Below are 46,406 nucleotides of genomic sequence, written 5' to 3'. Positions count from 1 at the left end.
TTTTGAGTCACCGGGGACGTTTCAGATTGACTCATTTTGAGTCACCGGGGACGTTTCACTTTGACTCACAAAATGAGTCAAGGGCACGGGTTATGCAGAGACTATGGCGATTGTCTTGAATTGTCGAGGGATGCATCACAAAGAATCTGTGGTCTGCTGGTTGTGATGCTGAAGAAATTTTATTCATCTAATTTTCTACATATATGAGAAAAAGTGCCTGATGGGTATAGAAAAAATTTGTGTTGAAAAGGATGATTGAGCCTATTTTTCTATATATATGCACAAAAGTGAGGTGTGGGCGTAGAAATTGGTGAGACCTGATTTTAAATTTTCTATATATATGATAAAAACTTGGCTGTGGGCGTAGAAAATTTGGCACCCAAAAACTTTTGGAGGCAAAATCTTTCTATATATAGCCGAAAAAGTGCCTGATGGGTATAGAAAATGTGAAGATATGTTGGAAGAGAACCGTCCCCACTGACTCAAAATGAGTCAAAGTGAAACGTCCCCAGTGACTCAAAGTGAGTCAAAGTGAAACGTCCCCAGTGACTCACACCCGGTGACTCATGGATTTTACCTGGGGTGGATATTTGGTTATAATGTGGTAGAGGAGGAAAGTGTATTATGAAAAGACGTGTACTTTCGATGCTATTATCTATGACCATGCTGTGCACTGCATGCGGAGCAGCAGGAAACAGCACTAATGAGCAGTCTGGGGGGCAGGATCAGGTGGCGCAGGAAGCAAGTGAGGATGCGGACGGCGCAGCGCAGGCTGATACATCTGCTGATACCCAGCAGAGCGATGCTTCAAGCACTGCAGCAATCGGTAAACTTCCATCCCTTCTTGGAGATGAGGAGGAGATATATTATGATGAGGCTCTGGTTCCAAGTGTGGAGCCATATACAATCGCTCCGGATTTTTCAAATGTAACTTATCATCCGGACTATGCATATCTGTTTGAACCTCAGTACAAATCTGAGTGGAACGATCCGACGCTCCTTAGGGATGCGCTTGTAAAGAACGGCTTTGCCATAAAGAATCAGAGCGGAGCTGATGAATTCTACGAGATTTATGAGGACAATCGTTATTTCTTTTTCCCAAACTTTGTAACAGTGGATTCTCTGATGCATACTTATCACCTGTACTTTGCACATCTGATGAAGAACACGGAGAAAGACTATCTTGCTGACAAGCTTAAAGAGCTCAGCACCCAGATGCTTTCAAAGAGCACAGAGCAGTACAATACCTTAAAGGGCACAAAGTGGGAGAGCGCAGCACTTAGGAACTTAGAGCTCTTTTACGTAGGAGCATACCTTCAGGATGAGACTGTAGCTGCTCCTGTAGATGACGCGGATTTCGCAGCCGCAGTCAAAGCTGAGATTGACAAGATAAACGGCGCCGAGGCTATTGATGACTGCGTTGTTTCTGGGCTTAAGGAGGACTACACCCAGTACAAGCCAAGGGGCTACTACGAAGGCGATGAGCAGCTTGAGAAATACTTTAAGGCCATGATGTGGTACGGACGCATCCCTATGGCGCTTGATGACGAAGATATGGTCAGAAGCGCATGCCTTATAAGTAGCGCCCTTGCAAGCGATGATGAGGCCTGGAAGAACATTTACTCAGTTACATCCTTCTTTGCCGGTGCTTCTGACGATCCAGGATACGACCAGTTCTCAGCTGCGATCGAGCAGTGCTACGGCTCAGTGCCTGATGTAGCGACCCTTTCTTCAGACGATACGGCCTTTGCAAAGGTCTTTTTGGCAGCAAAAGAGCTTGATCCTCCGGCAGTGAATTCAGTTCCCGTCATGGAAGGTGATGATCCCGTGATCCCATCTTTCCGTTTCATGGGCCAGAGATTTACTGTGGATGCAGCAATCATGCAAAAGCTCATTTTCAGTGCGGTAAAAGAAAACTCAAACGGCGACAGGAGATATCTGCCTGATACCCTGGATACCGCTGCAGCTCTCGGCTCCGACCAGGCTGTTGCAATCCTGAAAGAGCAGGGTGCATATGAATATGAGAATTACGAGAAGAATATGAACACTGCCACCGAGCACTTTAACAACGAAGATCCCAAGATCTGGAACAGCAGCCTGTATGCAGGCTGGCTGAACACCTTAAGACCTCTGTTTGAGTCCAAGGGCGAGGGCTATCCTATGTTCATGCAGAGTGCAGAGTGGGATAAAAGAAATCTCGAGTGCTTTGCAGGTTCATTTGCAGAGCTCAAGCACGACACCATCCTTTACTCAAAGTCAGTAATGGCTGAGATGGGCGGCGGATACGACACTCCACCGGATGACAGAGGATATGTTGATCCTGAACCCAAGATCTACAGCAGATTTATCTTCCTTTCAAACAACACCTTGAAGGGTCTTGCTAACCTTGGAATGCTCAGTGAGAGAGATGAGGATAACCTTAACCGTCTCTCAGAGATCGCCCAGAGGCTCCTTGAGATTTCAGAAAAAGAGCTGAAGGCTGAGTCCCTCACAGATGATGACTACGAGTGGATAAGAAACTACGGCGGATATATCGAGCACTTCTGGAATGAGGTAAATAACCCAGATGATACTCAGGAGCAGGTTTATCCCGAGAACGTGCCATGTCCTGTTATTGCTGATATCGCAACTGATCCCAACGGAAGCATCCTTGAAGTCGGAACAGGCTACGCCCAGACCATGTACGTGGTATTTCCTATCGACGGCGAACTTCACGTTGGAAGCGGAAGTGTTTACAGCTTCTACCAGTTTGAAGCACCTATGTCCGACAGAATGACTGACACTGAGTGGCGCCAGATCCTAAAGGGCGGATATGTCGATGATAACTGGGAATGGGTTGAAACAGAGCCTGCACCGGACCAGCCTGAGTGGACTCAGAGCTACAGAGTAGGGGAATGATGGAGAGGCCGGCATCTGCTAAAAACCGGAAAAAGATATTGTGGCTGCTACTGCTCATCGGAGCAGTGGCGGCCTTTTGCTGTTTATTTGCTCTAAATTATATCCCGGGCGGCTTTACATGGCAGGAGAAGAGGTTAGAGCTAGCCGGACAAAAGACCCTTCTGCTTTCGGGAAAAGAGCTGACTCTGACCGCAGCAGATGGCAGAATCCTCTATAAGTCCGATGATGGCTACAAAGTCCAGGACGCCTTTGTAACTGACCTTGACGGAGACGGTGATGAGGAGTTGATAGCTCTTTTGTGGAAAAGAGGCAGATTCGGCCCGGCAAGACCTTACTGGATCACATCTGATGAAAAGAGCTACAGCCAGCACATCTTCATCTATGATATAAATAAAGATGGAAGCGTTACCCAGAAGTGGTGCGCATCTGACATTGGCCCTGTGGTTGTCAGGATGAAGGTCATGGAGAAGAACAGCGCTTTTCTCCTGACGGAGGATGTTAACGACAAAGCCTGCCTTTGGAGCTGGCAGTCCTTTGGCCTTAAGAACATGGATAACACAGTGAGCTTTGCCTGCTTTGGTGATAATATAATCCATGAGGATATATATCTTTACGGCGAGAGCGTAGCAGGCGGCAATTACGACTTTTTGTACAAGCCTTTTGAAAAAGACATTAATGAAGCTGATGTTTCTGTGATCCAGCTTGAAACCATGCTGGTGGACAAGGCATCTGCTGTTGGAGGTTATCCGTCCTTCGGGACTCCTATTGGTGTCGGAAGAGCCATAGCCGATGCGGGTTTTGATGTGGCAACCTGTGCAAACAACCACAGCATGGACCGTGGGCTGTATGGTATAGATGTGACGGTAGGTTTTTTGCAGCAAAATAACATTACCTGTGTTGGGCTGCACAGCGCCTACGATTCTGATAACAGGGCGTATAAGATAATTACCAGAAACGGCATGAATATTGCGTTGTTCGGATATACTTATGGTATCAACGAGCAGGGGAATGAGAATGATTTCTCGTTCCTGCTCAATAACTTTCCGGAGGGAGAGGAGCAGGAAAAAGAGTTTGTAGAAGAGCTTAAGAGTGCAAGGGACGAAGCGGACTTCGTCATTGTATTTGCCCATTGGGGACTGGAGTATGAGAAGGAGCCTAATGACTATCAGAAGCACATGGCACAGCTCATGGCTGAGGGCGGCGTCGATGTGGTGGTGGGTTCTCACCCTCACGTAGTGCAACCTGTAGAGACAGTGAAAAGACCTGACGGCGGAAACATGCTTGTTTACTACAGCCTTGGCAATTTCAGAGCAGGTCAGGCATTTAGCGAGGATACTAAAACCGGAGCGGAAGCTCTTTTTACAATTGAGCACTGCTATGACGGGGTAAGACTTGCCGGTTATGAGATAAAAGAGATTGACGCATATTGGAAGGATGCTTTGAATAATTAGAGTTAAGTGGAGGAGTTTGAGATGTCTTTTAACAAAAAAGTGATATCCCTGGGGCTTACTGCAGTTCTTGCGGCGGTGGTTGTAGCTGCCGGCGTGACGGGCGGAAATATTGGGTTGAAAGGCGCCGAGGAACAGGCAGATGTGCAAAGTGCTGAGAGCGTGGCGCAGAGTGCAGAGGGGACTGCGAATGTGCTGCCTGTGAATGTGATTGACGACAAGTACAGGACCACTTATGAGGTCTTTGTGTATTCCTTTAGCGACAGCGACGGAGATGGCGTCGGAGATATCAGAGGGCTTATCGATAAGCTTGACTATATCGGAGATGGGGACCCGGAAACCGATACGGACCTTGGCTGCAACGAGATATGGCTCATGCCCATTTCGCCATCGTCCACCTATCATAAATATGATGTGACGGATTATAAGGACATCGACCCGGAGTATGGCACGATGGAGGACTTTGATGAGCTTATAAAGGCCTGCCACGACAGGGGAATCCGGGTTATCATCGATCAGGTTTATAACCATTCATCGGTTGAGCATCCCTGGTTTAAAGATGCGGCGGAGTTTTTGAAAGATCACCCCGGAATCACGTTTGAGAATGGCGATTACAGCGCTTCATTCTACATAGACTGCCCAAAGCTCTCCTACTACAACTTTGCAAACGAGCAGCTTGCAGGCTATGAGCCTCTTCCGGGAACGGAGTATTTCTATGAGGCCAGATTCTGGTCGGGAATGCCGGATCTTAATCTGGACAGTGATGCGGTTCGAAGAGAAATCGCAGATATCACGGGCTTCTGGCTGGAGCACGGTGTAGATGGCTTCAGGCTTGATGCTGTGACCTACTACTACACGGGAAATGACTCTGCAAATATAGATTTTATGACATGGCTCAATGATACGGTGAAGTCTGTAAATCCCGATGCCTACATCGTTGCGGAGGCATGGACCAATTCTGCAACATATCACAAGTACTATGCCAGCGGGATCGACAGTTTCTTTGACTTTGATTATGCGGGAAGTGAGGGCGTAATCGCAGGTGTGGCAAGGGGTACAGCTCCGGCGTCGAGGTATGGAGAAGCTCTTGAGAGCACCCAGAAAGCACTTGAAGAAAACGGACCAGGAACGGCCATTGATGCACCTTTCTTTGTAAATCACGACATGGCAAGAAGTGCCGGCTACTTCACGGGAAAAGGCTCTGAGGACAAGCTAAAGCTCTCCTGGGGACTTAACCTTCTGATGCCGGGTAATGCATTCATTTACTACGGTGAAGAGCTCGGAATGAAGGGTTCGGGTAAGGACGAGAATAAGAGAGCACCCATGTACTGGACAGAAGACTCCGGTGCAGAGGGCATGTGCAAGGGTCCCAAGGCCATGGACTACTTTAAGATGAAATATCCGGCAGCAGATGAGCAGTACGACGATCCTGCCTCCATCTACAACTATGTAAAGGCAGCCATCAAGGCGCGCAACACCTTCCCAGCAATCGCAAGGGGAGAGACAGAAGTGGTTAAGGAGTTGTCCGATGCGGACATCTGCGCCTTTGTCAGAGCATGCAAGGCAGATGATGGCGGAAACTACGATGCTGAGAGACTGTTTGTTGTCATCAATTCATCAGATGAAGCAAAGACTATAGATTTATCAAGTGTTACCGATGCTATTGAAGCTTCAGATATGCCTGTATCCGGAGCTGACATCGCTTCAAACGGAATCGCATATCAGCTAAACACGGGCGAAGAGTGGAGCTCACTTGAGAATACCACCCTGACCATGGCACCCTACGGCATCATTATAATCAGATTCTAAGGACGAAAATGAGTCACTGGGGACGTTTCACTTTGACTCAAAATGAGTCAAAGTGAAACGTCCCCAGTGACTCATTTATGCAACATTTTTCTATTGCTATGTGTTATAAAGATGAAGAGAAATCTTGAACGGTGAAAGGTTTTTGTACGGGTAACAAAAATGATAAACAATGATAGATCTAAAATATTATGCTGGACATCTCTGATCTGCTGGATATTAGGGCATATCACTTTATTTTTGGTAGACAGACTTGAAGCAACATTGCAAAGCCCCTATTCTGATTATGTAGTACCGGTGATGGGAATGCTTCTCGTTGCAGGTATCATTCTTGTGATAGTAGCCAGAGTTAAATCTCCTAAGAATAAATTTGCAAAAACACTATTTATTATATATGTGGTAGAAGTAGTAATAATCATTACGCTGATCATTCTTTTCTTGGTAGCGTGCGAACTCTCATTTAGATCCTGCGAGAGTAATTTTATCGGATGTCTTGAGATGGGGTAAATATATGTATGCCGCAATGATTGGTTTATCTATAGTGCTTGGGCTCGGGGCATATGCTCTGTCTCTTAAGAAAAAGAGTGTTCCTGCAAACATTATTTTTTATTCTGTAATTCTGGAATTGGTCATTTCCATTTATTTGGCGCTTATGACAACTTATGTTTTATCCGGTGCAAACGGTTATGGACTGACAAGCTCCGGTGGAGCTGCAGGAATGCTGATTGGTGTATTTATAATGTCCAAAATAACCCCACAGTATGGGAAAAGCTTTTTTGACTCGTGTGTCCTTTCTCTTCCGCTAATGTATGGTATTGGAAAGATAGGATGCGCATTTGCCGGATGCTGTGGTGGAATCGACTATACCGGGCCACTTCATATAGGGTCGGAAAGAGGAGATGTTTTTCCGATTCAGGCATTGGAAGCTATCGCGTTTTTGAGCATATATGCTATTTCTTTATTCTTGTATTTGAAAGATCGTTTTAACTCACTGCATGCTGCAATAGCATATAGTTTTGCGAAGATTCTTTTGGATTTTCTCAGAGAAGCGCATGAGACCAAGCTTATCACTGCTAATCAGATAATGTGCTTAGGGATTGTACTGGCATTGTTACTGGTAAGTGGATTTGAAAAGAGGAGAGCATTTAGTAATGAATAATGAAACGCCATTTGAAGAAAAAACGCTCTGCGTGATATCGTTGCTAAGCTGGATTGCAGGAAATGCCCCTCGCAGATGAAAAGGATTAGAAATGATAACAGATAATTACATCTTTGACCTATATGGCACGCTGATAGATATACACACCGACGAACAGGCACCTGAGCTCTGGGAGGCAGTGTGTGATTATATTGCAAAAGAGCTGCCACAGTACATAACAGCATCAAACAAAGCTATACTCACAGACCCTGCAAAACTCAAAGAGGTCTTTTTCGAAATGGACAGACAGGAGCGCGTAGCACTGGGTAAGCGCCTTGGCACAGAGCACCCTGAGATCCGTATCGAGTGGGTCTGGGAGAGACTGCTTTCAGACAAGCCTGAAGACAGGGTAAGACCAAAGGCTGAGTACGTTCCGCTTCCCATCTACGACTTCGAAGATGCAGATGAAACCGTAGCTCCGATGCATCTGGTAAGACTTGGTAATTTCTTTCGCCGCACATCCAGAGATGTCTTCAGACTCTACCCAGACACCCTGAAGATGTTGCAATCCCTAAAGCGCAAAGGCAAGAAGATCTTCCTCCTCTCCAACGCACAGCGCATCTTCACCAGGGAGGAAATCCTTGAGCTGGGCATAGCGGAACTCTTTGACGACCTGTTCATGTCCTCGGACAAACTCATCATGAAGCCCGATACAAAATACATGCAGATGCTCCTTGATAAACACAACCTCGATAAGGCAAAATGTGTTATGATAGGAAACGAAATCGGCAGTGATATAAAGATTGCCGACGATATGGGAATGGAGAGTATCCTGGTAACAGACGGGGATTTCAGTAAGATATTATGAAGTACTTTTTGATGTATATTAAGCAGACCCTGAGGTTTGTTTTAAAGCCGCTGTCCTTTGTGCCTGCCATCATCATGATGCTGTTGATATACAGCTTCTCGGCGCAGGAAGGGGACCAGAGCTCGCAGCTCAGTTACGAAGTGGGAGTGAGGGTCTTGACGATTGCCAATGAGACTCTGGACAGGGGCTGGAGCGAAGAACGAATTGAACAGCTGTCCGAAAAGGGACAGTTCTATATTAGAAAAACAGCGCACTTTACGGAGTATTTTCTCCTGGCTGTATCGGTTGCATTTCCCCTTTATGTATATGGGGTCAGGGGATTGTGGCTTTTGTTTTCGGCAGGAATTTTCTGCGTGGGTTACGCCTGTCTTGATGAATATCACCAATCCTTTGTGGCGGGAAGGAGCCCTGGAAAGCGTGATATTTTCATCGACAGCATGGGCGTTTTCTTTGGGATAATAGTTACGAGAATAATTGGTTGGACCGGCAGGATGACCATCTTCAGGCCGCTTTCAAACCATAAAAATGAAAAAGGGTGATACGGGGTTATGTTAAAGGTATTTTTGGCGGAGGACGAGTTCGTTGTCCGCGAGGGGATTAAAAACAATGTGGACTGGAAAGCCCACGGTTACGAATTCTGCGGAGAAGCAGGCGATGGGGAGCTTGCTTATTCCATGATCCAGACTCTAAGGCCTGATATCGTCATCACGGATATCAAGATGCCATTCATGGACGGCCTCACACTCAGCAAGATGGTCAGGGCCGCTTTCCCAAACATAGAAATAGTACTGCTCACAGGCTATGAGGATTTCGAGTACGCCAAGGAAGCCATCAAGATCGGCGTTTGCTCTTATCTCTCCAAGCCTATTAGTGGTGAGAATCTGTTAAAAGAGATTGATGCAGTAGCAGCTAAGATCGAAGAAAAGACAAAAGAGCGCGAGATCGCAAAACGTTACGAAGAAGATATGAAGGAGCGCACAGAGCTCGATAAGCATGAGTTTTTCGAAAATCTTGTAACGGGTGAGAAAGACCTTCCGTATCTTCTTAACAGGGCAAAAGAGCTATCGCTGAACATCACAGCTCTCAGGTACAATGTACTCATCTTAAGGATCCGTTCCATCAAGCACGGGACAGATGAGTATTCAGGCAGTGTGATTGGTGTATCCGACAAGCTGGTTGATATAGTATCAGCCAACAAGGCCCTTTTATTTGATCTTAACCTTGATGGCAAGGCAATCCTATTTAAAGGTGATTCCGACGAAGAGATTACTCAGAACATCGACAACGCCATTGCGCAGATGAAAGAGCTCTTTTCCTCATATCCGCACATCAGATATTTCGGAGGTGTAGGTCAGGTGGTCGAGAGAATTTCGGACATCCCAAGCTCTTTTACCTGGGCAAACAGAGCCTACGCTCACCAGTACCTGACAAGCGAAAGCGACTTCCTCTTCGGCTCAGAAGAGGGACTTCAATCCCAGAGAGACGATGTCATCCTCTCGGAGATCGACCCAAGACACATCGACAGAAGACTTGTTAAGGAGTTCCTCAGGATGGGAGATGAGTCCGAGACTGAGTTCTTTTTGGATGAGTTTTTCAAGGGCATGGGCAAGAACGCAATTCGCTCAACCATGCTAAGACAGTACATTTCCATGGACATCTATTTCACGGTGTCTGACTTTGTCATGAACGAACTGGGACTTTCCAAGGAAGAAGTGGATGCCCAGGTTCCGCAGTCAGACATGCTTTCCGATGAAAAGACAACCTACGATTACCTTGTCGGTATCCTCAAAAAGGCCATCGCTCTTAGAAAGCGCAGCTCGCAGAGTCACTACCGCGAGGTCATTGGCGAGGTTATTTCTTATATTGACCAGCACTACAGCGACGAGGAGCTTTCTCTTAATACGCTGGCTGCACACGTTAATTTCTCGCCCAATCATTTGAGCGCGGTATTCAGGCAGGAGATGGGCCAGACCTTCATCAAGTACCTCACGGATTTCCGTCTTGATAAGGCAAAAGAGCTGCTTCTTTCCACTTCAAGAAAGAGCAACGAGATAGGGGCTATGGTGGGTTACAAGGATCCGCATTATTTCTCCTATCTGTTCAAAAAGACTACGGGCATGACCACAACCCAGTACAGGGGAAAAGGACGCATGGAGGATGAGGAATGAGTACTTCTGCAAAGGAAGGCCGTACCAGGAATAAATCCCGTCTGGCCACTCAGATCCGAATATCATATCTGCTACTTCTTTTGCCCAATATCGTGTTCATGGTCTTTGCTTTCTACAACCTCTGGAAGCTGAGCGTGCGCTACGACGACATGCTCAATTCCGTTGTGGTGGCATCGGAGTTTTCCCTGGATTTCAAAAATGACTTCGACTATGAGACATATCTTTTGATAGTGGGTAACGTTGCCCCTGCGGATTCCAAGATTCCGCAGCTTCTTTCTGATGCCCGCGGAGTTGTTGACAGCCTGAAGGATGTTACGGATACGCCGGATAACAGAAAGAGGCTTCAGAGTGCGGACAAGTATCTCAACAACCTTCAGGGCTACATTGACAACATCACAGAGAACCTAAATTATGACGACCGGTATGAGGCAAACATGCTGATCTGGGAGAACGACGTTCAGATAGTAACAGCTCTTTTACAGGAGACTATCAATGAGTACATCTACTACGAGAACCGTCAGATTCAGATAGCTCAGGCCCAGAACCGTCAGTTCTACTTAAATACCATCAAGGTTTCCGTGGGCATATTTGCCTTTATCGCAGTGGCTATCATCGTCGTTTCCATCGTAGGACCGCTGTGGATCACGCGCCCCATCGAGGAGCAGGTTACAAGGGAGCAGAAGCAGCTTCGTAAGGCTGAGTTTGAACTTCTTCAGGCCCAGATTAATCCTCACTTTTTGTACAACACATTGGATGCCATTGTATGGTCTGCTGAGGCCGGAAATCAGAAGCAGGTTGTTAAGATGGTCGGCTCTCTTTCCGAGTTCTTCAGGTCTTCTCTTAATAAGGGAAAAGAGCTTGTAAGAGTGCGTGAGGAATTATCCCACGCCAGAAGCTATCTTGAGATCCAGCAGATAAGATATCAGGATATCTTAAGCTATGAGATTGAGGTTCCTGAGGAACTGTTTGAGTATGAAATCCCCAAGATTACCGTTCAGCCTATTGTTGAGAATGCTCTTTATCACGGCATCAAGAACAGAAGGGGCGGAGGTAAGATCACCATAACCGGAGAGGAAGGCGATAATGATTACAGGATCATTGTCACCGACGACGGAATCGGCATGGATAGTGAGCGCCTTGCTCAGATAACAGAAGGCCTGTCCGGCAAGAATCCCGGGGATGTCAAAATTTACGGACTGTATAACGTAAATGAGCGCATAAAGCTCTTTTACGGGGAAGAATACGGTATCAGTATCGAGTCGGAATATGACAAGGGCACCAGAGTTGTGATCCGTCTGCCGAAAAAATCAACCGAAATCGTAGAAAATTGAAACTGAATAAAAAATGAATAAAATATTCAACTCTTTTTCTTTGTTTATTTAATGGGAATTTTATGGTTTTTCTCTAGAATTGTAGTTAGTAAGGAATGGTCCTTACACATACATCCATTCTAGGAGGAAAAATTATGATGAAGAAAGTATTGGCAGTTCTTATGGCATCTGCAATGACCTTAGGTCTTGTAGCATGTGGCGGCGCAGCACCTGCAAGCTCAGGCTCAGCTCCTGCAGCATCAGGCGGAAAGATCAAAGTTGGTATCATCAACAACGATCCTAACGAGTCAGGTTATCGTACAGCTAATGACGCTGACCTTAAGGCTAAATTTACAGAGGCTAACGGCTACGAAGCATCATTTGCTTACAGCTTAAAGAACGACGAGCAGATCCAGTACGCTCAGAACTTTATCCAGGACGAAGTTGATTACCTTCTTCTTTCAGCAGCTGATACAGCAGGCTGGGATTCAGTTCTTAAAGATGCACAGGCAGCAGGCGTAAAGGTTATCCTTTTCGACCGTACAATCGATGCTGATCCTTCACTTTATGAGGCTTCTATCGTTTCCGATATGGCTAAAGAGGGACAGACAGCTGTTGACTGGCTCGCCGGACAGAACCTTTCAGAGTACAACGTAATCCACATTCAGGGTGTTATGGGATCAGCTGCTCAGCAGGGAAGATCAGGCGCTCTTGATGCTAAGGTTGCTGCAGAGTCCAATTGGAACATCGTTAAGCAGCAGACAGCTGAGTGGAACGCAGAGAAGGCTCAGCAGATCGTTCAGTCAGTTATCGACGCAGGAACACCTTTCAACGTAATCTATGCAGAGAACGACGATATGGCTAAAGGCGCTGTTGCAGCTCTTGACGCAGCAGGTATCTCTCACGGTGTTGGCAAAGACGTAGTAGTTATGGGATTTGACTGCAACAAGTGGGCACTTGAAGAGCTCCTTGCTCAGAACTGGAACTACGACGGACAGTGCAATCCTTTCCAGTCAAGCTACATCGATGACATCATCAAGAAGCTTGAGGCAGGTGAGACACTTTCACAGAAGACCATCATCATGGACGAGAAGGGCTTCGATGCTACAACAATTACACAGGACGATGTTGATAATTACGGCATCTAATAAATTAGTAATGAAAGGCGCAGCGGCGTTGTCTGCTGCGTCTTTTTTAAAGAAATGAGGAGCAGCCAATGAATGAAACCACATTACTAAAAATGCGTGGCATTGTTAAATCATTCCCTGGCGTCCGTGCGCTTCAGAATGTGGATTTCACCCTTAACAAGGGAGAGATACATGCGCTGATGGGGGAAAACGGTGCAGGAAAATCAACGCTTATAAAAGTACTTACAGGTGTTTATCCCAAGGATGCGGGGAATATTGAACTTGAGGGAAAGGCAGTTGCGATCCATTCACCTCAGGATGCACAGAATCTTGGAATAAGCACGGTTTATCAGGAAATCACGCTTTGTCCGAATCTCACTGTTGCTGAGAATATGTTCATCGGAAGAGGCGAGGGAGTTCTTACAAACTGGAAGCAGATAAATGCTGATGCGGATAAACTCCTTCAGTCACTGGACATTCCGGCCAGAGCAACTCAGCAGCTCTCCAATTGTTCCATCGCAGTTCAGCAGATGGTAGCGATTGCAAGAGCAGTGGATATGGATTGTAAAGTTCTTATATTGGATGAGCCCACATCATCTCTTGATGAGCAGGAGGTTGAAAAGCTCTTTGGCCTCATGAGAGATCTTAAGGAGATGGGAGTAGGAATCATCTTCGTAACACACTTCCTTGATCAGGTATATGAGGTGTGTGACAAGATCACTGTCCTTAGAGACGGACAGCTGGTAGGTGAATATGAGATCAAGGATCTTCCGAGAGTTCAGCTTGTTGCCAAGATGCTGGGTAAAGAAATGGATGATCTTTCAGATATAAAAGGAGAGACGAATGAATACAAAGGAAATGACGCTGGAGAGATCGTGTTCGAAGCAAAAGACCTTCAATCTGATGCCGGAATAAAGCCTTTTGATTTCTTTATCAAAAAGGGTGAAGTAAACGGCTTTACGGGACTTCTGGGTTCAGGCCGAAGCGAGTGCGTAAGAGCAATCTTCGGAGCTGACAGGATCCTTGGAGGTAAGGTCAAGGTTCATGGCAAGGATGTCAAGATAAATAAGCCTATTGATGCCATGAGAAACGGTATTGCTTACCTGCCTGAAGACAGAAAGATAGATGGAATAATAGGAGACCTTTCCGTAAGGGAGAACATAATCCTTGCGCTTCAGGTTCTGACGGGATTCTTTAAGCCGTTTTCAAAAGCTCAGGCCAATGCCTTTGCAGATGAATTCATAGAGAAGCTCAACATCAAGACACCATCAGCTGATAAGCCAATCAAGGCACTCTCAGGAGGAAATCAGCAGAAGGTTATTCTTGCAAGATGGCTTCTTATGCATCCTGAGTACCTGATCCTCGACGAGCCTACAAGAGGTATCGACGTAGGAACAAAGGTTGCAATTCAGAAGCTGGTGCTGGAGCTGGCATCTGAAGGTATGAGTGTGACCTTCATTTCATCTGAGACGGATGAGATGCTCAGAACATGCTCAAGACTGGTAGTAATGCGCGATAGAAAAGTAGTCGGAGAACTTACCGGTGATGATCTTACACAGAACAAGATCATGGCTACTATCGCAGGAGGGGAATAAGGTATGACAAACGATAAAAAAGGAAATGCTTTGGGCGTGATAAAGACGATAGCGTCCCATCAGCTGTTTATACCGCTTCTTGCACTTGTCCTTCTGGCGGTAGTAAACCTGGTAAACGACCCAACATTTTTCGAGATAAAAAACGTAACTAACAACGCAGGCTATATCGTCAAGTCCGGAGCTCTTATCACAATTCTGGACTACGGCTCAGAGCTTGCAATTCTAGCCATCGGTATGACACTGGTAACAGCAGCTTCAGGCGGACAGGATATTTCCGTAGGTGCAACCATTGCCATCGCAGGTTCAGCCATGCTGAGAGTCCTCTGCGGAGGTAATTCAAGACCTGATACCATTCAGGCACCAATCATTGTTGCTTTCCTGGTGGCTTGTATCGTAGGAATGCTCTGTGGAGCTTTCAACGGAATGCTGGTTTCAATATTCAAGATCCAGCCCATGATCGCAACACTGATCCTGTTTACTGCAGGAAGATCAATTGCAGCATGGATCAACAACAACGAGCTTCCTATCGTTCCGGATCCCAAGTTTGCTTACTTCGGCGGATTTATCCCCGGAATACCGATCCCGACCACGGTTTTCATAGCAGCGATCTGTATCGTGATCATCGCTCTTGTGCTTAAGTTCACAAACCTTGGCCTTTACACACAGGCAGTTGGTATCAACGAGAGCTCATCAAGACTCAACGGTATCAACCCCACATTTATCAAGTTCCTTTCATTTGTAATTTTAGGACTCTGCGTAGCAGTAGCAGCTCTCATCAAGGTTAGTCGTCTTTCAACCATCAACTACTCGGTTATTGCAAAAGACATTGAGATGGATGCCATCCTTGCCGTTGCCCTTGGAGGTAATGCCCTTTCAGGCGGTAAGTTCAACATCTGGGCTTCAATCCTTGGAGCATACGTAATCCAGTTCCTTACAACAACTCTTTACAAGTTCAATGTTCCTTCCGATGCGCTTGCTGCATACAAGGCCGTTGTAGTTATCATCCTTGTTGTATTCTCAGCTCCTAAGGCAAGAGAGTATATGGAGATGCTTGTAAAAAAGCTGAATCCTGCAAGAAAGGAGGCGGCTTGATATGAAAGAGAAAAACAAAGTAAGCATCTTTAACAAGATGAATGATACCAGCCTGCTTCTTACCATCACCATTGTTATCTTCTTCCTGATGTATATCGGAGCAGTGCTGTTTCAGGGAGGCGGATTCTCAAAGCCTCAGATGTTCTTTAACATCTTAAATGCCAATGCGGCACTTATCATCACTGCCTGTGGTATGAGTATTGTAATGATCTCCGGCGGAATTGATATTTCCGTGGGCGGTGTTGTTGCTCTTGTATCTATGTGCTGCGCAGTATATCTGGATAAAACAAGTTCTCCAAACCTTCTGGTTTCAGTGCTTATAGCTATCGGTATCGGAGTTGCTTACGGACTTGTACAGGGCTTTCTGGTTGCTGTACTTGATATTCAGCCGTTCATCGTATCTCTCGCCGGAATGTTTTTTGCAAGAGGTATGACAACCATAGTTAACACGGCACCTTTCAACGTAGAGAACCAGGCCTTCATGGCACTTAAGGACACCCGTGTAAACGTACCTTTCCTTGGTTCCTACAACAAAAAGGGCATATACGTTCCCGCATATATTGAAATTGGTGTTATTGTGGCCCTTGTACTTGTGATATTATTATTTGTAGTGCTCAGATGGACCAAGCTTGGAAGAAGCTTCTATGCAGTTGGCGGAAACAAGCAGAGCGCTCTAATGATGGGTATAAACGTAAGAAGGACCAAGTTCCTGTCACACCTTATCTGCTCTACACTGGCAGGTATCGGAGGATATGTATATTTCCTTCATGTAGGCTCAGGATCTGCAAGCCATGCCATGGGTATGGAGATGAACGCAATTGCTTCATCCATCATCGGTGGAACACTCTTAACCGGTGGTGTCGGCAACATTATCGGAACGTTCTTTGGAGTGCTTTCACTTAGCACCATTCAGAACATCGTTGCCTCTGCAGGACTTGACGAAGCATGGTGGACAGGTATCACCATTGCAGCAATGCTCTGCATCTTCCTTCTTATCCAGAGCGTAGTTATGGCTCAGAAAAAGAAAGCTATCAAGGCCTGAGGATAATTAAGGGAACATGAAAAGATTTTTTAAACTGATACCTTTGCTGCTCCTGATACCGGCTATTCTGGCCGGTTGCGGGAGTAGCATTCCTTCCGAAAATGCGGAAGAAATATTAGAAACCCCAAAAGCCGACGATCTCGTTACCGTCGGCTTCTCTCAGTTGGGGGCAGAATCGGACTGGCGAAGTGCAAACACAGACTCCATGTTAAGTGCCTTTACGGAAGAAGCCGGCTACAATCTGATCTACAAAAACGGTCAGCAGAAACAGGCAAACCAGATCACTGCCATCAGGATGTTTATCCAGCAGGAGGTGGACTACATAGTTCTTGCACCTTCTACGGAGGACGGTTGGGAGACCGTGCTGGGAGAAGCCAGAGAAGCCGGCATTCCCGTTATTCTTGTTGACAGAAGAGTAAACACAGCAGATAAAAATCTTTATTCCTGCTGGGTTGGTTCTGACTTTGAGCTTGAGGGAAAAAAGATGGCAGCCTGGATCAAGGCTTATACCGAGAGCAAGGGAATCGCACCTGAGGATCTTCACATAGTTAACATTCAGGGTAACATCGGTTCAACAGCTCAGATAGGCAGAACCAGGGGCCTTGCAAACGCAGCAAGAGACAACGGCTGGGACCTCATGGCAGAGGTGAGCGGAGACTTTACCGAGAACAGAGGAAGAGAAGTCATGGGCGCTCTTCTTAAGAGGTTCGATAACATAAACGTGGTCTACTGCGAGAACGACAACATGGCCATCGGAGCCATTGATGCCATCGAGAGCGCCGGAAGAAAAGCCGGCCCCAACATTCAAAATGGCGAGATCATGGTCGTATCCTTTGACGGCGTCAATAAGACCGCCCTCGACTATGCAAGGCAGGGCAAGATCTCCTGCATCGCTGAGTGTAACCCACTCCACGGCCCCAGAGTCAGAGCCCTTATCGAAGTTCTCAAGATCGGCGAGACTCCCGAGAAATTCAACTACGTCGATGAGATGCTCTTTAGTTCAGTTCCCGGCGTAGACGCCATCGTTGTAGACGACAAGACCTACAAAGTTGAAAGAGAATACTGATGTGAGTCACCGGGGAAAAAAAGAAAAAAGTGTTGACATGACCTGTCGGTTGTGTTAAATTATATCAGTGTTTGAAAACAAAGCAGAGTATCCACTCTCACCCTGCGGCACAGCCAGTAGCGGTTAATATCTTTTCAAATCCAAGCCCGGCGCGAGGATTCTGTAATTGATCATCAGTGGATACATTTGCGAATGTATCCATTTTTTTATTCATTTTTGGAGGGTAAAGCCATTAGCGAGTTATTTATTAACGAACAGATCAGAGCTAAAGAGGTCCGTGTAATTGGTATTGAGGGAGATCAGCTTGGAGTTATGCCTATTGCAGACGCCAGGAAGATCGCAGAAGATGAGGGTGTTGACCTTGTCATGATAGCTCCAACTGCTAAGCCGCCTGTTTGCAGAGTAGTTGACTATGGTAAGTTCAAGTATGAGCAGCTTCGTAAAGAGAAGGAAGCTCGTAAGAAACAGAAGACTGTTGAGATCAAGGAGATCAGACTTTCTCCCAACATTGATACCAACGATCTGAACACTAAAGTTAATGCAGCCAAGAAGTTCCTTGAGAAAGGAAACAGAGTGAAGATCACACTTCGTTTCCGCGGACGTGAGATGGCACACATGGGAGCCAGCGTTCACATTCTCACAGATTTTGCAGAGGCACTTTCTGATGTTGCGGTTGTAGAGAAGCAGCCTAAGGTTGAGGGACGTTCAATGACCATGTTCCTTGCCGAGAAAAAGAACTGATCATTAGCCATAAATATTTGGTTAAAGATAAATATGATATAGGTTAATACAGAGAAATCCGTATATCATAACTAAGCGTAGAGTATAGGAGGAAATAGCAATGCTGAAGATGAAGACAAAGAGAGCAGCTGCCAAGAGATTCAAAGTTACAGGCACAGGAAAGCTCATGAGAAACAAAGCGTATAAGCGCCACATCTTAACAAAGAAGTCCACAAAGAGAAAGAGAAATCTTAGACATGCCGGACTTGTTGACGCTACAAATGTAAAGACAATGAAGCAGATTCTTCCTTACGCATAATCTTTGCAGGAAGAAACTTAAGTCAGGTATATTTTTGATTATTTATAGGAGGATTTAAAGATGGCAAGAGTTAAAGGCGCATTAAATGCCAAGAAGAAGCACAATAGAGTACTTAAGCTCGCTAAGGGCTATAGAGGAGCAAGATCAAAGCAGTACAGAGTTGCTAAGCAGTCTGTTATGAGAGCACTTACTTCAGCATTCGCTGGACGTAAGCAGAAGAAGAGAGATATGAGATCTCTTTGGATCACACGTATCAACGCTGCAGCAAGAATCAACGGCCTTTCATACAGCAACATGATGCACGGCCTCAAGCTTGCAGGTGTTGACATCAACAGAAAGATGCTTGCTGAGCTTGCAGTTAACGATCCTGATGGATTCAAGACACTTGCAGAGCTTGCAAAAGAGAAGATCGCATAATATTATTGGAAACTTTTATTGAATAAATAGTTTTTTAATAGTAAAATTAAGGAGTCTGAAGATATAAATTCAGATTCCTTTTTTATTTGATCAAATGTTAAACGGAGGCGATACTATGGCACTTGAGAATTTACAGCCAAAGGAAGTATTTACATTTTTTGAGAAGCTTTGCAGCATTCCGCACGGCTCATATAACGTACAGAAGATCAGCGACTATCTCGTATCTTTTGCAAAGGAGAGAAACCTTGAAGTAGTTCAGGATAAAGAGCTTAATGTTATAATCAAGGCTCCCGGCAGCGCAGGATACGAGGATAAAGAGCCTGTAATCCTTCAGGGTCACATGGACATGGTGGCAGTTAAGGATGACAAAGCAGATATCGATATGAAGACAGATGGCCTTAGAGTCACAACAGACGGAGAATATGTCTGGGCAGAGGGCACCAGCCTTGGAGGAGATGACGGCATCGCAGTTGCATACTGCCTTGCTCTTCTTGATTCAAAGATTATTCCTCATCCGCCACTCGAGGTTGTTATAACAACCAATGAAGAGACCGGAATGGAAGGTGCTAATGCAATTGACCTCAGCGGCCTTAAGGGCAGGAAGATGATCAACATCGACAATGAGGTTGAGGGTCAGTTCATCACCAGTTGCGCAGGAGGAGCAAGATTCTACTCATACCTTCCTGTTAAGAGGCAGGCTTTCAAAGGTATAAAGCTCAAGGTAACAATTGACGGCCTTAAGGGCGGTCACTCAGGAGAGATGATAAAGTGCGGAAGAGGAAACGCCAACGTGATCCTTGCAAGAACTCTTTTGGAGGCAAGTGACGTATCTAAATTTGCCATTATCGACATGCACGGTGGGGTTGCCGATAATGCAATCCCTGCATCAGCAGTAGCAGATATTGTTGTTGCAGCAGAAGATGCATCAGCATTTGTAAAGAGCCTTGCAGGAACTCTTAATGACCTCAAGGGAGAGCTCGAGATCAAGGATCCTGATGTCATGATCAGCGTTCAGAATAAGAAGGCAGAAGATGCAGCTGCAATCGATGAGATAAAGAGCCTTCCTGAGACCGAGGAGATGGCTATAACTGTAGAAGATTCCTTAAAGGTGGTCTCACTTATCGCTGTAATGCCGGACGGAGTACAGGCCATGAGCGCTTCCGTAGAGGGACTTGTTGAGACATCTCTTAACCTTGGCGTTCTGAGCACAGAAGAAAACCGCGTAATACTGGAGCAGTCAGTAAGAAGCAGTGTTGAGACTTCAAAGGAGAATCTCCTTAGAAAGCTTGAGCTGATATCCGGCGGCTACGGAGCAGAGACTGTTATAAACAGCCGCTATCCCGGATGGAAATATAACCCCAGCTCTGACCTCAGAGAGCACATGGTTTCCGTATACAAAAAGATGTATGGCACCGAGCCCAGGATTGAAGCAATCCACGCAGGTCTTGAGTGCGGAATCTTAAGCGACAAGATAAAGGGGCTTGACTGCATCTCAATCGGACCTGACATGGATGATATCCATTCACCAAAGGAGAGACTCTCAGTTAAATCTACAGCCAATGTCTGGGAATTCTTAAAAGAAGTTTTGAAGTGATAAACAGGACAGTCGAAAAGGAGGCGTTACATGAATACCATCAGAAAAAGCATAATGGATGCTGTTGTTGATCTTTTCAACGAAAAGGGAATGAAGTTCACCATGGATGACATATCCAAGAAGCTCCACATCAGCAAAAAGACCATATACAAGGAGTTTGATGATAAGGACGAGCTCTTTTACGCAACTGTTGACTACGGGTTTGCTGCCATCAAGCAGAAGGAAGCAGAGATCATTGCAGACGACTCCTTAGACCTTATTGATAAGATTTCCAAGGTCATTGTATGTCTTCCCGACAACTACAGAAATATCGATTTCAGACAGGTTTATCAGCTCAGGGAGAAATACCCTGTTGTCTACAGCAGGATTGCCGGCAAGATCGAGACTGACTGGGAAGAGACCGAGAAGCTCCTGGCAGAAGCCATGGAGAAGGGTCTTATCAAGAACGTGCCTATCCCTGTAATCAAGCTTACCATCGAGGGCGCCATCGAGAAGTTTCTCAGCACACAGGAACTTGCAGGAACTCAGGTTACTTACGAGCAGTCTCTCAACAGTATGATTGATATTATTATGAACGGACTACGCGCCTGAGCGCTTTTTGGAGGAAAACAATGATTTACGCTGACGGACAGATATTTCTTTTACAGACCAAAAACACATCCTACATTTTCAGGAAGACTGAGACAGGTCATCTTGAGCACATCCACTTTGGAGGCTCCATCTTTTCTTCGGAGACCTACGCCCGCCTCAAGACGGAGATAGAGCTTGAGACCAGGGATAAAGAGCTCCTTGAAAAAACAGTTCAGGCCATGGCACCCAAGCATTTCAACGGCGGTGGTAACATGAACTATTACGACGATGAGCATGAAAAGTTCTGCCTGGAAATGATGGGCCTTGAGTTTTCATCCTTTGGAAAGGGTGACATCAGAGAGCCTATGATAGAACTATACTATCCCGATGGCAACACCACGGTAGATATGCTCTTTGACGACTATGAGATCAGAAAGGGTAAAAGAGCTTTAGAGACCCTTCCATCTTCCTACGATGATACAGACAGTGCACAGCAGCTTATAGTAAAGCTCTCCGACAAAGGATATGGTGCAAAGCTTGACCTTATCTATACCGTATTTCCCGACTGTGATGTGATCACAAGAAGTGCAGTCCTTACAAACGACGGAGAAGGCGATATAAGGGTTGAGAGACTTCTTAGCACCTCTGTTGACTTCTATGAGACAGGGCTTAAATTTACATCCTTCCATGGCAGATGGGCCTATGAAATGGGTAAATCAGAGTCTTTATGCAAGGCCGGCAAGGTGGTATCGGAAGAACTTGCTGCCGGAGAATCAGGCTCAAGGTCCAATCCCTTTGTTATTGTCAGCAGCCCTGATGCAGATGAAAACAAGGGCGAGTGCTACGGCTTTAACCTTATTTACAGCGGAAATCACTACGAAGCCCTCTCATCAAACGGCTGCAGCATAAGCAGGTTTGTTACCGGCATTCAGCCAACAGGATTCTCCTGGATTCTTTCAAAGGGAGAAAAGCTGGAGTCTCCCGAAGCTGTTATGGCTTATTCCAGCAAGGGATTTAACGGAATGAGCATAGGCATGCATGAGTTTGTAAGAAAGCATGTGGTAAGGGGCTCATGGCGCGACAAGGAGCGTCCGATCCTCATTAACAGCTGGGAAGCCAACTACTTTAACTTCAACCAGGGCTCTCTTTTGAATCTTGCAAAAGAAGCAAAGAAGTGCGGAATTGAGCTCTTTGTAATGGACGATGGCTGGTTTGGCGAAAGAAACGATGATCACAGATCACTTGGCGACTGGGAAGAGAATAAGAAAAAGCTGCCCGGCGGCGTAAAAGAGCTGGCAGATAAGATATCTGATCTTGGAATGCTCTTTGGAATCTGGGTTGAGCCGGAGATGGTAAACGAGGATTCCGATCTTTACAAGGCACATCCCGACTGGGCAGTAATGGTTCCAGGACATGCTCACACCAAGGGAAGATTCCAGCTGAATCTTGATCTTACAAAAACTGAAGTTCAGGACTACATCATAGATTCCATGAAAAAGGTCTTTTCCTCAGGAAAGATCTCTTACGTCAAGTGGGACATGAACAGGATATTCTCAGACCGCTTCTCAACAGGACTTCCTGCGGACAGGCAAGTCGAGTTCCAGCACAGATATTACATTGGACTGTACAGGATAATGAAAGAGCTGACAGAGAGCTTCCCTGATATTCTCTTTGAGGGCTGCTCTGCGGGCGGTAACAGGTTTGATCTTGGTATACTTTCCTATTTCCCTCAAACCTGGGGAAGTGATGACACAGATGCCTTTTGCAGGCTTGATATCCAGAGGGGCTACAGCTACGGATATCCTGCAAGCACTGTGGGTGCGCATGTTTCAGCATGTCCTAACCATCAGACTCTTGGAAATGCAACTCTTGAGACCAGGTTTGAGATCGCTGCAGCAGGATGCTTTGGCTATGAGCTCAATCTCTGCGACATGAATGACTCTGATAAAAAGATAATTTCAGATCAGGTGGAGTTCTACAAGAAGTGGAGAAAACTCTTCCAGTTTGGCGATTACTACAGACTCCCTGACGACGGATACATGATCGTTTCAAGGGATAAGAAAAAGGCCATTGCCTTTGCGGTGGAGAAAAAAGCTACTCCTAACTGTGATTACAGGTGCATAAGGACTCTTGGCCTTGATGATTCAAAAATCTACAATATTTCAAACAGGGTGGTTCCTCTTAGCGTAATGGACTTCGGAAGCCTTGTAAATACCATGGCTCCTGTACATGTTAAACAGGATGGTATCATTCACCACCTTATTGATAAGTTTACGAATTTCACCGGAGAAGAGCAGAAGGAGACAGCTACAGGAGCTTCTCTTAAAAACCGTGGACTCTCACTTAACGGCTCCTTTGCAGGAACCGGCTACAGTCCTGAGACCAGGATCATGAGGACCGGCGATACAAGGCTCTATCTCTTTGAAGAAGCTTAATCGCTGTAGCTTACGTCCATGTTTGCGATGACTTCGAAGTCGGGATAAGCTTCTTTTACAGCATTTATAGCGTTTTTAAACACATCCGTTTTGTTTGGTACGAAATCAACTACCAGATCAAAGCGGATGTTCTTTTTTTCAAAATCAACAAAGAATCCGTGCATCTGAAGGACGTTGTCAAAGGAGGAGACGATCTTTCTTACGTTGTTTCTTACTTCGGTAATCTTGTCATCTTTGGTATTTACGGAGTAGATACCGATGGAAATAATGGATACGTTGTGCTCCACATAGACTCTGTCCTGGATTTCTCTTGTTATCTCATCAATCTTGTCAGCAGTGAAGGTGTCGGGAATCTCGATGTGAACGGATGCCATTACACGGTCGGGACCATAGTCTGAAAATATCAGATCGTAGGCGCCCTGAACTCCGTCGACATCGACGATTGTCTTCTTGACTGCTGTTGATACCGCTGAATCAATACGCTCTCCGAGGATCTCGCTTATGGTGTCTCTTAACATTTCAAGAGCTGACTTTATCATGATGATAGCGATGATGGCTCCGAGGTATGCCTCAACGGAGAGGTGTGTAAATATAAAGATGAAAGCAGCCAGCAGTGTGGCTGCGGAAATGATGGAGTCAAATCTTGCATCGGTGCCTGATGCGACCAGGGATTCTGAGGATACCTTCTTACCTGTGTTTATGAAGAACTGACCAAGAAGGAGTTTGACCACAACGGCCACAGCTACGATGATAAGAGTAACAGTGCCGTACTGGGCAGGCTCTGGATGAAGGATTGATTTGCAGGACTCAACCAGTGATGTGATGCCGGCATAGAGCACGATGATTGAGATGATCATGGCGCTTAAATACTCAATCCTGCCATATCCGTAAGGGTGCTTTTTGTCGGGAGCCTTGCCTGCAAGAGCAGTTCCTATTATTGTGATGACCGATGAGAGGGCATCACTTAAGTTGTTGACTGCATCAAGAACGATGGCGATGGAGCCGGATATCATGCCTACTATCATTTTAAAACCGGCCAGAAGTATGTTTACCACGATGCCGATGATGCTGGTTCTGATGATGACTTTGCCTCTTGTAACTATCTTCGAATCTGCCATTTTCTATTACCTCACAATTGACTTTCTGTTTATGAATTGTACCATAGATTTGGATGGGTCATACCACAATAATACAAAAATATGATAAAATTAATAGAGTATGGGCGTATTTTTCTTATTTTGAGGGGCGAAAATGAAAAAGAGCATCACAGCAGGTCTTATAACCTTTATTGCAGCGCTGGCCATCACAACCGTGATCGCAATTGTATATATTACAACTGCAGCAGGCAACAGAAGGGAAAGGGCTGAGTTTATTGCGGAATCTGTTGCAGACAGAATAGAAGCTGAGATCCAGAGGCGTGATTATATAACCCGAATGCTGGAGATTGAAGTTTCAAGCAGTAAGGACGGTATCACCCCTGAGAAGTTTGCTATTACCGCCGATGAAGTGTTCAACGACTACATGGATATAGTTGACATCACTTTGGCACCGGGTGGGATAGTCAGCTACAAGTATCCGCTGGACAACGGCATTGCGGAGAGGGAAGATCTCTTTTCCGACGGTGTTGACGGCATCTATGCGGATTACAGCAAGATGAGCGGACTTGGAATAATCATGGCGCCTGTAACATTATCCGACGGAAGCTACGGCATCATACTCAGAAGACCTATCTATATGGGCGAAGTATCAGAAGAAAACTTCTGGGGATTTGCTTCAGTTAAACTCAATCTCTCAAGCTTTTTGTCCGATGTAAATATAAGAGCCCTGGTTGACGGAGGCTACGAATACAAGCTCCTCGGTGATAACCCTATCACCGGTGAGAACCGTATGATCATGGAGTATTCAGAAAAAGAGCTGGCATCTCCCGTATCGTCAATGATAAATACGGTAGGTGGCAGTTACTGGACACTTCTTATTTCTCCGACCAGCAGCTGGATGAATCTCTATGAGATAATAGGTGCTCTGGCAATCGCAGTTGTTATCAGTGTCCTTGCGGCTCTGGCAGCAGCAGCTTACGTTTCGATGAAGGCATATTCCAAGGAACTTGAAGTTCTCTCTTACAGAGATGCTCTGACTAACATCAACAACAACAGAAGTTATCAGGAGCACATGGAAGAGCTCAGCAAAAAGAAGCTTCCATACGGCCTTATATTTATGGACCTCAATGACTTTAAACAGGTCAATGATACCTATGGTCATGAAGCCGGAGATACGCTCCTTAACATCGTTGCCAAGAGGCTTCAGAACAGTATAAGAGAGAAGGATAAGGCTTTCCGTATCGGCGGTGATGAGTTCGTTGTAGTTATCCATGGAACTCATGACAAGCAGTTCTATGAGGGCGTTATAGAAAGAATGCGTCATAATGTGGCAAGGGATGTAACCCTTAACAACGGTATCATCCTTAAGGTGTCCATTAGTGCCGGATTTGCACGTTGTCCTGAGGACGGAGCCAAGTTCGAGGACGTTGTAAAGAAGGCGGATGACGCAATGTACCACAACAAGAGAGCCTTCAAGGCTCAGAGAAACGGTGGCAGCAGAGCGGGGAATGCGCCATCGGGAAGATAATTAAGCGGAGAAAGGTAAAATGGCGGGAGGAAATTTTGACACAATCAACAGAATCTTTGACACCTTTGCGGTAACTTCAAGAAGCCGCTATGTCTATGTATATGACATGGAAAAGAATGTGTCCAGGTGGTCAGCAAATGCTGTTGATTATTTCGGTTTAACCGGGGAGTATGTATACAATGCAAGTTCGGTATGGGAGATCCGTATCCATCCCGACGATATAGACAAGTACAAGGAGTACATTAATGCCGCTTTTTCCGGACAGAAAGTTGATCCCAACTTTGAGTACAGAGCCAGGAACAAGAACGGCGAATATGTAATTTGCTCTGCAAGGGGCGTTGTGATAAAAGACTATGTCGGAAGACCTGTCTTTTACGCATGCTCTATCATAAATAAAGGTATCGTTGATAACAGCGATCCGATAACTCTTTTGCCAAATCAGTATGAGATGCTCAACTACATGAGGCAGCTTAAGGCTCAGATGAAAGAGTACTCAATCCTCATGATCAATTACATTGACTTTGGTGGCATCAACAGAAGATATGGCTATACCATGGGTAATACCATTTTAAGAGCAACAGCCCAAAGGCTGGTTGACGAGGGCAAGAACCTCGGAAGGGCCTTCAGGGGCGATGGAACTACCCTTGCTTTCATTTCGGATTCCATGAACATAGAAGAGATCAAGAAATTCTACGGGCGCATGAGAATCTACGCCAGAGAATCTCTTATGGTGGATGAAAAGAAAGTAGGAGCAGAGCTTGCAGGTGGCGTTATCGTCTCGACAGATCATAACGTAGATGAGCATTCAATCTACACCAGCGCCAAGTACGCTCTTGATTATTCCAAGACCCAGAAGCACGGAAATCTCATTATTTTCCACAACGATGCACTGGATAACAATAAGAGCAGTATTGAGCTTGTAGACGCAGTCAGAAACAGCGTTTTAAATAACTTTGAAGGGTTCCACCTTGAGTATCAGCCAAGAGTATCCTCTGTGGGCGGTAAACTTGTAGGAATGGAAGTCTTTGTAAGATGGAGCAAGGAACCATATGGAGAGGTGCTTCCTTCTGAATTTGTGCCCTGGCTTGAACAGGATCCGGTGTTCTATTCGCTGGGTAATTGGATTTTAGAGAAGGCACTCACGGATGCCCTTGAGATCAGAAAGAACAACAAGGATTTCTATGTAAGTGTAAACCTTGCATTCATGCAGCTTGAGAGATCCGAGTTCAGAACAACTCTCCTTGATATCCTTAGAAAGACAGGTTACCCTGCAACAGGTATCTGCCTTGAGATGAGCCAGTCCAGCAGCAGACAGCTCTCCATGGAGCACTTAAAGAGTCAGATCGAGTTCATGAAGTCCTGTGGCATCAAGATTGGAGTTGATTGTTCGAGCTTCTCGGCTCTTGATATGGTTAAGAGTCTTCCGGTTGATATCGTGAACCTCTCGCCGGCTCTTACAGGAGTGGTTGCAGATAACCTCACCGTCAAATACATGATCGAATCCATCACCTCTTTTACCCACAGACTGGGTATTAGAACGTGCTTTTCCGGCATAGAGGATCAGGCGACAGATGCAATTGCAAGGCAGTATCCTGTATCTGAGCTTATGGGTTACTACTATGGTAGACCTTGCAGAATAGAAGATTTTAAGAAACTTGAGCTGCTTGGACAGTAAGTAAGTCCTGCAGCCGGAGGAATAGATGAGCAGGTTGTTTCGTTTCGTACAAGATAATGATGTGCTTAAGTCTTTTGAGGAGTTCAAGAATTCCGTACTCCTTGAAAGGCCTGTTGTTATTGCGCGCAACGGGGACTATACGCTCTTCCTTCGCAGAGTATCCGATGATGAACTGGAACTTACAACCGAGAATACCAAGAAGAGCCAGGTTACTGCCAGCAGGACCTATGTAGTCTCTGATACGACAAAAGAGCTTGTGGCAAGAGGCACAAGACATGCCTGCCAGAAGATGTCGGAACTTTCTGATGATGATGTAAACAGAAAGAGGCTTCAGATCTGGAAATGGTACATCATGGACTGGCAGCTGGAATATAAATCCAATACAAAAGAGCTTGTTGAAAAAGAGCTTCACTGGCAGGAGGATGTAAATGATAACAGGCAGGAAATCCTGGATATGGAGTCCTTCCTCCACGGGGATTACCTAAACCTTGGAAATACTCTTTCTCTCATAGACAAATATCTGGCTGATGATGAGAAACACAAGGAGGAATTTCGAAAGTTTGCCATCGAAGATATCATGGAGATGACAAGTGAAGATACCAGGGACAGGTCTCTTGCCGAAGCGGAGCAAAAGAGGCAGGAGGACGGTGTTAAGAAACACACCTACAGATTCACCGTCAGCGTGGAAGCAAGCGACAAAGAACACGCAAGAGCAGCACTGCTGCGGTATCTGGCGGGAGACGACAGGATCAAGGTGCAGAAATAATAAAAAAAGTCTAAACCACTTTATAAACTTTTAATGGTTTAACGTAAAAAAGTGTGGCTTATTCTCTATCTTTTAGGGGGTATAAGAGATATAATGTACCCATTAAATGAAATTTTATTGTGAAAAGTTAAGGGTTGAGGGGCCTTTTTATTTCACCGGTCATTTCATTTAAAATCATATTTCTTATGAGATGGAGGAATTGAATATGAGACGTTCCGCAAAGAGCAGACACAAAGTTAGCCAGAGCAGCATCGCAATCATGGCAGACGCAATCAAGGCAAAGGAGCAGAACCTTTCATACGGCAAGTTCAAGGCGCTAGACCTTCTTGGAGCCGGAAGTATGGTGGATGAAGACGAGACATCAGAGTATGCAGTACACAGCTCAACACTGGTTCGCAAAACTGTACACGCTGAGGAAAAGAAAGCAGTTGCTTACGTTAAGGTAAGAGCAGTATAAACCTTAAGAGCACAACTGAATACAGAATAAAAAATGGGAAGGACCTTTAAAAGGTACCTTCCCTTATTTTTGCTTATTTACTTGGAGAGCTTGCTCTCTCTGTAGATGATATCTGTTCTTGCAGGGCCGTTACTTACCATTGTGATAGGATAGCCGATGTGATCTTCGATGAACTCGATGTACTTTCTGCAGTTCTCAGGGAGATCTTCGTAGTTCTTGATTCCTCTGATGTCGCATTTCCATCCGGGAAGAGTTTCAAACACGGGCTTTGCCTTGTCAAGGAGGTGAGTTACAGGGAACTCTGTTGTAACCTCTCCGTCAATGTCGTAGCCAACGCATACAGGAATCTCATCAAGGTATCCTAAAACGTCAAGTACTGTGAAGGCAACATCTGTTGTGCCCTGAAGTCTGCAGCCGTACTTACTTGCTACGCAGTCATACCAGCCAACTCTTCTGGGACGTCCGGTTGTTGCGCCGTACTCGCCGCCGTCACCACCGCGTCTTCTGAGTTCTTCAGCTTCATCACCAAAGAGCTCTGATACGAAAGCACCTGCTCCTACAGCTGATGAATAAGCCTTGGATACAGTAACGATCTGCTTGATCTCGTAAGGTGGAATACCTGCACCAATCGCACCATATGCTGCAAGAGGTGAAGAACTTGTAACCATAGGATAGATTCCGTGGTCGGGATCCTTCATGGTTCCGAGCTGACCCTCAAGGAGAATTGTCTTTCCTTCCTTGATTGCCTCATCAAGATAAAGAGATACATTTCCAACATACTCTTTAACCTGATCTCTCCATTCAACGATCTGATTAAAGAGAGCTTCCTGATCGATAGGATCTGAGTGATAGAGATTAACAAGAAGAACATCCTTGATCTCTGCGATCCTTGCGATCTTCTCTTTGATAACATCATCATCCTGGAAGAACTCGTTTATCTGCCAGCCGATCTTAGCAAACTTATCTGAATAGAAGGGAGCGATACCTGACTTGGTTGAGCCAAAGCTCTTACCTGCAAGTCTTGCCTCCTCAAGTGTATCGAAGAGTACGTGATAGGGCATCATGACCTGTACTCTGTCAGAGATCATGATCTGTGGCATCGGAACGCCCTTTGATGTGATCTCATTAAGCTCTTTCATGAACTTTGTGATATCAAAGGCAACACCGTTACCGATGATATTCATAATGTGCTGGTGGAAAACGCCTGAGGGCATTGTGTGAAGTGCAAATTTGCCATAGTCGTTTACAATTGTGTGTCCAGCATTGGCACCGCCTTGGAAACGGATAACTACGTCCGCCTTGTCCGCGAGGGTATCTGTGATCTTACCTTTTCCCTCGTCTCCCCAGTTGGCACCTACAACAGCTTTTACCATAATAGAAAGCCTCCTCATTACTTATATAGAAACTATGTTTCAAACCACATATAAATATATCCTATTAACGCGAAGAAGTAAAACGAAAGTTGCAAAAGTGACTGAAATGTTTATGTTTTTTCTTTATTTTATAAATATTTATACAATATTAAGATTCATTTGACGTAATATCGTTTAAAATATAAAGTACAGATTGTTGACAATTTCTTTTCCCCGATATATCAGGAGGACCCTTATGGCAAAGACAGGTGCTAAGTCAAGTGAGTTTGGCGGCGAAGGTTTCAAAAGACTTTCTGTCGCAGATAAGTTCAAAAAAGTATTCAACAATTTCCGAAACAATTTAATAGTTATCTTTGTGGTAATTTTTATAATTGACCTTGTGGCCGTTAGCAATCTCGGAAATATATACAAGGTTTATTATGAGCAGAACAGTCAGCAGGGCGAAATAAGGATCACGATCCAGGCTCTTGCCAAGTACTATCTCTGGGCTATGAACGCTGTTGATGCTGCGGACAGAGACGAGCAGCTTGCAGGTGCTCAGGAGAAGATCGATGAAATGAATGATGGTCTTGATACACTTGCAAAAGTGTATAAGGGAGATCTTTCTACAGCCCGTGCTCATGTTGCAGACATTGATAGCGCAGATGAGAAGTTAAAAGAGCTGATGAACTCCGGAGCTCCCAGGGAAGAGATTTATGCATACTATGTTGGCACCGTAAATGAAGCCATCAAAGTAGTTGTAAAGGATTTTAAAGAGATAGGACTCTCAGCCAAGGCTGAAGCCAAGAAAGCATATATGCTATCCCTTGTAATGGTCAGCGTAATGACACTCATTGCACTTGGAATTGTTATCTATGCTCTTATGTATTCAAGGAATGCAAGAGGAGCTCTTACCAAGGGCATCCTTGGACCTATAAGTGCCATCACAGCCGCAGCTGATGATATGGCTAAGGGTAAACTGGAGGTCAATATCCAGACAGACTCAGAGGATGAGCTCGGCAAGCTGGCAGGTGATCTTCAGGAATCCACAACGGTTATCGAGAGTATTGTAAAAGACATTGATGAAACCCTGAGGAGAATGTCCGGAGGTGATTTCTCCACCGGCTCACAGAACGAAGAACTGTACATCGGAGACTACGAAGCAATAAAAAATGCCTTCGCTGATATTTCAGAGAATCTCTCAAGCACACTTCTTGAGGTTAAGAATTCTTCAAGCCAGGTATCCCAGGGAGCAAGCAACATGTCCCAGGGTGCATCGGACCTTGCAGAGGGTGCCACAGATCAGGCAGCTGCAGTAGAAGAACTTACAGCTTCAGTAAATTCAATTACAGAACAGACCAAGCAGCTTGCTGAAGTTGCCGAAAAGAGTAAGAGCATGGCAACGGAAGTAATGGATAATGCAGACATGAGTGCCCGTAAGATGCATCTTGTAACGGATGCCATGACCAGGATCACAGAAGCTTCTGCAGAGATCGAGCAGGTAACCAATTCCATCGAAGCAATTGCCAAGCAGACATCACTCCTTGCCCTCAATGCTTCCATCGAGGCAGCAAGAGCGGGTGAGACAGGAAAAGGCTTTGCGGTTGTTGCGGATCAGATCGGAAAGCTTGCTGATCAGAGTAGTGAAGCAGCTAAGAATACACATCAGCTCATCGCTGATACCATGGATGAGATCAGTAACGGAAATTCAGTAGTGGCTGAGACCACAGAGGCTCTTGATGCAATGAGAAACAGTGTCGAGGAGATCACTCAGATGATCGTAGAGACCGGAGATCTTGCAGAGCAGCAGGCTCAGAGCATGGACGAGATCGACAGAGGAATCGAGATGATATCCAATGTAGTTCAGAGCAATTCTGCTACAGCAGAGGAGTCCAGTGCAGTATCCTTAGAGCTTTCTGAGCAGTCAGAGTCACTGAATAATCTGATCGGACAATTCACAATAAACGGCTGATAAGATCAGCCTTTATAAGACACTAAAAGGCCCTTTGCGTATGGCCCTGCTCCTGCGCGAGGGGTTTTGTCTTATCATTGTTTACCTCCGAGTGTATAATTAAGCTTGGAGGAGACAATGATATGAATATAAGACGAGCAGAAAATAAAGATATAAAAAGAATCCTTGAGCTATTGGGGCAGGTACTTGAGATTCATGCAAACATCAGACCTGACATATTCGTTTCGGGTACGACCAAGTACAGCGAAAATGATCTGAAAGAAATGATGCTTGATGACGAGAAAACTATTTTCGTGGCAACAGATGAGAGAGATACGGTTCTGGGCTATGCGTTTTGTCAGCTGAAGAACCCCGCTTTTACCAGCACCATGGTTCCACATAAATCTCTTTTCATAGACGATCTGTGCGTTGATGAAAACGCCCGCGGACAGCATATTGGGGAAAAGATATTTGAATATGTCAAAGACGAGGCCAAAAGGCTTGGCTGCTATGAAGTCACCCTAAATGTATGGAAAGGCAATGAGTCTGCAGAACATTTCTATGAAAAGATGGGAATGACCACGAAAGAAAGAATGATGGAGATTATTCTTGATGAGAGAAAGATTTAAAGACTATCTTAAAAAGCAGATTGAATCCTACCAGGGAATAGCATTTCCCATAAAGGCAAGCCCTTTGGAGCGCTTTTTTACGACCAAGGCAGACGTGATGAAGCTTCATCCCAATCCCGATGATGAGTTCACAAAACCTGAGGTAGGACCCAGCGATCGTATCATTTCGGAGTATGAGCAGTTCTTTAGAAGAAATGTTGATCTTTATAAGGAAGAACCTCTTATTATCGAGAAGATGCATCCCGACGGATATATGCTTATAAACGGCCATCACAGATGGGCTGCCTACTACACTGTGGGCAGGAGGAGAGCACCGGTTAAGCTGGTAAACCTTACTCATGATGCCGATATCAAGGAAATGCTTAATGGCGCAGTCCATGACAAGATAGTTTCTTTTGACCTGGACGAAGTTGTATTTACGACAGGGTACGATGGCAAACTTGAGAAAAAGCTGATGTTTCCTTTTAATCGTTTCTTTAAGGAAGACATAAGGCTTGGTATTCCGGCTCTTTTCCATTATCTGTCCAAGTATGGCTATGATATTTGGGTATTTACTGCCAAGTACTATTCCATGGACTACATCCGTAATTACTTTAAGCGCTACCATGTGAAGGTCAACGGTATTGTGACCGGTACTGAGAGGCAGAAATCCATCAGCTCGATGAGTAAGACCGATCTTGATAAGATGATCGCCGAGAAGTACAAATATACCATGCACATCGACAATGATTCTGTTGTCAGGATCAATACAGTCACAAAGGAATTCGAAGATTTTGAGATAGACAAAGAAAAGGGGAACTGGGCCGATCAGGTCATGAAGATCGTCGGAGGATTCGATGAAAAAAAGCAGGAATAATGAAGAAAAGATGAGGGTATCCTTTGATCTTGATGAAGTTCTTTTTGTGTACCCCAAGACCCATAAGACTGAGCCGGAGCTTAAGTTTCCGTTCAATAAATACTACAAGGAAAGACTGCGCCTGGGAACGCCGGAGCTTATCAATACCCTGCAGGAGCTTGGGTATGAAGTGTGGGTATACACATCATCTTTTCGAAGTGAGAAATATATCAAGGGGCTCTTTAAGCACTATGGTGTCAAATTTGATGGTATAATCAACGGAAACAGGCATCTTAGGGAAGTGCAGAAAAACAGCTCGCAGCTTCTTCCGCAGAAAGTACCCAGCAGATACAGGATATCCCTTCACATCGATGATGAAGCCATCATCTGCACGCAGGGCAGAACATTTGGGTATGAAGCCTATCAGCTGGATGGCCCTGATGATGACTGGAAGGAAAAGATAATAAAATTTGCCGGAGAGGTAAGACACAGAAAAGAGCTCCGGGAGGGGATAAACGATGAAGACCAGGTGGACGGTAACTAAAAAGAGTGTACTCAGTATCAGTATATTTGCGCTGATACTCAGTGCTCTTATGTGCCTCAGCGGATCTTATATATTTAATCGCGCAATACAAAAAGAGTATAACGACAAGGGATATGTTATAGCGAATATAATTCTGGATGAGATAGATCACGATAAGATAGCCGAATATACCACTACCTGGAGAGGTGATGACTATTATAAAGAAATGTCGTCTTACCTAAGAGGTATGCAGCAGCACACGGGCGCAGCTTATATTTACATTATGGTTCCCTATGAAGATGGAACCATGCGCTATATCTACGATCCTGACACCTTTATGGGGGATACGGATCCCATAGCTGCTTCCTTTGATGAGATATGGACAGCTTATAAAGAGGGAGTAAGGCCCCAGAGTTATCTTGTCAGAAAGTCCAAGAAATACGGATATTTAACTTCCAGCTGTATGCCGGTTAAGGACAGCAGCGGAAATGTGGTGGCTCTTTTATTTGTTGACACATACATGGAAGTTATTCTTTCAACACTATACAGCTATATCTTTTACATGATAATAATAGCTCTGATACTTCTGGCTTTGTATGTTGTCTTTAGCTATATTGCTCTGAAACAGAATCTGATAGGGCCTCTGCTCACCATAAAGAATAACGTCAGCAGCTTTGCCAGGAACAATGCGCAGCCCGACGATACTCTGGATACCATTAAGACCAGGGATGAGATGCAGGATCTTGCCGAAGAGATCAGCAGCATGGAAAAAGATATTGTGAATTATATTGACAGTATCAAGACCATCACAGCTGAGAAGGAGAGGATCAGCGCAGAGCTGGACGTTGCAGCCAAGATCCAGTCGGATATGCTGCCAAGTGATTTTCCTCCTTTCCCGGACAGAAAAGAGTTTGATATCTATGCGACCATGGACCCTGCCAAGATAGTAGGTGGAGACTTCTACGATTTCTTTTTCCTGGATGATGACCATCTTGCTATAGTAATGGCAGATGTATCAGGTAAGGGAATTCCGGCAGCTCTTTTCATGGTAAATGCCAAGACCAGTATCAAGAACAGGACCCTGAACGGAGGCAAGCTCTCTCCATCACAGGTGCTCTATGATGTCAACAATCAGCTGTGCGAGGGCAATGATGCAGAGTTGTTTGTAACAGTATGGCTGGGAATTCTGGAGATCTCGACAGGAAAAGTTGTGGAAGCAAATGCAGGTCACGAGCACCCGGCTGTAAGAAAGGCCGGAGGAGAGTTCGAACTTGTAAAATACAAGCATTCACCTGCGGTTGCTACGCTTCCGGGCCTTAAGTTCAGAGAAAACGAGTTTACCTTAGACCCCGGAGACAGCCTCTTTATTTACACAGATGGTGTCACTGAAGCTACCAATTCCGAGGATAAGCTCTTTAAAACTGACGGACTTCTTAGGGTTCTCAACAGTGAACCCGATGCGGATGCAAGGCGCATGTGCGAGATCGTTGCCAAAGGAATCGATGAATTTGTGGGCGATGCTCCGCAGTTTGATGACATCACAATGCTTGGTTTTAAATATCTTGGCAATAAATAATTTATAGTGTATTATATTCCCTGGCATTAACGGTTTTAATATTTATGCGAGGAATATGTACTATATGAATGAGAAAAAGGAAACAAAAACATATAAGAGGGTGCTTGCCTGGGTTGGAATCGTTCTGCTCGTAGGCATGTACCTTCTTCTTTTATATGAAGCACTTACAGGTTCACCGGATACCTACAATGTATTTATTGGCTGCGTTGCAGCGACCATCGCTGTGCCGATACTTCTGTGGCTCCTTATCTGGGCTATCGGAGTATTTACCGGAAGACATACCGTGGCCTCTCTCGATGCCATGACCAGCAACAAGAAGCATGACAAGTACGGAAATGTAGTGCCGGATAGTGAGATCGATACTGTTGTATTTGATATAGGAAACGTGCTCACAACCTTTGCCTGGGATAAGTTCCTTGAGAACAAGGGATATGATAAAGAGATGGTCGAGAGAATGGGCAGGGCATCTGTAAACAGTGATGACTGGGTTCAGTTTGATATAGGAAACCTTACTACGCAGGAGATTGCCCAGAGATTTGCGGACAATGATCCTGAGATAGGTGATGAGCTTAAGAGTGCTTTTTCGGATATCAAAGATATCGTTATAAAGAGAGAAGAGACTATACCATGGATAAAGGCACTTAAGGCAGCAGGCTACAGGGTACTGGTTTTATCCAATTTCAGCAAGCAGGCTCTTGAGGGCTGCAAGGATGCCATGGCTTTCCTTGATTATGTTGACGGAGGAATCCTTAGCTACAGAGATCATGTGGTTAAGCCCGACCAGGCTATATATAAGCTCCTTATGGAGAGATATGATCTTGTTCCTGAGAAAACAGTGTTTATCGATGATACGCCGGCCAATATTAAGACTGCAAGAGAGCTTGGATGGCACGGTATTGACTATAAGACTTATGACCAGGTGGTGGAAGAACTCCATGGCCTTGGTGTCAGATATTGATTTAGATTAAGGAGTTTATGAATGACCAACTGTAATTCATGCGGAGTACCTCTTTCAGATGAGGACGCTTTTTGCCCTAACTGCGGAGCAGCTACGGGTAAGCCCAGGATACAGGCACCCAAGACTGTGATGGACATGGAGCCTGCTCCTGTATTTTTTCAGCCTGAAACTGTTCAGCAACCTGTTGTTCAGCAGCCTATAGTGCAGCAGCCAATGGTTCAGCAGCCAATGGTTCAGCCTGTAGCGCAGCCTGTTCTTACACAGGAATCAATGGATGAGTGGCAGCGCCAGGCGGCCATGAAGACAAGGAACCAGAACAGAGGATATGTCACAGCTATCAAGGTCATGCTTATAATTGCATGCATAGCAGGTGCAACAGCTTACCTGATACCTCTTTTATGGATGGTACCCATGACCGTTGTTGCATGGAAAAAGCTTGACAGAGCAGAGCCTCTTGGGCTTGCATTTAAGATTTTTACCTGTATTTTTGTAAGTAAGCTCGCCGGATTTTTCATGTTCATGCTAAAGGATGACTATCCGGGTTACGTATAATATTCGGGGAAAATCATCTGTACTTTTTTTGTGGTAATTGATATAATGATTTCTGACGGATTTAGTTGGAAAAATGGCGCAAAGCCAGAAGGGGAGCGGTGTTCAATGGGTTTCGAAAATGACGGAAGTGTCAATGAGAACAGCGTAGAGGATATAGTTTTAAGATATCGCCCGGAGCTTGATAAGATAGTTCCGTATCTGAATTGGCTTAAGGACAATGCAAGCAATGAAGTGGCTCAGAGCTATAACAACTCTGAACTTAAGTCCATGCCATTTCCGATATATGATTCTTCACTGCTTTCATTTGTAAAGGCGGCGCAGAATACAAACCTTATGGATCGCAACTATGTCTATGTATATTCAAGACATCGCTTAAATTCGGCCAAGGATGAGCTTTCATTCATTCAGGATGCGCAGATCACTGATATCGATGATCTTGCAGGTATCCTGTCCAAGTACATCCTTACCGGTATGACCAAGGGTACCGTTTGGGCAGAGGGAGTCCGTAACGGTGTTCTGTACAATGTGGTCAAGAAAATGGACGAGCTCGTGAAGTTTTGGGCTGTGAAAACTTGCTGAGGTTTTTGGAGGAGAGATGGGAGAGAAGTCAGTCCAGAAGAAAAAGTACATTCTTGAGAAGGCCAGAACGGTCTTTTCCGAAAAAGGTTTCAAGAATGTAACTATGAAGGATATTGTAGACGCCTGTGAAATCAGTCGTGGGGGTCTTTATCTCTATTTCTCCAGCACAGAAGAAATATTCCTTGCAGTTCTTGCAGACGATTCCTCAGAGGATGATGAAGAGGCAGTGGCCCTCGCACTTTCCGGTGATGCATCCGCCGGCGATATGCTCGCTCTTTTCCTCAAGGAACAGAAAAAAGAAATCCTTAGAAAAAAGAATAATCTCACTGTTGCCACTTATGAGTTTTTCTCTCTTCATAAGGCACAGTCTAAAGATAATCCGCTGAAGAACCAGTTCGATACAGCGGTGCGTATTGTTGAAAAGCTCATAGAAAATGGCGTTGATAGCGGCGAATTCTATTGCGAGAACCCTGTTGGCTGTGCTCGCAATCTTATGTACGTGGTGGAAGGCCTCAAGATCGCCTCCAAGACCATCGGCGTTACAGAAGAAGCCATTGACAGAGAGCTGATGTATGTATTAGAGGGGTTAGTGCCCGATGAATTAAATAATTAATTTGGTTTAAAAAGTGCTTAGATGATTCTAAAGCACTTTTTTAATAAATAAGTAGTCAGGAAAGAGGAGATTTTATGAGCGCAGTAAGACGAATTTATGTGGAAAAGAAAGCCCCCTTCGCCGGAAAGGCCAAGGAACTGAAGTCTGAGATCAAAGGCTACCTGGGAATACGAAGTGTAGAACAGGTAAGGATCTTTATCAGATATGATGTTGAGAACATATCTGATGAAGTCTTTGAAAAGGCCTGCAGAACCGTATTTTCAGAGCCCCCTGTAGACATCCTTTACAGAGAGGAGATCGAGATCCCGGATAATGCCAAAGTGTTCAGCATTGAGGCACTTCCCGGACAGTTCGACCAGAGAGCTGATTCCGCAGAGCAGTGCGTGCGCTTTATTAAGGGCGACGAGAAGCCTGTTATAAAGACAGCTGTAACCTACATGCTGATCGGCAATGTATCTGATGAAGAGCTTAAGAAGATCCAGGATTACACCATGAACCCTGTTGATTCAAGGATCGCAGCAGATACTAAGCCCGAGACTCTTGTTGAGAATTATGACGAGCCCGAGGATGTAAAGATCCTTGACGGCTTTAAGGATATGCCGGAAAAAGAGCTTGAGGAACTCTATAAGTCTCTCGGCCTTGCCATGACCTTCAACGACTTTAAGTGGATACAGCAGTATTTCGTATCTGACGAGCACAGGGATCCTACAATGACAGAGATCAGGGTTCTTGATACATACTGGTCAGACCACTGCCGTCACACCACTTTCGGAACAGAGCTTGTTGATGTGGAGTTCGGCGATGGATTCTACAAAGAGCCGATCGAAGGCGCTTACAAAGACTACCTTGCAGCAAGAGATGAGCTCTATAAATCAGATGACAAGAAGAAAGAGAAATTCATTTCCCTTATGGATATTGCGCTCATGGGAATGAAGAAATTAAAGGCAGACGGAAAGCTCACAGATATGGAAGTATCTGAGGAGAACAACGCCTGCACAGTTGTTGTACCTGTTGAAGTTGACTACGGACAGGGACCAAAGACAGAGAACTGGCTTGTATTCTTTAAGAATGAGACACACAACCATCCTACAGAGATCGAGCCTTTCGGTGGCGCTGCCACATGTCTTGGCGGTGCTATAAGAGATCCTCTCTCAGGAAGAGGTTATGTATATCAGGCTATGCGTGTAACAGGTGCTGCAGATCCTACAGTTCCCGTTGCTGAGACCATGAAGGGCAAGCTCTCACAGAAGAAGCTCGTAAGAGGCGCTGCATCCGGCTACTCATCCTACGGTAACCAGATCGGTCTTGCAACCGGCTATGTTAAGGAAGTTTACCATCCCGGCTATGTTGCAAAGCGTATGGAGATCGGTGCTGTAATGGGCGCTGCTCCTCAGGAGCACGTTATCAGAGAGAGCGCAGATCCCGGTGATATCATCATCCTCCTTGGCGGACGCACAGGAAGAGACGGCTGCGGCGGAGCAACAGGTTCTTCCAAGGCTCATGATTCTAAATCACTTACCAGCTGCGGAGCTGAGGTTCAAAAGGGTAACGCTCCTACAGAGAGAAAGCTTCAGAGGCTCTTCAGACGCCCTGAAGTAAGTGAGCTTATCAAGAAATGTAACGACTTTGGTGCCGGCGGAGTTTCAGTTGCCATTGGTGAGCTGGCTCCGGGTCTTGATATCAACCTTGACCTTGTACCCAAGAAGTATGCAGGTCTTGACGGAACAGAGCTTGCTATCTCAGAGTCACAGGAGAGAATGGCAGTAGTTGTTGCCAAGAAAGATACAGAACAGTTCCTTGCATATGCTGCAGAGGAGAACCTCGAGGCAGTAGAAGTTGCGGTTGTTACCAAGGAGCCAAGACTTGTTCTTAACTGGAGAGGCAAGAAGATCGTAGATATAAAGAGAGAGTTCCTTGATACAAATGGAGCTCACCAGGAGACCAAGGTCAAGGTAGAGATTCCTTCCAAGGAAGATAACTACTTTGAGACTATAGCAAGTGAGGGTGCCAAGGCTGCCCTTGCGGAAGGCGATGTTAAAAAGGCATGGCTCTCTGAGATGAAGGACCTCAATGTATGCTCACAGAAAGGTCTTGTTGAGATGTTCGACTCCTCCATCGGAGCCGGCTCAGTTCTTATGCCTTACGGTGGTAAGTACCAGCTCACAGAGACACAGACCATGATCGCTAAACTCCCTGTTCTTGCAGGTAAGACAGATACAGTAACCATGATGAGCTACGGCTTTGATCCATATCTTTCAAGCTGGAGCCCATACCACGGCGCAGCCTTTGCTGTAACAGAGTCCGTGGCAAGGATCGTTGCAAGCGGCGGTGACTACAGAAACCTTCACTTCACATTCCAGGAGTACTTCAAGAGAATGACAGAGGATCCCACAAGATGGAGCCAGCCTTTCACAGCACTTCTTGGTGCATTTGAGGCTCAGCTGAAGTTCGGCATCGCATCCATAGGTGGTAAGGACTCAATGTCAGGTTCCTTTAACGAGATAAACGTTCCGCCCACCTTGGTTTCTTTTGCAGTAGACGTTGCAAGCCTTAAGGATGTCATCACACCTGAACTTAAAAAGAGCGGCAATAAGCTTGTTCAGTTCGTTCTTCCTAAGGACAGCTTCGATCTTCCTGATTACGACAAGGTTTGTGCACTCTTTGGTCAGGTAAAAGAGCTTATGGCAGCCGGCAAGATCGTTTCAGCTTACGCAGAGGATGCCTACGGTATCGCAGCAGCAGTAAGTAAGATGGCCTTCGGTAACGGTCTTGGAGTTAAGATTTCAGATAATATTTCTGCAAAAGAGCTTTTTGCCAACGATATGGGTAACATTATTGCCGAAGTTCCTGCAGAGTTTGCAGCTGATGCCCTTGCAGTAAGCGGAGCAAGAGAGATTGGTGAAGTAACAGATAACGCTAAGTTTGAGGCATGCGGAGCTGTTATCGAGCTCTCAGAAGCTCTTTCAAACTGGAAAGAGAAGCTTGAGAAGGTATTCCCTTCTACAGTTTCAGAGGATAAGAGCGAGGTTAAGTCAGACCTCTTTAAGGCAGATAGCATCTATGTTTGCAAGAATAAGGTAGCTAAGCCTACAGTATTTATCCCTGTATTCCCTGGAAGCAACTGCGAGTACGATTCTGCAGAGGCCTTCAGAAGAGCAGGAGCTGAGACAAACGTTAAGATCTTCAGAAACAGGGATGCACAGGACATCAGAGAGTCTGTTGCAGAGTTTAAGAATGCAATAAACAATGCTCAGATCATCATGTTCCCCGGCGGATTCTCAGCAGGTGATGAGCCTGACGGAAGTGCCAAGTTCTTTGCAACAGCCTTCCAGAACGAGGAGATCAAGGCAGCAGTCGAGGACCTTCTTGATAACAGAGACGGACTTGCACTTGGTATCTGTAACGGATTCCAGGCTATGATCAAGCTTGGTCTTGTACCTTACGGACATGTAACAGGACAGACTGAGAATTCACCTACACTTACATTCAACACCATCGGAAGACACATCTCCAAGATGGCATACATAAAGGTTGTTTCCAACAATTCACCATGGCTCTCAGGAGCAGAGCTCGGCGGAGTTTACACAAACCCTGCTTCTCACGGTGAAGGAAGATTTGTTGCACCTGATGATGTCCTTAAGGATCTCTTTGCTAAGGGACAGATCGCAACACAGTACTGCGACCTCGACGGCAACGTAACAATGGACGACGAGTGGAACATCAACGGATCTTATATGGCTGTTGAAGGTATCCTTTCACCCGACGGCCGCTGCCTCGGCAAGATGGCTCATTCCGAACGCCGCGGCGATGGAGTAGCCATTAACATCTTCGGCGAGCAGGATCTGAAGATATTCGAATCAGGCGTAAGGTATTTCAAATAATACGCAACGGCCGGGCCCACATAATTTATATGTGAGTCTCGGCATGCCGGGCACTGCACTGAGCCCAGGGCATCAATCGCTGCGTGCATAGGCACTTACGATTGATTGGTCTCAGCTCCGTGGCATGAAATCGCCTCACATATAAATTATGTGGGCCCGGCCGTTGCTTACGTATTGGATATATCTACGTTTTGATGCGTATAGCAACAGTTAGTTACGGATAGTTTTAGTTTCACTGGAGGTTTTGTTTTAATGAAAGCTTTTTTGATCTTAGAAGACGGAACGGTCTTTGAGGGAAAGCATATTGGAGCTGATAAGGAAGTTGTCAGCGAGATTGTGTTTAATACCTCGATGACCGGATATACGGAGGTTTTTACAGATCCATCGTATGCCGGACAGGCGGTATGTATGACATACCCATTGATCGGCAATTATGGCGTATGTCTGGAGGACATGGAGTCCGAGAAGATTTGGCCGGATGCAGTTATTGTAAGGGAAATGGCCAGGGTTCCTTCCAACTTCAGATGTGATATGAGCCTGCAGGAGTTTTTGGAGAAGTATGAGACTCCCGGTATCGAGGGAATCGATACCAGAAAGCTGGTAAGGATCCTCAGGGAAAAGGGTACCATGAACGGGTACATCACAACCAATGAGAATGTGACCTACGACAGCATCAAGGACAAGCTCCATGCATATACAACAGGAGACGTGGTATCCAAGGTTTCCTGCAAGGAAAAGGTAAGACTGTTGGCACCTAATCCGAGAGGCGAGAAGATTCCGAAGATTGCCAAGGAAGAGAATGGCAAGGGACTTAAGGTTGCTCTTCTTGATGTGGGGGCCAAGAGGAATATTTCAGATGCGCTCCTGGCAAGAGGGTGCGAGGTTACAATCTATCCTTACAACACCACAGCAGAGGAGATCCTTGCTGATAAGCCCGATGGAATCATGCTTTCAAACGGCCCCGGAGATCCCAAGGAGTGCACGGGAGTCATTGAAGAGATCAAAAAGCTTTACAATTCAGATGTTCCGATCTTTGCCATCTGCCTTGGACATCAGCTCATGGCGCTGGCAACAGGAAGCGATACCTACAAGCTGCATTATGGCCACAGAGGCGGCAACCATCCGGTAAAAGACCTCTCTACAGGCCGTGTTTATATCTCATCACAGAACCACGGCTATGTAGTGGATACGGACAAACTGGATAAAACAGTGGCAGAGCCAGCCTTTATGAATGTCAACGACGGCACCAATGAGGGTCTTAAATATGTGGGCAAGAACATCTTCACGGTTCAGTTCCATCCGGAAGCATGCCCCGGACCTCAGGATACAAGCTACCTGTTTGACCGTTTTATTGACATGTGTCGCGCTTAAGCTTTAGTAGGAAGGAATTTTTAGTTATGCCAAAGAATAAAGACGTTAAGAAGGTCCTTGTAATCGGTTCGGGACCCATTGTAATAGGACAGGCTGCGGAGTTTGACTACGCCGGAACACAGGCCTGCAGATCCTTAAAGGAAGAGGGAGTTGAGGTTGTCCTTGTAAATTCAAACCCCGCTACCATCATGACAGACAAGGACATTGCGGATGAGGTTTACATTGAGCCTCTCACCGTCAAGGTTCTTGAACAGATCATTGAAAAAGAAAAGCCGGATTCAATCCTGCCTACTCTCGGAGGCCAAGCAGGACTTAACCTTGGTATGGAGCTGGACGAGTCAGGATTCTTAAAGAGTCATAATGTAAAGCTCCTTGGAACCACAGCCGAGACCATCAGAAAGGCTGAGGACAGACAGGAATTTAAGGATACCATGGAGAAGATCGGAGAGCCCTGCGCAGCTTCTACCGTTGTTCACAACGTTGAGGACGGTGTTGCTTTTGCTAGAGAGATTGGATACCCGGTAGTTCTTCGTCCCGCCTTCACACTTGGCGGATCAGGCGGTGGTATTGCCCACAACCAGGCAGAGTGTGAAGAGATTCTTAAGAACGGATTAAGGCTTTCAAGAGCCAATGAAGTTCTTGTTGAGCGCTGTATCGCAGGCTGGAAGGAGATCGAGTACGAGGTAATGCGTGACGGAGCAGGAAACTGCATCACCGTCTGCAACATGGAAAACATCGACCCTGTCGGCGTCCATACCGGTGATTCAATTGTTGTGGCACCTTCACAGACCCTTACCGACAAGGAATATCAGATGCTCAGAAGCTCTGCTCTTAATATCATCAATGAGCTGGGAATAACAGGAGGCTGTAACGTACAGTTCGCCCTTCATCCCACAAGCTTTGAGTACTGCGTAATCGAGGTTAACCCTCGTGTAAGCCGTTCATCGGCCCTTGCAAGTAAGGCAACAGGTTATCCTATCGCCAAGGTTGCAGCCAAGATCGCCCTTGGATATACCCTGGACGAGATCAAGAACGCAATCACAGGAAAGACCTATGCAAGCTTTGAGCCTGCCCTTGACTACTGCGTAGTTAAGTTCCCGCGTCTTCCTTTTGATAAATTCATTACCGCCAAGAGAACCCTTACAACACAAATGAAGGCCACCGGCGAAGTAATGAGTATATGCACCAACTTTGAGGGTGCAATGATGAAGGCAATCCGCTCTCTTGAGCAGCATGTTGACTGCCTTACAAGCTATGACTTCTCAGATCTTGATGATGATGATCTTAAGAAGCGCCTTACTGTAGTTGACGATCAGAGAATATGGGTTATCGCAGAGGCTCTTCGCCGCGGATTCAGCCATGAGGTGATACATGAGATAACCATGATCGACCTCTGGTTTATTGATAAGCTCCACACCCTTGTTAAGATGGAACTCAGGCTCCTTCGTGCAGGTGAGAGAAATACAGCAGGAAAGACCGGCACTCTCGAAGATGCCAAGAAGGCAATAAGCTATGACCTTCTCCTTGAGGCAAAGCGCCTTGAGTATCCTGACAGCGTAATTTCCCGCTTCACAAGATTTGATGTTTCCGTGTTAAAAGAGCTGAGGGACTTCTATAACATTAAGGCTTCCTACAAGCTTGTTGATACCTGTGCAGCAGAGTTTGCTGCTCAGACGCCTTACTACTACTCGGTTTACAACGGCCCTGATTCAGAGGATGAAGCTCTTTTAAAGACCTCTGACAAAAAGAAAATTCTGGTTCTGGGTTCAGGCCCTATCAGGATCGGTCAGGGTATCGAGTTCGACTATTGCTCAGTACATGCAACCTGGGCGTTTAAGAAGGCAGGTTATGAGACCATAATCATCAACAACAACCCTGAGACAGTAAGTACAGACTTTGATATAGCAGACAAGCTCTACTTTGAGCCCCTTACACCTGAGGATGTTGAGAATATCGTAAGACTTGAAAAGCCCGACGGAGCAGTAGTTCAGTTTGGTGGTCAGACTGCGATAAAGCTCACTCAGGACCTCATGAAGATGGGTGTTAAGATCTACGGAACCGATGCAGCAGATGTTGATGCAGCTGAAGACAGAGAGATCTTTGACCGCATCCTTGAGGAGACCCAGATAAAGCGTGCTGAAGGAGCTACCGTTTACACAGCAGAAGAGGCCAAAGAGGTTGCAAACCGTCTGGGCTATCCTGTACTGGTGCGTCCTTCCTACGTCCTTGGTGGACAGGGTATGCAGATTGCTCTTTCAGATCAGGAGATCGAGGAGTTCATGGGCATCATCAACAGATATGCTCAGGACCATCCTATACTTGTAGATAAGTACCTTCAGGGTGTTGAGACAGAAGTTGATGCCGTATGCGACGGCGAAGACATTGTAATTCCGGGTATCATGGAGCATATCGAGCGAAGCGGAATCCACTCCGGCGACTCAATCTCTGTA

Annotated in this window: 38 protein-coding genes (1 of these 38 only partly in view); 36 read left to right on the top strand and 2 right to left on the bottom strand. The window is 45.6% G+C overall.

Annotated features, from left to right (window positions below):
• The first annotated feature begins 624 nt into the window (after window positions 1-624).
• From G633_RS17870 to G633_RS0108365, 20 genes are all read left to right on the top strand, one after another.
• A complete protein-coding gene (locus tag G633_RS17870; protein WP_051200060.1) occupies window positions 625-2,898 on the top strand; it encodes a DUF3160 domain-containing protein in 2,274 nt (757 codons plus the stop codon).
• Complete coding sequence (locus G633_RS19260) at window positions 2,895-4,349, top strand: CapA family protein (RefSeq protein ID WP_081664727.1); 1,455 nt, start codon at window positions 2,895-2,897, stop codon at window positions 4,347-4,349. The genes G633_RS17870 and G633_RS19260 overlap by 4 nt, the downstream gene beginning before the upstream one ends.
• A 21-nt stretch (window positions 4,350-4,370) precedes the next feature.
• Window positions 4,371-6,155: an alpha-amylase family glycosyl hydrolase gene (locus G633_RS0108450; RefSeq protein WP_035770995.1), complete on the top strand. Its 1,785-nt coding sequence runs from the start codon at window positions 4,371-4,373 to the stop codon at window positions 6,153-6,155.
• Between the two features lie 159 nt (window positions 6,156-6,314).
• Window positions 6,315-6,659: a hypothetical protein gene (locus G633_RS0108445; RefSeq protein WP_196804247.1), complete on the top strand. Its 345-nt coding sequence runs from the start codon at window positions 6,315-6,317 to the stop codon at window positions 6,657-6,659.
• A gap of 4 nt (window positions 6,660-6,663) precedes the next feature.
• Window positions 6,664-7,311, top strand: a complete 648-nt coding sequence (locus tag G633_RS0108440; protein WP_026519649.1) for a prolipoprotein diacylglyceryl transferase family protein — start codon at window positions 6,664-6,666, stop codon at window positions 7,309-7,311.
• Window positions 7,312-7,402: 91 nt separating this feature from the next.
• Entirely contained in the window at window positions 7,403-8,158 is a 756-nt protein-coding gene (locus tag G633_RS17860) for an HAD family hydrolase (protein WP_051200058.1), read from the top strand.
• Entirely contained in the window at window positions 8,155-8,697 is a 543-nt protein-coding gene (locus G633_RS0108430; protein WP_026519648.1) for a VanZ family protein, read from the top strand. The genes G633_RS17860 and G633_RS0108430 overlap by 4 nt, the downstream gene beginning before the upstream one ends.
• A 9-nt stretch (window positions 8,698-8,706) precedes the next feature.
• Window positions 8,707-10,326 carry a response regulator transcription factor gene (locus G633_RS0108425; RefSeq protein WP_026519647.1) on the top strand — a complete coding sequence of 540 codons (1,620 nt, stop codon included), beginning with the start codon at window positions 8,707-8,709 and terminating at the stop codon, window positions 10,324-10,326.
• Window positions 10,323-11,657 (top strand): sensor histidine kinase, encoded by a 1,335-nt coding sequence (locus G633_RS0108420; RefSeq protein ID WP_026519646.1) that lies wholly within the window; start codon window positions 10,323-10,325, stop codon window positions 11,655-11,657. Before G633_RS0108425 ends, G633_RS0108420 begins: the two co-directional genes overlap by 4 nt.
• A 134-nt stretch (window positions 11,658-11,791) precedes the next feature.
• Window positions 11,792-12,784 (top strand): ABC transporter substrate-binding protein, encoded by a 993-nt coding sequence (locus tag G633_RS0108415; RefSeq protein WP_026519645.1) that lies wholly within the window; start codon window positions 11,792-11,794, stop codon window positions 12,782-12,784.
• Window positions 12,785-12,852: 68 nt separating this feature from the next.
• A complete protein-coding gene (locus tag G633_RS0108410) occupies window positions 12,853-14,358 on the top strand; it encodes a sugar ABC transporter ATP-binding protein (protein ID WP_026519644.1) in 1,506 nt (501 codons plus the stop codon).
• A gap of 3 nt (window positions 14,359-14,361) precedes the next feature.
• The gene (locus G633_RS0108405) at window positions 14,362-15,450 is read left to right on the top strand and encodes an ABC transporter permease (protein ID WP_026519643.1); all 1,089 of its coding nucleotides are present in this window, start codon (window positions 14,362-14,364) and stop codon (window positions 15,448-15,450) included.
• Between the two features lies 1 nt (window position 15,451).
• The gene (locus G633_RS0108400; RefSeq protein WP_026519642.1) at window positions 15,452-16,492 is read left to right on the top strand and encodes an ABC transporter permease subunit; all 1,041 of its coding nucleotides are present in this window, start codon (window positions 15,452-15,454) and stop codon (window positions 16,490-16,492) included.
• Window positions 16,493-16,508: 16 nt separating this feature from the next.
• Complete coding sequence (locus G633_RS0108395) at window positions 16,509-17,558, top strand: ABC transporter substrate-binding protein (protein WP_026519641.1); 1,050 nt, start codon at window positions 16,509-16,511, stop codon at window positions 17,556-17,558.
• Window positions 17,559-17,750: 192 nt separating this feature from the next.
• Complete coding sequence (infC, locus tag G633_RS0108390) at window positions 17,751-18,299, top strand: translation initiation factor IF-3 (protein ID WP_051200056.1); 549 nt, start codon at window positions 17,751-17,753, stop codon at window positions 18,297-18,299.
• 100 nt (window positions 18,300-18,399) lie between these two features.
• Entirely contained in the window at window positions 18,400-18,597 is a 198-nt protein-coding gene (rpmI, locus tag G633_RS0108385; protein ID WP_022764511.1) for a 50S ribosomal protein L35, read from the top strand.
• A gap of 60 nt (window positions 18,598-18,657) precedes the next feature.
• Window positions 18,658-19,014: a 50S ribosomal protein L20 gene (rplT, locus tag G633_RS0108380; RefSeq protein ID WP_013280184.1), complete on the top strand. Its 357-nt coding sequence runs from the start codon at window positions 18,658-18,660 to the stop codon at window positions 19,012-19,014.
• Window positions 19,015-19,129: 115 nt separating this feature from the next.
• Window positions 19,130-20,608, top strand: coding sequence for an aminoacyl-histidine dipeptidase (locus G633_RS0108375; protein WP_026519640.1), 1,479 nt, complete (start codon window positions 19,130-19,132; stop codon window positions 20,606-20,608).
• A 30-nt stretch (window positions 20,609-20,638) separates the two neighbouring features.
• Window positions 20,639-21,199, top strand: a complete 561-nt coding sequence (locus tag G633_RS0108370) for a TetR/AcrR family transcriptional regulator (RefSeq protein WP_026519639.1) — start codon at window positions 20,639-20,641, stop codon at window positions 21,197-21,199.
• 20 nt (window positions 21,200-21,219) lie between these two features.
• Window positions 21,220-23,613, top strand: coding sequence for an alpha-galactosidase (locus tag G633_RS0108365; RefSeq protein WP_026519638.1), 2,394 nt, complete (start codon window positions 21,220-21,222; stop codon window positions 23,611-23,613).
• Here the strand turns inward: G633_RS0108365 and G633_RS0108360 are convergent.
• On the bottom strand, window positions 23,610-24,731 hold the full coding sequence (locus G633_RS0108360; RefSeq protein ID WP_022769458.1) for a cation diffusion facilitator family transporter: 1,122 nt from the start codon (window positions 24,729-24,731) through the stop codon (window positions 23,610-23,612). The genes G633_RS0108365 and G633_RS0108360 overlap by 4 nt on opposite strands.
• Before the next feature lie 133 nt (window positions 24,732-24,864).
• Here G633_RS0108360 and G633_RS0108355 point away from each other — a divergent pair, with 133 nt between their 5' ends.
• The 4 genes from G633_RS0108355 to G633_RS0108340 all read left to right on the top strand — a co-directional run bounded on the left by G633_RS0108355 (window position 24,865) and on the right by G633_RS0108340 (window position 29,136).
• The gene (locus tag G633_RS0108355) at window positions 24,865-26,238 is read left to right on the top strand and encodes a sensor domain-containing diguanylate cyclase (protein ID WP_022769459.1); all 1,374 of its coding nucleotides are present in this window, start codon (window positions 24,865-24,867) and stop codon (window positions 26,236-26,238) included.
• A gap of 19 nt (window positions 26,239-26,257) precedes the next feature.
• On the top strand, window positions 26,258-27,913 hold the full coding sequence (locus G633_RS0108350; protein ID WP_022769461.1) for a sensor domain-containing phosphodiesterase: 1,656 nt from the start codon (window positions 26,258-26,260) through the stop codon (window positions 27,911-27,913).
• Window positions 27,914-27,938: 25 nt separating this feature from the next.
• On the top strand, window positions 27,939-28,679 hold the full coding sequence (locus G633_RS0108345) for a hypothetical protein (protein WP_022769462.1): 741 nt from the start codon (window positions 27,939-27,941) through the stop codon (window positions 28,677-28,679).
• 205 nt (window positions 28,680-28,884) lie between these two features.
• The gene (locus G633_RS0108340; protein WP_022769464.1) at window positions 28,885-29,136 is read left to right on the top strand and encodes a hypothetical protein; all 252 of its coding nucleotides are present in this window, start codon (window positions 28,885-28,887) and stop codon (window positions 29,134-29,136) included.
• A gap of 77 nt (window positions 29,137-29,213) precedes the next feature.
• On the opposite strand, the gene G633_RS0108335 is transcribed toward G633_RS0108340, so the two are convergent.
• Window positions 29,214-30,509, bottom strand: a complete 1,296-nt coding sequence (locus G633_RS0108335; protein ID WP_022769465.1) for an adenylosuccinate synthase — start codon at window positions 30,507-30,509, stop codon at window positions 29,214-29,216.
• 235 nt (window positions 30,510-30,744) lie between these two features.
• On the opposite strand from G633_RS0108335, the gene G633_RS17855 reads away from it, so the two are divergent.
• From G633_RS17855 to carB, 12 genes are all read left to right on the top strand, one after another.
• Window positions 30,745-32,460, top strand: coding sequence for a methyl-accepting chemotaxis protein (locus tag G633_RS17855; protein ID WP_022769466.1), 1,716 nt, complete (start codon window positions 30,745-30,747; stop codon window positions 32,458-32,460).
• A 122-nt stretch (window positions 32,461-32,582) separates the two neighbouring features.
• Entirely contained in the window at window positions 32,583-33,068 is a 486-nt protein-coding gene (locus G633_RS0108325; RefSeq protein WP_022769468.1) for a GNAT family N-acetyltransferase, read from the top strand.
• Window positions 33,052-33,924 carry a ParB/RepB/Spo0J family partition protein gene (locus tag G633_RS17850; protein ID WP_022769469.1) on the top strand — a complete coding sequence of 291 codons (873 nt, stop codon included), beginning with the start codon at window positions 33,052-33,054 and terminating at the stop codon, window positions 33,922-33,924. Before G633_RS0108325 ends, G633_RS17850 begins: the two co-directional genes overlap by 17 nt.
• Window positions 33,905-34,447 carry an HAD family hydrolase gene (locus tag G633_RS0108315; protein ID WP_022769471.1) on the top strand — a complete coding sequence of 181 codons (543 nt, stop codon included), beginning with the start codon at window positions 33,905-33,907 and terminating at the stop codon, window positions 34,445-34,447. The genes G633_RS17850 and G633_RS0108315 overlap by 20 nt, the downstream gene beginning before the upstream one ends.
• The gene (locus G633_RS19255; RefSeq protein ID WP_022769472.1) at window positions 34,422-36,002 is read left to right on the top strand and encodes a PP2C family protein-serine/threonine phosphatase; all 1,581 of its coding nucleotides are present in this window, start codon (window positions 34,422-34,424) and stop codon (window positions 36,000-36,002) included. Before G633_RS0108315 ends, G633_RS19255 begins: the two co-directional genes overlap by 26 nt.
• Window positions 36,003-36,066: 64 nt before the next feature.
• Window positions 36,067-36,960 (top strand): HAD family hydrolase, encoded by an 894-nt coding sequence (locus G633_RS0108305; protein WP_242838849.1) that lies wholly within the window; start codon window positions 36,067-36,069, stop codon window positions 36,958-36,960.
• Between the two features lie 21 nt (window positions 36,961-36,981).
• Window positions 36,982-37,512, top strand: a complete 531-nt coding sequence (locus G633_RS0108300; protein WP_022769475.1) for a zinc ribbon domain-containing protein — start codon at window positions 36,982-36,984, stop codon at window positions 37,510-37,512.
• Window positions 37,513-37,617: 105 nt separating this feature from the next.
• Window positions 37,618-38,091, top strand: a complete 474-nt coding sequence (locus G633_RS0108295) for a hypothetical protein (RefSeq protein WP_022769476.1) — start codon at window positions 37,618-37,620, stop codon at window positions 38,089-38,091.
• Window positions 38,092-38,107: 16 nt separating this feature from the next.
• Complete coding sequence (locus G633_RS0108290; RefSeq protein ID WP_022769478.1) at window positions 38,108-38,704, top strand: TetR/AcrR family transcriptional regulator; 597 nt, start codon at window positions 38,108-38,110, stop codon at window positions 38,702-38,704.
• A gap of 74 nt (window positions 38,705-38,778) precedes the next feature.
• The gene (locus tag G633_RS0108285; protein WP_022769479.1) at window positions 38,779-42,585 is read left to right on the top strand and encodes a phosphoribosylformylglycinamidine synthase; all 3,807 of its coding nucleotides are present in this window, start codon (window positions 38,779-38,781) and stop codon (window positions 42,583-42,585) included.
• 252 nt (window positions 42,586-42,837) lie between these two features.
• A complete protein-coding gene (locus G633_RS0108280; protein ID WP_026519635.1) occupies window positions 42,838-43,956 on the top strand; it encodes a carbamoyl phosphate synthase small subunit in 1,119 nt (372 codons plus the stop codon).
• Window positions 43,957-43,982: 26 nt separating this feature from the next.
• Window positions 43,983-46,406: the 5' portion of a carbamoyl-phosphate synthase large subunit gene (carB, locus tag G633_RS0108275; protein ID WP_026519634.1), read on the top strand. 840 nt of this gene lie beyond the right edge of the window; 2,424 of the gene's 3,264 nt are visible here — the first part of the coding sequence; its start codon is at window positions 43,983-43,985; the stop codon falls past the right edge of the window.

This window comes from Butyrivibrio sp. FCS006 (assembly GCF_000424525.1).
Taxonomy (GTDB): domain Bacteria; phylum Bacillota; class Clostridia; order Lachnospirales; family Lachnospiraceae; genus Butyrivibrio.
Note: the sequence above shows the minus strand (reverse complement) of the source record. Positions and strands in the feature narration are given on the sequence as shown.

Coding starts and splice junctions, on each gene's coding strand:
- G633_RS0108285 (WP_022769479.1), top strand. CDS start 38,779: ATGAGCGCAGTAAGACGAATTTATGTGGAAAAGAAAGCCCCCTTCGCC.
- G633_RS17870 (WP_051200060.1), top strand. CDS start 625: ATGAAAAGACGTGTACTTTCGATGCTATTATCTATGACCATGCTGTGC.
- G633_RS0108370 (WP_026519639.1), top strand. CDS start 20,639: ATGAATACCATCAGAAAAAGCATAATGGATGCTGTTGTTGATCTTTTC.
- G633_RS17850 (WP_022769469.1), top strand. CDS start 33,052: ATGAGAGAAAGATTTAAAGACTATCTTAAAAAGCAGATTGAATCCTAC.
- G633_RS0108340 (WP_022769464.1), top strand. CDS start 28,885: ATGAGACGTTCCGCAAAGAGCAGACACAAAGTTAGCCAGAGCAGCATC.
- rplT (WP_013280184.1), top strand. CDS start 18,658: ATGGCAAGAGTTAAAGGCGCATTAAATGCCAAGAAGAAGCACAATAGA.
- G633_RS0108430 (WP_026519648.1), top strand. CDS start 8,155: ATGAAGTACTTTTTGATGTATATTAAGCAGACCCTGAGGTTTGTTTTA.
- G633_RS0108355 (WP_022769459.1), top strand. CDS start 24,865: ATGAAAAAGAGCATCACAGCAGGTCTTATAACCTTTATTGCAGCGCTG.
- G633_RS0108365 (WP_026519638.1), top strand. CDS start 21,220: ATGATTTACGCTGACGGACAGATATTTCTTTTACAGACCAAAAACACA.
- G633_RS0108375 (WP_026519640.1), top strand. CDS start 19,130: ATGGCACTTGAGAATTTACAGCCAAAGGAAGTATTTACATTTTTTGAG.
- G633_RS0108295 (WP_022769476.1), top strand. CDS start 37,618: ATGGGTTTCGAAAATGACGGAAGTGTCAATGAGAACAGCGTAGAGGAT.
- G633_RS0108325 (WP_022769468.1), top strand. CDS start 32,583: ATGAATATAAGACGAGCAGAAAATAAAGATATAAAAAGAATCCTTGAG.
- G633_RS0108290 (WP_022769478.1), top strand. CDS start 38,108: ATGGGAGAGAAGTCAGTCCAGAAGAAAAAGTACATTCTTGAGAAGGCC.
- G633_RS0108425 (WP_026519647.1), top strand. CDS start 8,707: ATGTTAAAGGTATTTTTGGCGGAGGACGAGTTCGTTGTCCGCGAGGGG.
- G633_RS0108280 (WP_026519635.1), top strand. CDS start 42,838: ATGAAAGCTTTTTTGATCTTAGAAGACGGAACGGTCTTTGAGGGAAAG.
- G633_RS17855 (WP_022769466.1), top strand. CDS start 30,745: ATGGCAAAGACAGGTGCTAAGTCAAGTGAGTTTGGCGGCGAAGGTTTC.
- G633_RS0108440 (WP_026519649.1), top strand. CDS start 6,664: ATGTATGCCGCAATGATTGGTTTATCTATAGTGCTTGGGCTCGGGGCA.
- rpmI (WP_022764511.1), top strand. CDS start 18,400: ATGCTGAAGATGAAGACAAAGAGAGCAGCTGCCAAGAGATTCAAAGTT.
- G633_RS19255 (WP_022769472.1), top strand. CDS start 34,422: ATGAAGACCAGGTGGACGGTAACTAAAAAGAGTGTACTCAGTATCAGT.
- G633_RS0108445 (WP_196804247.1), top strand. CDS start 6,315: ATGATAAACAATGATAGATCTAAAATATTATGCTGGACATCTCTGATC.
- G633_RS0108350 (WP_022769461.1), top strand. CDS start 26,258: ATGGCGGGAGGAAATTTTGACACAATCAACAGAATCTTTGACACCTTT.
- G633_RS0108420 (WP_026519646.1), top strand. CDS start 10,323: ATGAGTACTTCTGCAAAGGAAGGCCGTACCAGGAATAAATCCCGTCTG.
- G633_RS19260 (WP_081664727.1), top strand. CDS start 2,895: ATGATGGAGAGGCCGGCATCTGCTAAAAACCGGAAAAAGATATTGTGG.
- G633_RS0108335 (WP_022769465.1), bottom strand. CDS start 30,509: ATGGTAAAAGCTGTTGTAGGTGCCAACTGGGGAGACGAGGGAAAAGGT.
- G633_RS0108415 (WP_026519645.1), top strand. CDS start 11,792: ATGATGAAGAAAGTATTGGCAGTTCTTATGGCATCTGCAATGACCTTA.
- G633_RS0108405 (WP_026519643.1), top strand. CDS start 14,362: ATGACAAACGATAAAAAAGGAAATGCTTTGGGCGTGATAAAGACGATA.
- G633_RS17860 (WP_051200058.1), top strand. CDS start 7,403: ATGATAACAGATAATTACATCTTTGACCTATATGGCACGCTGATAGAT.
- G633_RS0108345 (WP_022769462.1), top strand. CDS start 27,939: ATGAGCAGGTTGTTTCGTTTCGTACAAGATAATGATGTGCTTAAGTCT.
- G633_RS0108305 (WP_242838849.1), top strand. CDS start 36,067: ATGAATGAGAAAAAGGAAACAAAAACATATAAGAGGGTGCTTGCCTGG.
- G633_RS0108410 (WP_026519644.1), top strand. CDS start 12,853: ATGAATGAAACCACATTACTAAAAATGCGTGGCATTGTTAAATCATTC.
- infC (WP_051200056.1), top strand. CDS start 17,751: ATGTATCCATTTTTTTATTCATTTTTGGAGGGTAAAGCCATTAGCGAG.
- G633_RS0108300 (WP_022769475.1), top strand. CDS start 36,982: ATGACCAACTGTAATTCATGCGGAGTACCTCTTTCAGATGAGGACGCT.
- G633_RS0108400 (WP_026519642.1), top strand. CDS start 15,452: ATGAAAGAGAAAAACAAAGTAAGCATCTTTAACAAGATGAATGATACC.
- G633_RS0108450 (WP_035770995.1), top strand. CDS start 4,371: ATGTCTTTTAACAAAAAAGTGATATCCCTGGGGCTTACTGCAGTTCTT.
- G633_RS0108360 (WP_022769458.1), bottom strand. CDS start 24,731: ATGGCAGATTCGAAGATAGTTACAAGAGGCAAAGTCATCATCAGAACC.
- G633_RS0108315 (WP_022769471.1), top strand. CDS start 33,905: ATGAAAAAAAGCAGGAATAATGAAGAAAAGATGAGGGTATCCTTTGAT.
- G633_RS0108395 (WP_026519641.1), top strand. CDS start 16,509: ATGAAAAGATTTTTTAAACTGATACCTTTGCTGCTCCTGATACCGGCT.